Source organism: Mycobacterium sp. 852014-50255_SCH5639931 (assembly GCF_001665605.1).
In the GTDB taxonomy this organism is placed as follows: domain Bacteria; phylum Actinomycetota; class Actinomycetes; order Mycobacteriales; family Mycobacteriaceae; genus Mycobacterium; species Mycobacterium paraffinicum.
Genome location: NZ_LZSV01000039.1, coordinates 56,019 through 101,325, shown reverse-complemented (window position 1 = coordinate 101,325; position 45,307 = coordinate 56,019). Strand labels below are relative to the sequence as shown.

Genomic DNA, 45,307 nt, shown 5'->3' with positions numbered 1-45,307 from the left:
CGACCACCCATGGCCAGCGCGGAGCGCCGTGTTCGTCCTCGGCGTCGGCCGACTCGTCGAAGGTGTCGTAGTCGTAGAGCCTGAGGTCGGCCGGCAGGTACGGGCCGCTCATGAAATGCTCGGACTCCGGCGCCGAATAGGCCCGCGAATAGGCGTCGGTCTGGCCCGTCTGGTCGGCCGCCGGCTCGGCGCCGTCGTCGAAGGGTTCGATCTCTTCGACGTGCCCGGGTTCGCCCTCGGGTTCGGGGACGTCCGCGGGCTCGATGTCGGAATCCGGTTGGTGGGGAGCCTCGTTCACCGAATCGGGTTCCTCAGGATCCCATTCCGGTGGTTTCGGCCCGCTCATCTTTGCCTGCCCTGTCCGACTGCCTCACCAGCGCGCGGGGCCCCGGGGCCATATCGTTGCGCGCGCGCTTGAGAAATTGTCATTTGCCTGGGCAAAACACTACCGAACCGAGAGGGGCAAAGAAGTCTTGGCGAACCGGCCACAGATCACGTGATCGGATTGTGACCTTAACGGCTGCGGATCAGTGTTTCTCGGGCCCGATGTAGTACTCGAAGACCAGTCCCCCGACCGACGCAAGGACGAACATCACCCCCGCGGCGATCAGCCACGGCAGCCACAGCGCGATACCCACCGCGCTCACCGACGCCGACAGCGCGACCAGGATCGGCCACCAGCTGTGCGGGCTGAAGAAGCCCAATTCACCTGCTCCGTCGCTGATCTCGGCGCCCTCGTAGTCTTCGGGCCGAGTATCGATGCGGCGCGCCACGAACCGGAAGAAGGTGGCCACGATCAACGCCAGTCCGCCCGTCAGTGCCAGCGCGGTCGTCCCGGCCCACTCCTCGCCGCCGGTGGCGAAAAGCGCCGTCAGCACGCCATAAAGCACCGCAACCACAATGAAGAACCCGGCGACGAATTCGAAAAGCCTGGCTTCGATATGCATTTGGTGTCCTAACCTACTGGCTTCCGGCCAACTGACCGCGCTTGGTGTCGAACGGGTGAGTGGTCACCGCGAGCGGCGTCTGGCCGATCGCCTGCAATGCCTGGGCGTTGCTCTTGCCGTCGATCCGCTGCTGCAGGTAAGCCTTGAAGTCGTTGGGCGGCACCACCCGAACCTCGAAGTTCATCATCGAGTGATACGTGCCACAGAACTCCGCGCAGTGCCCGACGAACGCCCCGGGCTTGCTGATGTCGTCGACCTGGAAGACGTTCACCGAGTTGTTCGCCTCGGCGTTGGGGATCACGTCGCGCTTGAACAGGAACTCGGGCACCCAGAACGTGTGGACGACGTCCGCGGACGCCAACCGGAACTGGATGCGCTTGCCGGTGGGCAGCACCAGCACCGGGATCTCGTCGCTGGTGCCCAGGATTTCGACCTTGTCGAAGTTCAGGTAGGTGCGGTCCGCGGTGTTGAGCCCGCGGACCGGCCCGACGAGCTCCTCGCCGTGAGCGTCCTTGCCCTCGGGCCGGGAGACCATGGCGTTCTTACGCGCCTGGTCGACACCGTCGTAGGTGAGCGTGCCATCCTTGAAGTCAACGCGCTGGTAGCCGAACTTCCAGTTCCACTGGAAGGCGGTGACGTCGACCACCACCTCGGGGTCCTTGTCGACGTGCAGCATCTTCTCCTGCACCACCACGGTGAAGTAGAACAACACCGAGATGATCAGGAACGGCGTCACGGTGAGCACCAGCTCGAGCGGCATGTTGTAGCCGAACTGACGCGGCAGCTCGGTGTCGGTGGCCTTCTTCCGGTGGAAGGCCGACGCCCAGAAGATCAGACCCCACACGATGACCCCGACCACCAGCGAGGCGATCGTCGCTCCGATCCACAGCTCGCGGTTCAGCTGGGCCTGCGGGGTGATGCCCTTGGGCCAGCCCAGACCCAGCACGTCCGACCAGCCGCATCCGCTCAGGGTGAGCGCCAACACGCCGAACGTCGCGGCCAGCGCCAGCGGCCGCAGACGACGGGACAGACCCTGCCGAAACCTGCCCTGCGACATACGTTGCGAACGGACCTGCTCGCGAGGTGTCACGTTGGCGCCTCCTGCTCGGATATCGAATACTACGCAGCGTAGACCACGCCGCCGACCCGAGCGACGAAACCCCGGCCCGCTGGGCCGCCCGGCCATTTGCGGGCGTCCCGGGTGGGACCGCAACGGCGTGCCCAACGTGCGGCATACTGGGGCGCCGTGTGTGGTCTGCTGGCGTTCGTCGCTGCCCCGGACAGTGCCGACCCCGCCCGGGCCGACGATGCCGTCGCGCGCGCGTCGCACTTGATGCGCCACCGCGGCCCCGACGAGCCCGGCACGTGGACCGACCCGGGTGCCGACGGATCGGTCGTGTTCGGTTTCAACCGGCTGTCGATCATCGACATCGCGCACTCGCACCAGCCGCTGCGGTGGGGGCCGCCGGAGGCTCCCGACCGCTACGTGCTGGTGTTCAACGGGGAGATCTACAACTACCTCGAGCTGCGCGACGAGCTGGCCACCGCGCACGGCGCGGTGTTCGCCACCGACGGTGACGGCGAGGCCATCGTCGCCGGCTACCACTACTGGGGCGCCGACGTGCTCACCCGGCTGCGCGGCATGTTCGCCTTCGCCCTGTGGGACACCGCCACCCTCGAATTGTTCTGCGCACGAGACCCTTTCGGCATCAAGCCGCTCTTCATGGCGACCGGCGCCGGCGGCACGGCGGTGGCCAGCGAAAAGAAATGCCTGCTGGACCTGGCGGAGTTGGGCGGATTCGACACCGGGATCGATGACCGCGCCGTGCAGCACTACACCGTGCTGCAGTACGTGCCAGAGCCCGAGACGCTGCACCGCGGGGTGCGCCGGCTCGAATCGGGCTGCTACGCGCGGATCCGGCCCGGGCGGCAGCCGGAGGTTACCCGCTATTTCGTGCCACGCTTCGCCGCCACACCCATCACCCGCGACACCGAACAGGCCCGCTACGACGAGATCACCGCGGTGCTCGAGGACTCGGTGGCCAAGCACATGCGTGCCGACGTCACCGTCGGGGCGTTTCTGTCCGGCGGCATCGACTCCACCGCCATCGCGGCGCTGGCCATCCGGCACAACCCCAACCTGATCACCTTCACCACCGGCTTCGAGCGGGAGGGGTTCTCCGAGATCGACGTCGCGGTCGCCTCGGCCGAGGCGATCGGCGCCCGCCACATCGCCAAGGTGGTCCACCCGGACGAGTTCGTCGCGGCCCTGCCCGAAATCGTGTGGTACCTGGACGAACCGGTGGCCGACCCCGCCCTGGTGCCGCTGTTCTTCGTCGCCCGGGAGGCCCGCAAGCACGTGAAGGTGGTGCTGTCCGGGGAGGGCGCCGACGAGCTCTTCGGCGGCTACACGATCTACCGGGAGCCGTTGTCGCTCAAGCCCTTCGATTACCTGCCACGGCCGCTGCGGCGGTCGATGGGCAAGGTGTCCAAGCCGCTGCCGGAGGGCATGCGGGGCAAGAGCCTGCTGCACCGCGGCTCGCTGACGCTCGAGGAGCGCTACTACGGCAACGCCCGCAGCTTCTCCGACGCGCAACTGCGCGACGTGCTGCCGGGCTTCCGCGAGGAATGGACCCACACCGACGTCACCGCCTCGGTGTACGCCCAGTCGGCCGGCTGGGACCCGGTGGCCCGCATGCAGCACATCGACCTGTTCACCTGGCTGCGCGGGGACATCCTGGTCAAGGCGGACAAGATGACGATGGCCAACTCGCTGGAGCTGCGGGTGCCGTTCCTGGATCCCGAGGTGTTCGCCGTCGCCTCCCGACTGCCCGTCGAGGCCAAGATCACCCGGACCACCACCAAGTACGCGCTGCGGCGGGCCCTCGAGCCGATCGTGCCGGCGCACGTCCTGCACCGGCCCAAGCTCGGGTTTCCCGTGCCCATCCGGCACTGGTTGCGCGCGGGCGAATTGCTGGACTGGGCCTACGGGCTGGTGGCGACCTCGCAGGCCGGTCACCTCGTCGACCTGGCCGCCATCCGGCGGATGCTCGACGAGCACCGCAACGGCGCCGGCGATCACAGCCGCCGGCTGTGGACGCTGCTGATCTTCATGCTCTGGCACGCGATCTTCGTCGAGCACACCGTGGTGCCGCAGATCAGCGAGCCGCACTACCCCGTCCAGCTATAGGCCGGGTCGCGAACTTCGAGTGTGAACCCTGGGCGGAGATTTTCGGCGTGTCCCCGCCCTCAGCTCACGCTCGACGCCGTCAGGCCAGCACCGCGGCGATCTCGTTGGCCGCGTCGTCGCCGTAGGCACCCGCCAACCGGCTCACCGCCGTCTCGCGGTCCCACTCCCAGTTCTGGGTCCCGGTCGATTCCAGCACCAGCACGGCTACCAGCGAGCCCAGCTGCGCGGAGCGCTCCAGGTTCAGGCCCGCGCTGCGCCCGGTGAGGAAACCGGCCCGGAACGCGTCGCCGACGCCGGTGGGGTCGGTCTGGCTGGTCTCGGGCACGACGCCCACGTGGGTCGTCGTGCCGTCGGGCTCGACGATGTCCACGCCCTTGGGGCCCAGCGTGGTCACCCGTAGGCCGACCTTGCCCTGCACGTCGGACTCCGACCAGCCGGTCTTATTGAGCAGCAGCTCCCACTCGTAGTCGTTGGTGAACAAATAGGCGGCGCCGTCGACAAGCTTGTCGATCTCTTCGCCGGACAGGCGGGGCAGCTGTTGGGACGGGTCTGCGGCGAAGGGCAGGCCCAGCTTGCGGCACTCCTCGGTGTGCACCACCATCGCGTCCGGGTCGTTGGCCCCGACGATCACCAGCTCCGGCTCGCCGATGGACGACACCACGTCGGCGAGCTTGATGTTGCGGGCCTCCGACATGGCGCCGGGGTAGAACGACGCGATCTGGGCCATGTCGACGTCGGTGGTGCAGGTGAATCGCGCCGTGTGCGCCGTCTTCGAGATCAGCACATTGTCGCAGTTGACACCGTGCGACTGCAGCCACTGCCGGTAGTCGTCGAAGTCGTCGCCGGCCGCGCCCACCAGCGCCACGTCGCCGCCGAGCACGCCGATCGCGAAGGCGATGTTGCCCGCCACGCCGCCACGGTGGATCACCAGGTCGTCGACCAGAAAACTGAGCGATACCTTCTGCAAGTGCTCAGCCAGCAGGTGCTCGGAAAACTTGCCCGGGAACCGCATCAGATTGTCGGTCGCAATCGAACCTGTCACCGCGATCGTCACGAATGTCTCCGCCCTTCGTTAGTAAGGTTATCTAGCTTACGCACGCCTCCGGACCGTCGCTGTGTCCACGGTCGGCACGAAGCGGTGCGCTAGCCTCCCTAGGGAACTCGCTCAAGTCGCCGGGACACGATGCTCGGTCGGGGTATCCCGCGCGTACTCCCGTCTACCACCGTAGGAGAACCAGGATGGCAGGTCCGCACTCGCCGAACCACACCGTCGGCGGCAGCGGACCCAGCGGACCTGAGCCCCCGGCCGGATCTCAGCCGCTCGAATTTCCCGACGACCCGCGCGCCGGCGACCCGGCTCCGGCCAATTATGCCGGGCAGCCGCCCCCGCCGATGCCCTACCCGCCGCCGCCCCGATCCAAGCGGCGGCTGGTCGTCGGCATCCTGTTGGCCTTCGCGCTGGTGGCCGCGCTGACCGTGGCGATCGTCTACGGCGTCCGCACCAACGGGGCCAACACCGGGGCCACGTTCTCGGAGGGCGCCGCCAAGACGGCCATCCAGGGGTACCTGGACGCGCTAGACCACCGCGACACCGAGGAGATCGTGCGCAACGCGCTGTGCGGGATGTACGACGGCGTGCGCGACAAACGCTCCGACCAGGCGTTGGCCAAGCTGAGCAGCGACGCGTTCCGCAAGCAGTTCTCCGAGGTCGAGGTCACCTCGATCGACAAGATCGTCTACCTGTCGCAGTACCAGGCCCAGGCACTGTTCACCATGAAGGTGTCGCCCGCGACCGGCGGACCGCTGCGCGGTCAATTGCAGGGCATCGCCCAGCTGCTGTTCCAGCGGGGCCAGATCATGGTCTGCTCGTACGTGCTGCGCACCGGGGGCTCGTACTGAGCCCGGGGCTACCCGGTCAGTTGAACGAGTCGCCGCAGGCGCACGAGCCGCTGGCGTTGGGGTTGTCGATCGTGAAGCCCTGCTTCTCGATGGTGTCGACGAAATCGATGGACGCGCCTTCCACGTAGGGCGCGCTCATCCGGTCCACCGTCAGCTTCACACCGCCGAAGTCCGCGGTCAGATCGCCGTCCAGCGTCCGGTCGTCGAAGAACAGGTTGTAGCGCAGGCCCGCGCACCCGCCCGGCTGGACCGCGATACGCAGCGCCAGGTCGTCCCGGCCCTCCTGGTCGAGCAGGGACTTTGCCTTGGTGGCGGCGGCCTCGGTCAGGATCACGCCGTGCGTCTTGGCGGTCGACTCGTTTTGCACCGTCATTGCTTCTCCTACATGCCTCATCGTTGGGTGGGTCCATTCAGGTTCGAGCCCGCTGGCCTCGCGTTAAGCGGCCAGATCCGCCCGGAAAAAGCCCACTGGATCAACGGTACCTTGCGGGACCGCTATTCCCGAGCCGCGCCGCCACCACGGATGCCAGACCCATCAGCTGATTGGCCGCGTCGGCCTGCGCCAGCCGCGCCGATCCGGCGTGCTCGGCGATGGACAGGGCGGACATGATGCCCGCCGAGCGGACGGTGGCGTTGTCCAGGTCGACCTGGCCGGCCAGCACGATCACCGGCACTCCCCGCGGCCGGGCGGCGTCCGCGAGATAGCCCACCACCTTGCCGTGCAGCGACTGCTCGTCGAAGCGGCCTTCACCGGTGACGATGAGCTCCGCCATGTCCAGATCGTCGGCCAGGCGGGTGTGATGGGCGATGATCGCCGCGCCCGACTCGCACCGGCCGCCGAGCGCCAGCAGCCCGGCGCCGATACCGCCGGCGGCGGCCGCCCCGGGTTCGGCGCTGACGTCGCGTCCGGCCACGGCTTCCAGGATCAAGGCCCACGCCTGGAGGCGGACTTCCAGGGCCGCGACGGTGACCGTGTCCGCGCCCTTCTGCGGCCCGAACACCCTGGCTGCTCCCCACGGCCCGAGCAGGGGGTATTCGGTGTCGGAGGCGGCGATGAGCTCCACATTGCCCAGCTGGCGGCGGGCGGAGTCCAGGCCGCCGAGCTCGGCGATCATCCCCTGCCCGCCGTCGGTGCACGCGCTGCCGCCGAGGCCGACCACGATTCGCGTCGCCCCGGCCCGCATCGCCTCGGCGATCAGCTGCCCCACTCCCCTGCTGTGGGCCGCCATCGCGGTCTCCGGGGTGGGCGGACCGCCCAGCAGGGCCAGGCCGCACGCCTGCGCGCACTCCAGGTAAGCGGTGGTCGTGGTGGGGTCGAACACCCATTTGGCCTCGACCATGGTGGACAGCGGCCCGGACACCCGCAGACGCCGCGTCTTGCCCAGCCGGCTGGCCAGCACCTCGACGAAGCCGGGGCCGCCGTCGGACTGCGGGGCGACGATGAACCGGTCGCCGGGGCGGCACCGGGTCCAGCCTGTCGCGATGGCCGCGGCCGCCTCCACGGCCGTCATGCTGTCGCCATAGCAATCCGGAGCCACCAGGACGAGCATGGCGGGCAGTTGCAGACGGCCGGGAGCGAGGCCCAAGGCAGCATCGTCCGAGGCCATCGACCCGTCGTCCATCACAGGCAGCCGTCCATCACTGGTAAGAGTAGGGCCAAGTGAGGGGCTGACGCAGGTCTAATAGCAAGGCATTCCAAGCCAATTCCGGGACGAGCCATTCGCGAAGTAACCTGGCCTCTGTGAAGTTGATGGGCCGTAAGAAAGGCCAGGACGAAGAGCTTGACGAGGGCGCGGCCGCAGCGGATGCCGCCGGCGCCCCCGAGACAACCGCTAGCGGGTCGCGTGGGACGAGCCCCAAGGGCCGGCCGACGCCCAAGCGCAGTCAGGCGCGGCGCAAGGGGCCGGTGGCACCCGCGCCGATGAGCGCGTCGGAGGCGCGCGCCCGGCGCAAAACGCTGGCCGGCCCCAAGCTCAGTCGCGAGGAGCGCAAGGCCGACCGGACCGCCAGCCGCGCGCGGATGACGGATCGCCGACAGCGCATGATGGCCGGCGAAGAGGCTTACCTGCTGCCGCGTGACCAGGGTCCGATACGGCGCTACGCGCGCGACGTGGTGGACTCCCGGCGCAACCTGCTCGGCCTGTTCATGCCGGCGACGCTGTTTCTGATGTTCGTCATGTTCACCACCCCGCAGCTGCAGCTCTGGGTTTCCCCGGCGATGCTGGTGCTGATGGCCGTGATGGGTATCGACGGGGTCCTGCTTGGCCGCAAAGTGAGCAAGCTGGTGGACGCCAAGTTCCCCGACAACACCGAAAGCCGCTGGAAGCTGGGCCTCTACTCCGCCGGCCGGGCCTCGCAGATGCGACGGATGCGCACACCGCGGCCCCAGGTCGAGCGCGGCAGCGATGTCGGTTAGACGCGGGAAAGCCGCCTGAGCACGGTGCGCACTCTGGTGCTCGGCGGTATCCGGTCGGGCAAATCCCGGTGGGCGGAAGGCGCCATCGCCGAGGCGCTGCCGGCCGGCCAGCCGGTCTGTTACCTGGCCCCCGGCCCCACCGGTTCGGGCGACGCGGCCTGGGCGCACCGGGTCACCGAGCACCGCAACCGTCGGCCGGCGCATTGGTCGACGGTCGAATCCGACGACGTCGCAACGCAATTGCGGAACTCGCCGGATACTCCGACGCTCGTCGACGATCTGGGCAGCTGGCTGACCGGCACGCTGGATCGCCACGACGGATGGGACGGCGGATCGGTGGCGGCTCCGGTCGATGAGATGCTCGCCGCGGTCAGCGACTTCGGTTCCACGCTGGTGCTGGTCAGCCCGGAGGTGGGGTTGGCCGTCGTCCCGGCCACCGTGTCCGGGCGCCGGTTCGCCGACGAACTGGGCAGCCTCAACCAGCGGGTCGCCGAGCTGTGCGACCGGGTGGTGCTGGTGGTGGCCGGGCAAGCGGTGCCGATCAAGCCGCCGGGGACCTGATGGAATTCGCCCCGGTATCGCCGCCCGATGCGGGCGTCGCCGCGGCCGCCCGCGCCCGCCAGGACACCCTGACCAAGCCCAGCGGCGCGCTGGGCCGCCTCGAGGACCTTTCCGTGTGGGTCGCGTCGTGCCAAGGGCTTTGCCCGCCAAAGCAATTCGAGCGCGCCCGGGTGGTGGTGTTCGCCGGCGACCACGGCGTCGCCCGCTCCGGGGTGTCGGCCTACCCGCCGGAGGTGACCGCTCAGATGGTCACCAACTTCGATACAGGCGGGGCGGCGATCAATGTGCTGGCCGATCTCGCCGGCGCGACGGTGCGGGTCGCCGACCTGGCGGTGGCGGGCGACGCCCTGACCGACCGGATCGGCGCCCACAAGGTGCGGCGCGGCAGCGGCAACATCGCCGTCGAGGACGCGCTGACTGACGACGAGACCGCCGCCGCGATCGCCGCGGGTCGCGCCATCGCCGACGAGGAGGTCGACGCCGGCGCCGACCTGCTGATCGCCGGGGACATGGGGATCGGGAACACCACCCCGGCCGCGGTGTTGGTGGCGGCGCTGACGAACACCGAACCGGTTTCGGTGGTGGGCTTCGGAACCGGGATCGACGACGCCGGCTGGGCGCGCAAGACGGCCGCGGTGCGCGACGCCCTGTTCCGGGCGCGCCGCGTGCTGCCCGACCCGGTGGCGTTGCTGCGCTGCGGCGGCGGCGCGGATTTCGCCGCGATGGCGGGCTTCTGCGCGCAGGCCGCGGTGCGACGCACTCCGCTGCTGCTGGACGGGATGGCGGTGACGGCCGCCGCGCTGGTCGCCGAGCGGCTGGCTCCCGGCGCCCGGCTGTGGTGGCAGGCCGGTCATCGGTCCACCGAACCCGGTCATGCCCTGGCGCTTACCGAGCTGGGCCTGGAGCCGATTCTGGATCTGCGGATGCGGCTGGGTGAGGGAAGCGGCGCGGCGCTGGCGCTGCCGCTGCTGCGCGCCGCGGTGGCCACGCTGTCGTCGATGGCCACGTTCACGCAGGCCGGTGTGTCCAACCAGGCTTCCCCCCCGCTGTGATGCGTTCGCTGGCAACGGCTTTCGCGTTCGGTACGGTGCTTCCCGTCCCGCGTTCACGGCACGCGCCGATGGGCCGCGGCGCCATGACGGCGCTGCCGGTGGTGGGCGCCGTCCTGGGTGCGCTGGCCGCGGCGGTGACGTGGGGCGGTGCTCACGCGTTTGGCGCGTCCAGCCCGCTGTCCGGCCTGCTCGCGGTGGTGGCGCTGCTGCTGGCCACCCGCGGCCTGCACCTCGATGGTGTCGCCGACACGGCCGACGGGCTGGGCTGTTACGGGCCGCCGGAGCGCGCGCTGGCGGTGATGCGCGACGGGTCGACCGGACCGTCCGGCGCGGCGGCCGTCGTCTTGGTGATCGCGCTGCAGGGGCTGGCCTTCGCGGCGCTGGGGGCGGCGGGCAGGCCGGGGATCATCGGCATCGCCGTGGCGGTCTTCGCGGGCCGCGTCGCCGCGGTGCTGGCGAGTCGGCGGTCGGTGCCGGCGGCCGCGGGCAGCGCGCTGGGCGTGCGGGTCGCCGGCAGCCAGCCGGTGGTTGTGGCGGCGGCCTGGGTCGCGGTGCTGCTGGTCGTTGCCCTGGCGGCGGGACCTCGGCCGTGGCAGGGTCCGGTCGCGGTGCTGGCGGCGCTGTGCTGCGCTGCGGTGTTGATCCGGCACTGCGTGCGCCGATTCGGCGGCATCACCGGCGACGTGCTGGGTGCCGCCATCGAGCTGACCACGACGGTGAGCGCCGTCGCGCTCGCCGCGCTGGTGCGGTTCTAGGGCCGAGCGCCCGGGCGCCCGGGCGCTCGCGTCCCGCTGCCCCGCTGGCCGGGCGTTCGGACGCGGCTAGCCCAGCCGCGCCATCCAGCCGTGGGTGTCGGCGAAGGTCCCGCGCTGGATTCCGGTCAGCGTGTCGCGCAGCGCCATCGTCACTTCGCCGGGTTGGCCGTCGGCGACGGTGAAGTCGGTGTCGCCGTACTTGACGTGCGAGACGGGTGTGATGACGGCGGCGGTGCCGCAGGCGAACACCTCGGTGATCTCGCCGGCGGCGGCCTTCTTCTGCCATTCGTCAATGTCGATCTTGCGTTCCTCGACGGAGAATCCGGCGTCAATTGCCAACTGCAGCAACGAATCTCGAGTGATCCCGGGCAACAGCGAACCGGACAGCTCCGGGGTGACCAACCGCGCCGACCCGCCGCTGCCGAACACGAAGAAGATGTTCATGCCGCCCATCTCCTCGACGAAGCGCCGTTCGACGGCGTCCAGCCACACCACCTGGTCGCACTCGTGGGCGGCGGCCTCGGCCTGGGCCAGCAGGGAGGCTGCATAGTTGCCGCCGAACTTGGCCGCGCCGGTGCCGCCGGGGCTGGCCCGCACGTAATCCGTCGACACCCACACGGTGACGGGGTTGATGCCGCCCTTGAAGTACGCCCCGGCCGGTGAGGCGATCAGCAGATACCGGTACCGCTTCGACGGCCGCACGCCCAACCCGGGCTCGGTCGCGATGATGAACGGGCGCAGATACAGCGCCTCTTCGCCCCCGGCGGCGGGCACCCAGGGCTTGTCGACCGCGATGAGCTGACACAGCGAGCCCATGAACAGCTCTTCGGGCAGTTCTGGCATCGCGAGCCGCCGCGCCGACGAACGCAACCGCGCGGCGTTGGCCTCGGCGCGAAACGACACGACCGAGCCGTCCGCCCAGCGGTACGCCTTGAGCCCTTCGAAGATCTCCTGCGCGTAGTGCAGCACGATCGCCGACGGGTCCAGCTCGATCGGGCCGTACGGGATGACCCGCGCGTTGTGCCAACCCCGGTCGTCGTCGTAGTCGATCGACACCATGTGGTCGGTGAAGTATTTGCCGAAACCGGGCTCGGCCAGGATGGATCCACGTTCGGCGTCGGTCGCGGGGTGGGCCGAACGCGAAACCGTGAACTCGAGCGAGCCGCTGGTCATGCGGCTGATTGTATATCCGCCTGCGACCGGGCTTTTCACCTGAACCGGCGGCACTAACGGGTTTTCGCTTCGACGAAGGGCGGCCGCACGACCTCGCACTCGGCGGCACGCCCGCGAATGTCGACGGTGATGCGCTGCCCGTCCTCGACGCCGGCGTCGGCGTCGACCAGCGCCAGCCCGATGCCGACTTGCAGCGTCGGCGAGAACGTCCCCGACGTGGTGACCCCCACCGGCGTCTCGCCGGCGAGCACCGTCAGCCCGGGCCGCAGCACACCGCGGCCGACCAACCGCAGGCCGCGCAGCAGCCGCCGCGGCCCCGCCGCCTTCTCCGCCAGCAGCGCGTCGCGGCCGAAGAACGCGTCCTTCTTCCAGCCGATCGCCCAGCCGCATCGGGCCTGCAGCGGCGAAATGTCCAGCGCCAGTTCGTGCCCGTGCAGCGGGTAGCCCATCTCGGTGCGCAGCGTGTCCCGGGCGCCCAGCCCGGCGGGCTCCCCGCCGGCGGCACCGACCGCCGCGGCCAGCGCGTCGAACACCACCCCCGAGGATTCCCACGGGGGCAGCAGCTCGTAGCCGTGCTCTCCGGTGTATCCGGTCCGGCACACCCGCACCGGCACCCCCGCATAGGCGGCGTCGGCGTAGCCCATGTAGTCCATGCCGGTCGGCAGGCCCAGCTCGCCGAGCACGTCCGCCGATCGCGGGCCCTGCACCGCCAGCACCGCGTAGGAGCGATGCTCGTTGGTGATCGTCAGGCTCGCCGGGGCAGCGGCCTGCAGCGCCTCGACCACCGCGGCGGTGTTGGCCGCGTTGGGCACCAGAAAGATCTCGTCGTCGTCGACGTAGTAGGCGATCAAGTCGTCGATGACGCCGCCGGATTCGGTGCAGCACAACGTGTATTGCGCCTTGCCGGGCCCGATGCGGCTCAGGTCGTTGGTGAGCGTCGAGTTGACGAATTCGGCGGCGCCCGGCCCGCGGATCAACGCCTTGCCCAGGTGGCTGACGTCGAACAGGCCGACGGCGTTGCGGGTGGCGTTGTGTTCGCTGACGGTGCCGGCGTACGAGACCGGCATCAGCCACCCGCCGAACTCAGCGAAACTGGCCCCCAGGTCGCGGTGGCGGTCTTCCAGCGGGCCATGCTGTAAGTCATCGGTCACGACGGTTCACCCTAATCGCGGCTGCTGGCACACTTGGGTGGGTGGTCGATTCCCCGGACTTCGAAGCGCTTGAGGCTGCCGGAATCGCTCGCCCGCGCGAACGGGCCGACCTGATCAAATACCTCGACGAACTCGGCTTCAGCGTCGACGAAATGGTGGAGGCCGAGCAGCGCGGACGGCTGTTCGGGCTTGCCGGCGACGTCCTGCAATGGTCGGGGCGCCCGATCCACACGATGGCGACCGCCGCCGAGCAGCTCGGCTTGTCACCCGCGGAAGTCACCCACGCATGGGGTTTGCTCGGCCTGACCGTCGCCGGCCCCGACGTTCCCGCGCTGAGCCAGGCCGACGTCGATGCGCTGGCGACCTGGGTCGCCTTGAAGACGGTGGTGGGCGAAGACGGCGCGTTCGGGCTGCTGCGGGTCCTCGGTGCCGCGATGGCCCGGCTCGCGGAGGCCGAGTCGACCGCGATCCGGGCCGGGACGCCGGACATCCAGATGACCTACACCAACGACGAGCTCGCCACGGCGCAGGCGTACCGCGCGGTCGCGGAGTTCGTCCCCCGGATTTCGGCGCTGATCGACGTCGCTCATCGCCACCATCTGACCGGCGCGCGAACCCACTTCGAAGGCGTCCTTCGCGACACCTCGGCAAGCGTGGTGTGCGGCATCGGTTTTGCGGATCTGTCCGGTTTCACCGTGCTCACCCGCGCGCTGACCCCCGCGCAGCTTTCGGATCTGCTCAACGAATTCGCCGGGACCGTCGCGGATGTGGTGCACCGCGATGGCGGCCGGGTGGTGAAGTTCATCGGTGACGAGGTGATGTGGGTGAGCGCGTCGCCCGAACGCCTGGCCAGGGCGGCGGTCGACCTCGTCGACCATCCGCGGGCGCGCGAAGAGGGTTTGCAGGTCCGCGCCGGCCTGGCGTACGGCAGCGTCCTGGCGATCAACGGGGACTACTTCGGCAGTCCGGTCAACCTGGCGGCGCGCCTGGTCGGGGCCGCCGCCCCGTGCCAGATCCTGGCCGATTCGGCCCTGCACGAGCAACTGCCGGACTGGCCGGCGACGGCCCGCGGCCCCTTTGAACTCAAGGGTTTTGACGCCCCCGTCGTCGCCTTTGAGCTGCGGGGCGCGGGCGCCCCCGACCTCGGCGCGGGCTCCGCCGATTAGGGTAAATGCCCGTGACCACCGAATTGAGCTATGCAAGCCCATCCGTCAATGTCGCCACGTCGCTGCCGAAACGCGGGGCGGGTTCTTCGGTATTGATCGTGCCGGTCGTCTCGACCGGCGACGAGGACCGGCCCGGGGCGGCGGTTGCGGCCGGCGAGTCGCTGCTGGCGGCCGACGCCGTCGCCGAGATCGAATCCGGCCTGCGGGCACTCGACGCCACCGGCGGTAGTGAGCAGGTCCACCGCCTGGTGGTGCCGTCGCTGCCGGTGTCGAGCGTGCTGACGATCGGCCTGGGTAAACCGCGTCCCGAGTGGCCGGCCGACACGGTCCGGCGCGCCGCGGGTGTGGCGGCGCGGTCGGTGGGCACCGCCGAGGCGGCGATCCTCACGCTGCCCGGTGACTTCGACGCCGACGTCTGCTCGGCGGCCGTCGAGGGACTCATCCTGGGCAGCTACCGGTTCACCGAATTCCGCAGCGGAAAGACCGCGCCGAAAGACAAGGGGCTGCGCAAGATCACCGTCCTGTCGGCCTCGAAGGACGCCAAAGCGGCCAGCGCGCACGGCGCGGCCGTGGCGACGGCGGTGGCCACCGCTCGCGACTTCGTCAACACGCCGCCAAGTCACCTCTTCCCGGCCGAATTCGCTAAGCGTGCAAGGGCTTTGGGCGAATCCGTGGGCCTCGAGGTGGAGGTGCTCGACGAGAAGGCGCTACAGAAGGCCGGCTACGGCGGCGTGATCGGCGTCGGCCAGGGCTCGTCGCGGCCGCCGCGGCTGGTACGGCTGACCCACCGGGGTGCGAAGCTGGCCAAGAAGTCCAAGCAGGCCAAGCGAGTCGCGCTGGTCGGCAAGGGCATCACGTTCGACACCGGCGGCATCTCGATCAAGCCGGCGGCGTCGATGCACCACATGACCTCGGACATGGGCGGCGCGGCCGCGGTCATCGCCACGGTGGCACTGGCCGCCCAGTTGCGGTTGCCGATCGACGTGATCGCCACCGTGCCGATGGCCGAGAACATGCCGTCGGGCACCGCGCAGCGTCCTGGCGACGTGTTGACCCAATACGGCGGCATCACCGTCGAGGTGCAGAACACCGACGCCGAGGGTCGGCTCATCCTGGCCGACGCCATCGTGCGGGCCTGCGAGGACAACCCCGACTACCTGATCGAGACGTCCACGTTGACCGGCGCGCAGACGGTGGCTTTGGGCGCCCGGATCCCCGGGGTGATGGGCAGCGACGAATTCCGCGACCGCGTCGCCGCGATCTCGCAGCGGGTGGGCGAGAACGGTTGGCCGATGCCGCTGCCCGACGAACTCAAGGAAGACCTGAAGTCCACGGTGGCCGACCTGTCCAACATCAGCGGCCAGCGCTTCGCCGGCATGCTGGTGGCCGGGGTGTTCCTGCGCGAATTCGTCGCCGACGGCGTGAGCTGGGCCCACATCGACGTGGCCGGCCCGGCGTACAACACCGGCGGCCCGTGGGGGCACACCCCCAAGGGCGGCACCGGTGTGCCGACCCGCACCATGTTCGCGGTGCTCGAGGACATCTGCGAAAAGGGCTAGCGAACGGCTAGCGCCTCACTTCGTCAGCAACGAGAAGACGGCCCGCTGCACCGTGCGGCGCGGCCAACCGGTCGCGCCGTCGGCGGCCAACGCGGCGTTCGCCGCGTTGCGGCCGCAGGCGCCGTGCACGGAGCCGCCCGGGGTTGCCGACGCGCTGCCCAGATACAGCCCCTGCACCGGGGTTTCGGCGCGGCCCATGCCGGGCGCCGGGCGAAAGATCAGCATCTGCTGCAACTGCGCCGTGCCACCGTTGAGCGCCCCCATGTGCAGGTTGGCGTCGCTGGCCTCCAAGTCCGACGGCCGCTGCACGAACCTGTCGATGACCGCCGAACCGAAGCCCGGCGCGTGTTCCTCGATGACCCGGTCCATCCCCGCGGCGAGCCGGTCGGCCGACGCGTCGTCGGCGACGTTGCGCGGCAAATGCGTATAGGCCCAGACACTTTCGGTGCCCGCGGGAGACCTGCTCGGATCCGCGGTGGTGGTCTGCCCGAACAACATGAACGGATGCTCCGGCACCACCCGGGTGTTCAGGTCGGCCATCCAGCGGACCAGCCCGTCACCGTCGGCCCCCAGGTGGACGGTGCCGACGCCGTGCAGCTTCTGGGCGCGCCAGGGAACGGGCCCGCCGAGGGCGTAGTTGACCTTCACCACCGGCGGATCCCACGTGAAGTGCTCGAGGTCGCGCAACAGCTTGGGCGGCAGCGCATCCGGGGGAAGCATGTCGCGGAACAGCCGGGGCGCCGCCACGTCGGCGACGATCGCCCGCCGGGCCGCGACGGTGCGCCCCCCGGCCGTCGTCACGCCGACCGCGCGACCGCCCCGCACCTGGATACGGGAAACGTTCTGGTTGCACTCGATTCGCGCGCCTGCGGAGCGGGCACGGTTGACCAGGGCGGCCGTCAGCTGACCGGAACCGCCCACCGGCACGGGCCAGCCGCCGTCCTGGGCCAGCATTGTCATCAGGAACCCCATGGCGCCGCTGATCGGCGCGTCCGGCGGGACGTCGGCGTGCATCGCGTTGCCCAACAACAACACTCGGGGCGCCTCGCTGGCGAAAAGCTCACTCGCCATGGTGTTGGCCGGCTGCACCAGCAGGCGCGCCACCCGAATCGCCTCGGCCGTACCGAGTTTGGTCAGCAGTCGCATCAGCGGGCGCACGGGCGGGAAGGGCGCCAGCATGGCGTCGAGCAGCGGAGCCTTGATCCGCTGCCACAAGTCCACCAGCCGCCACCAGTTATCGCCATCGGCGGGTTCCCGCCGCGCGAATTCCGTTGCCGTGCGGGCAGGGTCGTGATACACGACGGGCGGGTCGTCATCTGCCGCGCTGCGCGGATGCCCGACCACCGCCGGCGCGTGCGACCACCGCAGCCCGTGGTCTTCGAGCTGCAGCGCCGCCATCGCCGGTGAGGCCACCGTCATCGGGTAGTAAGAGCTGAACAGGTCGGTGATGTAGCCGGGCGTCAGCTCCGCGCTGCGGACCGCGCCGCCCGGTTCCGGCTGGGCTTCCAGCACCAGCACGTCCCATCCGGCGTCGGCCAGCATCGAGGCGGCGACCAGCCCGTGGTGTCCGGCCCCGATGACGACGGCGTCCGCGGTATCCCCCACGATCACTTCACCTGGCTCGGCTCCTTGCGCTCCGCCAGAGCCCCCAGCCGCCACAGACATTCCTTGTTGCGCGGGTAAGCCGCAGCCAGCGCAAGGGAATTGGGCACGGCCCCCATCGGGCCCTCGACGGGCACTTCGATCATCTCCACCCGGCAGCCCGTCGGGGTCTCGTGCAGCAGCATCGTTATCCGCGCGGCACCGAGCGGCCCCAGGCGGGCGCACAGCACCAGCTTGTGCGGCGGTTCGCACTCTTCGACCACCGTCGCGTCGTTGATCACCAGCGGCCAGATCCCAATCGAGTGCCTGATCGATGAGCCGGGCTCCGGCCAGTCCGGATCGACAGCCCGCATGCGGCTGTTGCCCACCACCCACTGGGTGTAGGTCCACCCTTGGGCCAGCACTTCCCACACCCGCTCGCAAGGCGCGGCCACGTCCCGCGTCGCACTCAGCACCACAACCATTCCCCTTTCGGCTACCGCGGCGGAATACCCACGTAGCGGCCGCCGTACCGGTCAAATTCGGGTTTACCGGGCCCCAACAGTGGTTAATCTCCTAGCGGTCAAAATCCGGACGGCGAAAGGCGAGATCGTGACGGTGCGACGGTTGATTCTCGGTGTGGGCGCGGTACTTTTGCTGGCCGGTGTGATCGGGCTATTGGCGCCGGTGTCGATTTCCGACGGCAACGGCCATTCGATCGGGTGCGGGAACGCGGTCGCGACGGACCTGTCCGCGGCCAGAAGCGCCAACAACAACAGCGTGGCGAACATCCCGATCCTCAATCAGGTTGTTCCGCACACCGACTATGTGGCGCAGTGCCAGTCGTCGGTGGGCAGCCGGCGCACGTGGTCCATTCCGCTGGCGGTCATCGGGCTGCTCGCGATCGGTGGGGTGTTGCTGACGGGCCGTCAGGGCGCGGCGCGGGCGGGCACCTAAACCGCGGTCAGATCACCCGCATCCGCGCGAAGTTACGCAAGCCCTGCGGCGCCACGCGCGAAAGACCGTACAGCGCATAGGCTTCGGGAGCCACGGGGCGAATCGGCTTTTTCTTCTTGACCGACGACAGGATCGCGTTGGCGACCTTGTCGGGGCCGTAATGCCGCAGCGCGAACATCTTGCCGAGCTGGCCGCGCCGGCCGTCGACCTGTTCGCCCTTTCCGGCGGGCGCGTCGAACCGGGTGGTGTTGATGATGTTGGTGTCGATGACGCCGGGGCAGATGGTGGTCAGCCCCACCCCCGCGGCGTCGAGTTCGGCGCGCAGGCAATCGGAGAACATGTAGGTCGCCGCCTTCGAGGTGCAGTAGGCGTTCAGCGACTGCAACGGCGCGTAGGCAGCCATCGATGACACGTTGACGATGTACCCGCCGGTGCCACGCTCGACCAGCCGCCGCGCGAAGGACCGGCACCCGTTGACCACACCGCCCAGGTTGACGTCGAGCACCCGGTCGAACTGCTCGGCCGGGGTGTCCAGGAATCCGCCGGCCTGGCCGATGCCGGCGTTGTTGACCACGATGTCGGGCACGCCGTGTTCGGCGCTCACCCGCTCGGCGAACGCCTCCACGGCCGCGGCGTCGGACACGTCCAGCACGTAGGCGTGCGCGACGCCGCCGCGGGTGGCGATCTCGGCGGCCGTGGCCTTGACGGCCGCCTCGTCGATGTCGCTGATGACCAGCTCGGCGCCCTCCCGCGCGAACGCGAACGCCGTCTCGCGGCCGATTCCGCTGCCGGCGCCGGTGACCGACACCAGGGTGTCGCCGAAGGATCCGCGCGGGCGCCCGACCTGCGCGCGCAGCAGCGCGCGGCTGGGCGGTTTGCCCTCGGCCAGATCGGCGAACTCGTGCACCGCCGCGGCCATCACCTGCGGGTGGGACATCGGCGAGAAGTGGCCGGCCCTGATGTCGCGCCGCCACAGCCGCGGCACGAAGCGGGGCGTGTGGTCGTAGCCGTACGGCCGCACGTACTTGTCCTTGGTGTTGACGATCAGCTGCACCGGCACGTCGACGACTTCGACGCCCTGCCCGCGGCCGGAGAACGAGCGAAAGTAGTTGGCGGGATAGGTCTTTACCGAACGGGCGGCGTCGCGGGCCAGGTGGGGCGAGTGGTGGATCTGCTCGACCGGGATGTTGTCCACCGCGTTGCGCCGAAGCGCCGGGATCGACAGCGTCAGCCGGAGGAACAGCGGCGCGAGCACCGGGATCGAGAAGAAGATCATGTAAGTCAGCCGCAGCGCCTGGCTGATCGCCCGGGCGAAGGTGCGCGGGCGCCAGGGCCGCCGCAGCCCGCTGAAGATGTAGTCGACCAGTTGGTCCTGGCTGGGCCCGGACACCGAAGTGAACGTGGCGACCCGGTCACCGGCACCGGGCCGCTTGAGGTAGTGCCACACGCCCACCGAGCCCCAGTCGTGGGCGAGCACGTGCACGGGCCGGCCGGGGCTGAGCTCGCCGGTCACCGCGGCGAAGTCGTCGGCGAACCGGTCCATGCGGTATGCCGACACCGGCTTGGGCACCGAGGACTCACCGACGCCACGGTTGTCGTACCGCAGGATGCGGAACCGGTCGGCCAGCAGCGGCACGACACCGTCCCAGAGCACATGCGAGTCGGGGAAGCCGTGCACCAGCACGACGGTGGGCCCCTCGGGATTGCCCTCTTCGTAGACAGCGATTCGCGCGCCGTCGGCGCTGTCGACGAAATGCTGGGCTAGCTGTTGTGTTGCCGGCATCTCCGACCTCCCCGCTTGAACTGCAGTGGCCACACCGTAGCAAGGGCGTTCGGGGCGTCCCGGCATCCGCGCGCGGTCCGCCCTGGATGTGTGCCGGTGCGGATGCAGTGACAGGATAGTTTTGGATAGTTACTTCGAACGGCTAGCGACATGTTCGACCCGCCCCGACCCACGAGCGATCGAGGAGTCAAAAACGATGGCCTTCTCCGTCCAGATGCCGGCACTCGGTGAGAGCGTCACCGAAGGGACGGTCACCCGCTGGCTCAAGCAGGAAGGCGACACGGTCGAGCTCGACGAACCCCTGGTCGAGGTGTCCACCGACAAGGTCGACACCGAAATCCCGTCGCCCGCCGCCGGTGTGCTGACCAAGATCGTCGCCCAGGAGGACGACACCGTCGAGGTGGGCGGCGAGCTGGCCGTGATCGGTGACTCGGCGGAGGGTGGTTCGCAGGGCGGCGGTTCCCAGGCAGCACCGCAGGCACCCAGCCAGCCGGAACCGCAGCCCGAAGCCGCCCAGCCGGAACCGCAGGCCGAAGCCGCCCCGCCGGCCCAATCCGAGCCCGAACCCGAAGCCACGGCCCAGCCGGAGCCCGAGCCTCAGCCGGCCGCGCAGAGCTCCGGCGGCGGCGACGCGACCCCGGTGTTGATGCCGGAGCTCGGCGAGTCGGTGGCCGAGGGCACGGTGACCCGCTGGCTGAAGAAGGTCGGCGACTCGGTCCAGGTAGACGATGCGCTGGTGGAGGTGTCGACCGACAAGGTGGACACCGAGATTCCCTCCCCGGTGGCCGGCGTCCTGATCAGCATCACCGCCGAAGAGGACGCCACCGTGCCGGTCGGCGGCGAGCTGGCACGCATCGGCAGCGGTTCGCAAGCCGCTTCCGCTCCCACGCCGCCGCCCGCCCCCAAACCGGAACCCAAGCCCGAGCCGGCACCCGAACCACGCAAAGCCGAGGCGAAGCCCGAACCGCAGCCGGTTTCGCAGCCCGAGCCGGCGCCGAAAGCCCAACCGCCGCAGGCGCAACCGGCGGCCCAGCCCAGTGGCTCGAGTCCGAACGGCGCGCCGTACGTGACCCCGCTGGTGCGCAAACTGGCCACCGAGCACGACATCGACCTCGCCGGGATCACCGGCACCGGCGTCGGCGGCCGCATCCGCAAGCAAGACGTGCTCGCCGCGGCGGAAAAGAAACAACAGGCCCAGAAGGCGCCCGCGCCAGCGCAGGCACCCGCCGCCGCGCCGGCCGGGGAGGGCAAGGCGGCTCCGGCGGCCGCCCCCACCACGGCGCCGGCGCTGGCGCACCTGCGCGGCACCACGCAGAAGGCCAGCCGGATCCGCCAGCTCACCGCGAACAAAACTCGGGAATCCCTGCAGGCCACGGCCCAGCTCACCCAGACCCACGAGGTCGACATGACCAGGATCGTCGGGTTGCGGGCCAGGGCGAAGTCCGCGTTCGCCGAACGCGAGGGGGTGAACCTGACCTTCCTGCCGTTCATCGCCAGGGCGGTGATCGACGCGTTGAAGGTCCACCCCAACATCAACGCGAGCTACAACGAGCAGACCAAGGAGATCACCTACTACGACGCCGAGCATCTCGGCTTCGCGGTCGATACCGAACAGGGGCTGCTCTCCCCCGTCATCCACAACGCCGGCGACCTCTCGCTGGCCGGACTGGCCCGGGCCATCGCCGACATCGCCGCGCGCGCCCGCTCGGGTGACCTCAAACCCGACGAACTGTCCGGCGGGACCTTCACCATCACCAACATCGGCAGCCAGGGCGCGTTGTTCGACACCCCCATCCTGGTTCCGCCGCAGGCCGCCATGCTGGGCACCGGGGCCATCGTGAAGCGGCCCCGGGTGATCGTCGACGAATTCGGCAACGAGTCCATCGGCGTCCGCTCCATCTGCTATCTCCCGCTCACCTATGACCATCGGCTCATCGACGGCGCTGATGCCGGACGCTTCCTCACCACGATCAAGAACCGCCTCGAAGAGGGAGCGTTCGAGGCCGACTTGGGTCTTTAGGGGGCGGGCGAACGGTGGGCAAGCTCGTCATCGCCATAGCGGGGTCGTCCGGACTGATCGGATCCGCTTTGACCGCGGCGCTGCGTGCGGCCGACCACCGGGTGTTGCGCATCGTGCGCCGGGCGCCGTCGAATTCCGACGAATTGCACTGGAACCCCGAGAGCGGCGAATTCGACGTCGACGCGATCAGCGATGCCGACGCCGTCGTCAACCTGTGCGGTGTCAACGTCGGCCAGCGCCGCTGGTCGGGCGCCTTCAAGCAGGGTCTGCGGGACAGCCGGATCGCTCCGACCGAAGTCTTGGCGCATGCCGTCGCCGAGGCCGGGGTGGGGACGCTGGTCAACGCCAGCGCGGTGGGCTACTACGGGAACACCAAGGACCACGTGGTCGACGAAAACGACCGGGCGGGAAGGGGTTTCCTGGCTCAGCTGTGCGAAGACTGGGAGGCCGCCACGCTGCCGGCGCAATACGGTGGCGCCCGGGTGGTGCTCGCCCGCACGGGGCTGGTGTTCGCCCCCTCAGGTGGCGCGTTGGGGCGGTTGCGGCCGTTGTTCCGGACGGGCCTCGGGGCCCGGCTGGGCAGCGGCCGTCAATACATGTCCTGGATCACCCTGGAGGACGAGGTGCGGGCGCTGCTGTTCGCGATCTCCAACACCGCGCTGTCCGGCCCGGTCAACATGACGGGGCCCGCGCCCGTCACCAACGCCGAGTTCACCACCGCGTTCGGCCGGGCGGTCAACCGGCCGACGCCGCTGATGATGCCCGGTTTCGCAGTGCGCGCCGCGCTCGGTGAGTTCGCCGACGAGGGCGTGCTGACCGGCCAGCGTGCCATCCCGTCCGCGCTGGAGCGGGCCGGTTTCCAGTTCCACCACAACACGATTGGCGAGGCGCTCGGCTACGCCACCGCGCGGCGCGACCAGGACTAGCGGCGATCGCGAGGGCGGCGGAGCCGGTCGAAGCGGGTCGCCGCCATCGGGACTAGCCACTACGGCCGGCCGAGTGTCACGCCAGCGTGGCTGACGCCGCCCAGCGTGACGCCCCGTCGCGGGGCGGTTGTCCGGCGAGTACCGTCGCGAACGTGAGCGATTCCATCCGGTCCAGCCGGGCCGCGATCGAGGTTCGCCAGCTCGGAACAGTCGACTACAGCACCGCCTGGCAGCTGCAGCGCGAGCTGGCCGACGCCAGGGTCGCCGGCGGCAGCGACACGCTGCTGTTGCTGGAGCACCCGCCCGTCTACACCGCGGGGCGGCGCACCGAGCCGCACGAGCGGCCGGTTAACGGCACCCCCGTCGTCGACACCGACCGCGGCGGCAAGATCACCTGGCACGGCCCGGGGCAACTGGTCGGGTATCCGATCATCGGCCTGGCCGAACCGCTCGACGTGGTGAATTACGTGCGGCGCCTGGAGGAGGCGTTGATCAAGGTGTGCGGCGACCTGGGCTTGGAGACCGGTCGGGTGCACGGCCGTTCCGGGGTGTGGGTGCCCGGCGTTGGCGGCCGGCCCGACCGCAAGGTGGCGGCCATCGGCGTCCGGGTGTCGCGCGCGACTACCCTGCACGGGTTCGCGCTCAACTGCGACTGCGACCTCGGCGCTTTCGGCACGATCGTGCCCTGTGGCATCAGCGACGCCGGCGTGACGTCGTTGTCCGCCGAGCTGGGACGTTCGGTGGTCGTCGACGACATCCGCGCGGCCGTCGCCGCCGCCGTTTGCGACGCCCTCGACGGCGCCCTGCCGGTCCAAGAACACCCGGGTACGCGCGTAACATCAGCCATGTGACTGTCGCACCCGAAGGCCGCAAATTGCTGCGCCTCGAGGTCCGCAACGCGCAAACGCCGATCGAACGCAAGCCGCCGTGGATCAAGGTCCGGGCCCGGATGGGTCCCGAATACACCCAGTTGAAGGGCCTGGTCCACCGCGAGGGGCTGCACACGGTCTGCGAAGAGGCCGGCTGCCCCAACATCTTCGAGTGCTGGGAGGACCAGGAAGCCACGTTCCTGATCGGTGGTGACCAGTGCACCCGGCGCTGCGACTTCTGCCAGATCGACACCGGAAAGCCCGCGGCCCTGGACCGCGACGAGCCGCGGCGCGTCGCCGACAGCGTGCGCACCATGGGACTGCGTTACGCCACCATCACCGGGGTGGCCCGCGATGACCTGCCCGACGGCGGGGCCTGGCTCTACGCCGAGACGGTGCGCGCCATCAAGGAACTCAACCCGTCGACCGGCGTCGAACTGTTGATCCCCGACTTCAACGGTGAGCCCGGCCGGCTTGCCGAGGTGTTCGAATCCCGCCCGGAAGTGTTGGCGCACAACGTCGAAACCGTGCCCCGCATCTTCAAGCGGATCCGGCCCGCCTTCACCTACCAGCGCAGCCTCGACGTGATCACCGCGGCGCGCGACGCCGGGCTGGTCACCAAGAGCAATCTCATCCTCGGGCTGGGCGAGACCGCCGACGAGGTGCGCACCGCCCTGGCCGACCTGCGGGGCGCCGGCTGCGACATCGTCACCATCACCCAGTACCTGCGCCCGTCGACGCGGCACCATCCGGTCGAACGCTGGGTGCATCCCGACGAGTTCGTCGAGTTCGCCCGGCACGCCGAGGGGCTGGGCTTCGCCGGGGTGCTGGCCGGGCCGCTGGTGCGGTCGTCCTACCGGGCGGGCCGGCTCTACGAGCAAGCCGCGCGCACCCGCACCTGAAGATGTAGCGCCGCGCTAGTCAGCGGCGGCGGTACGTATTCTTTGACTATGGCTAAACCCCGCACCGCCGCTGAGAACAAGGCCGCCCGGGCGCAGGCGCAAGCCGCGCGCAAGGCCGCCGCGAAGGAGCGGCGCGCCCAGCTATGGCAGGCGTTCAACATGCAGCGCCGCGAGGACAAGCGGCTGCTGCCCTACATGATCGGCGCCTTCGTGCTGATCGTGGCAATCTCCGTGGCGGTCGGTGTGTGGGCCGGCGGGCTGACGATGATCACCTTGATCCCGCTGGGCGTGGTGCTGGGCGGGCTGCTCGCCTTCATCATCTTCGGCCGCCGGGCGCAGAAAAGCGTCTACAGCAAGGCCGAGGGCCAAACCGGCGCGGCCGCATGGGCTTTGGATAATTTGCGCGGCAAGTGGCGGGTGACGCCGGGGGTGGCCGCGACCGGCCACCTCGACGCGGTGCACCGGGTCATCGGCCGGCCCGGCGTCATCTTGGTCGGGGAAGGGTCGTCGGCCCGGGTCCGGCCGCTGCTGGCCCAGGAGAAGAAGCGCACCGCGCGGCTCGTCGGCGACGTGCCGATCTACGACATCATCGTCGGCAACGGCGACGACGAGGTTCCGCTGTCCAAGCTGGAGCGCCACCTCAACCGCCTGCCGGCCAACATCACCGCCAAACAGATGGACACGCTGGAGTCCCGGTTGGCCGCGTTGGGGACGCGGGCCGGCGCCGCCGTCCTGCCGAAGGGGCCGCTCCCCAACGCCGGCAAGATGCGCGGTGTGCAGCGCACCGTGCGCCGTAAATAATCAGCGCCGCACGACCGCCGTTGCGGTCAGCCGGTCCTGCAGTCCCCGGCCGTCCCAGTCGGTGAACAACGCCGGGACGACGGTTCCCACCAGCACGCCCCGTACCACCGCGCGGACGATGCCGACCGCCGCCTGCCCGTCGACCGTCACCACCCGCAGGCCGACCACCAACTGCCCGGGAGTGAAGCCGAACAGCCGCACCGAGACCACGCCCAGCACGAACCAGATGGCCAGCACCGCCGTCGCCAACATGTGTTCGGAGAAAACGCCGAAGCGCAGGGCCAGCGCGGCCAGGCCGTAGGAGATCAGCCAGTCGACCATCAACGCGCCCAGCCGACGGCCCATCGGGGCCAGGGACCCCGGCCCGGTTTCCGGCAGGCCCAGCTTCTCGCCGGGGTACGCGGATCGCGATTCCGGCGTCATCGGCCGAGACCAGCGTTCGGCTCCCCGACCCGCACGGCCGGGGACGGCAAGCGAACACTGCGCTCGAGCTCCGGACCAGATACGATCTTGCGATCCATGGCCCCACAATAGAACCCGCCGCCGGTGCCGCTCTTTTGTGTATGACATGGGTCGCGTAACGTGCGCGCAACACGGGGTTGACTGGCGGGCAACATCTGCTCCATAGCGTCAGGCCGCGGATCTCACCAAGTAAAGGAGCATTTCTGTGACGGAAACGACGCCCGACGACGTCTTCAAACTCGTCAAGGACGAGAACGTCGAGTATGTCGACGTCCGGTTCTGTGACTTGCCAGGCATCATGCAGCACTTCACGATTCCGGTTTCGTTTTTCGATGAGAGCGTCTTCGAGGACGGCCTGGCCTTCGACGGTTCGTCGATTCGCGGGTTCCAGTCCATCCACGAATCCGACATGCTGCTCCTGCCCGACCCCGCGACGGCGCAGATCGACCTGTTCACCGCACACAAGACGCTGAACCTGAACTTCTTCGTGCACGACCCGTTCACCCTCGAGCCCTACTCGCGCGACCCGCGCAACATCGCCCGCAAGGCGGAGAACTACCTGATCAGCACCGGCGTCGCCGACACCGCCTACTTCGGCGCCGAGGCCGAGTTCTACATCTTCGACTCGGTGAGCTTCGACTCGCGCACCAACGGCTCCTTCTACGAGGTCGACGCGATCTCCGGCTGGTGGAACACCGGCGAGCCGACCGAGAACGACGGCACCCCCAACCGCGGTTACAAGGTCCGCCCCAAGGGCGGGTACTTCCCGGTCGCTCCCGTCGACCACTACGTCGACCTGCGCGCCGACATGTTGTCGAACCTCATCAAGGCCGGCTTCAGCCTGGAGAAGGGCCACCACGAGGTGGGCACCGGTGGGCAGGCCGAGATCAACTACAAGTTCAACACGCTGCTGCACGCCGCCGACGACATGCAGTTGTACAAGTACATCGTCAAGAACACGGCGTGGCAGAACGGCAAGACCGTCACGTTCATGCCCAAGCCGCTGTTCGGCGACAACGGCTCCGGCATGCACACCCACCAGTCGCTGTGGAAGGACGGCAGCCCGCTGATGTACGACGAGACCGGTTACGCCGGCCTGTCGGACACCGCGCGGCACTACATCGGCGGCCTGTTGCACCACGCCCCGTCGCTGCTGGCCTTCACCAACCCGACCGTCAACTCCTACAAGCGACTGGTCCCGGGTTACGAGGCGCCGATCAACCTGGTCTACAGCCAGCGCAACCGCTCGGCCTGTGTCCGCATCCCGATCACCGGCAGCAACCCGAAGGCCAAGCGGCTCGAATTCCGTTGCCCCGACTCGTCGGGCAACCCGTACCTGGCGTTCTCGGCGATGCTGATGGCCGGGCTCGACGGGATCAAGAACAAGATCGAGCCGCAGGCCCCGGTGGACAAGGACCTGTACGAATTGCCGCCGGAGGAGGCCGCCAACATCCCGCAGGCGCCCACCCAGCTGTCCGCGGTGATCGACCGGCTGGAAGAGGACCACGAATACCTCACTGAGGGCGGCGTTTTCACGCCCGACCTGATCGAGACGTGGATCAGCTTCAAGCGCGAGAACGAGATCCTGCCGGTGCAGATCCGGCCGCACCCGTACGAGTTCGCGCTCTACTACGACGTCTAAGTCGACGTCCGTCCGCAGTAGCTCCTAGAAGAGTCCACCCACTCGCGATCAGTTCAGCGAGCGGGTGGACTCTTCGCTTTCAGTGCCGAGCATGTGGCGGAAAGTTCAGATTCGAAGTCTTGCGGCGGCAACGGATACGGCGTTAGCTTCTGGGTCATGACTATCAGCACCGCACAGGTAATGGTCGGGAGCCGCGTGGGCGGCGGAGCCGGCGGGGGACGCTTCATCGGTGGCGGGGCCGGCGGCGGCCGCTTCGGCGGAGGCGCCGGCGGGGGCCGCTTCGGTGGCGGAGCCGGCGGAGGCCGCCACGGTGGCGGAGCTGGCGGTGGCTTCGTCGGTGGCGGGGCCGGCGGGGGCCGTTAACCAATCACCCGATCGGGGCAGGCGGCTCGTCTGGGTCGGCCGTCCCGCCGAGGTCGAGTTGCATCCACGCGACGTCGTGCCAGCGGCCGCGTTTCCATTCGACGCGCCGATATAGGCCGGCGTCCTGGAACCCGAACGATCGGTGAAAGCCGTTGCTGGCCTCGTTCGGTTGGGTGATGCCGGCGAAGGCCCTCCGGTAGCCGCGCTCCGTGAGCCGGCGCAGCAATTGCGTGTAGAGCCGGCGACCGCCGCGCGTGCGGTGATGGTCGGGGTCGACGTAAATTCCGGTCTCCACCGACCATTGGAAGCTGGGCAGGCGCCGCAGCGCGTGGCCGTAGGCGAAACCGATGGCCCGAGCGTTGCGTTCGAGGACGAGCCATTCGTGGGCGTCGCGGATGCGGTTGGCCATCTCCCCGACGCTCGGGACTTCGATCTCCCAGCTGATCGCCGTTTCCTCGACATACGGGCGGTAGATCGCAAGGCACGCCGCGGCATCCTCCGCGGACGCCGGACGCACCGGGTCGATGTTCGCTGGCATGCTCGGCATTCTTTCAGGCTTGCATGGGGTTACCGCCGGCTACCCAAACGCGATCGAACTCGCGAGACATAAACCACGGCGGACTTTTACGGTGTGTCGTCGCCATAGGTTATGTGTCGTGGCGGAAGGCGCCACGTGGCGGAAGGCGCCAGGAGGCGAAAGGCGCGAGAAGGCGCAAAGTCGCGACTAGCCGTCGAGCGCCAGGTCCTTGCGGAAGCGCTGCATGCCGTCGATCTTGTCGTCCAGCGACGCGTCCGGTCCCGCGTAGAATATCCACGGCATGGTGATGATGCCCGTGATGCCGGCGTCGGCGGCGCGTTGGTAGTCGGCGGTGGTGAAGGCGTCGGTCAGCGGTGTCAGGATGGTGAAATCGTCCATCGACAAACCGTTTTCGGCCCGCAACTCCCGCAGCCGGCCCACGGCCTCGGTGGCGCGTTCGGTCTTGATCAGATCGCCGATCCAGCCGTCGTTGCGGGCGGCCCGGCGCAGCGCGATGTCGCTGAGCCCGCCGACGTACACCGGGATCGGCGGCGGCGTCGGCTCCATTTCCAGCCGCGGGGCGCGATAGAACGTGCCCTCGAATTCCGTCCAGCCCGGCCGCCACAGCGCGCGCATCAGGTCGATGATCTCGTCGGTCCGTTTCCCGCGGGCCTCGAACCGCTCGCCCATCAACGCGAATTCCTCGCGGCACCAGCCGACGCCGATGCCGAGCTCCACCCGGCCCGACGCCAGAACCGCCGCGGTGCCAATGGCTTTGGCGGCCGAGTAGGGGTTGCGCATCGCGGGGATGTAGACGGTGTTGACGAACCGCAGCCGCGTGGTGACCTGGGCCAGAGCGCCGATGAGGACCCACGGGTCGGGCCAGTCGGTGAATGGCTGCCAACGCCGTTGCCCATCCCTGGTGTACGGGTATGGGGTGTCCAGCGTCTCCAGGTTGACGACGTGGTCGGGAATCCCGATGCCGTCGTAGCCGAGTTCGTCGGCGGCCTTGGCGAGTTCGATGATCTCCCGGGTGTTCAGGAAGGCGCTGCTGACGTAGAACTTCATTCGGCTTCCCGGGCCCACGCCGGCTCGATGAAGACGCCCTCGGCCTCGACGGTGACGCCGGTGGCGTCCGAAATCGTGCCGCGTGCAAAGACTTTGCGGCCATCCTTGCCCTCGACCCATGCCTCGCAACGCAGCGGCCCGAGCGGGGTGCCGCGCAGGTACTTCACGGTGATGGTTCCGGTGAAACGCGCCTTGGACAGCCCCTCGCTGGCCGCCTCGCCGAGCATGTGGTCGAGCACCAGGGCGCTGACACCGCCGTGCACCAGTTTCGGTGGCCCCTCGTAGGCCGAACCGAGGACGAAGTCGCTCCAGCAGCGCCCGCGGCCATCGTGGTGGACGACGATCGGCGGCGCGATCGGGTTGCACACGCCGATCGCGGCGTTGCCCAGTGGCAGCGGGCGGCCGTCGACGCGGTAGCTCACCCCGACTGGCCGGGTCCGTTGCCGCAACGACTCGGTGACGGCCTCGATCGCGCACCGCGCCTGGGCGACGACATCGTCGTCGACCTCGGTCCGGATGGTGGCGTCGACGAGTTCGCGCACCGCGTCGGCCAAGGGGGCGTAGAGCGCTGTCACTCGCTCAGCCTCCGCCGCGTCGAGCACCTCGAATATGGCGTCCAACGCGCCGGCCTCCTGACTCAACTGCCAAACACCTTCCGTACCACGGCTTTCGCCCGCCGCGTCACCCGCAGATAGTTGTCCAGGAACTCCCCGCCGTCATCGGTCGGCCAGCCCGCGGCCACCGCGACGGCGTTGAGCTGACGCCCGGGTCCCGGCAGCTGATCGGTCGGCTTGCCGCGGACCAGCACCAGCGCGTTGCGGGCCCGGGTGGCGGTCAGCCACGCCTGCCGCAGCAGATCCACCTCCTCGGCGGGCACCAGGTCTGCCGCGGCGATCGCGTCCAGGCACTGCAGCGTCGAGGTGTTGTGCAGGGCGGGAATCTCGTGCGCGTGCCGCAGCTGCATCAGTTGCACGGTCCATTCGACGTCGGCCAGTCCCCCGCGACCCAGCTTGGTGTGCGTGTTGGGGTCGGCGCCGCGCGGCAACCGTTCGGACTCGACGCGGGCCTTGATGCGGCGGATCTCCCGCACCGCCTCGGCGGACATCCCGGCGGGCGGGTAGCGCGTCTGGTCGGCCATCAACAAGAATCGCTCGCCCAGATCCGCGTCGCCGGCGACCGCGTGCGCCCGCAGCAGGGCCTGAATCTCCCACGGCTGCGCCCACTGCTGGTAGTAGGCGGCGTAGGAACCCAGCGTGCGCACCAGCGGACCCTGGCGGCCCTCGGGCCGCAGGTTGGCGTCGACCTCCAGGGGCGGATCAACGCTGGGCGTGCCCAGCAGCGTGCGAACCTGCTCGGCCACCGTCGTCGACCACCGGATCGCCACCGAGTCCTCGACGCCGGCCGCCGCCTCGCACACGAACATCACGTCGGCATCGGACCCGTAGCCCAGCTCCATGCCGCCCAGCCTGCCCATACCGATCACCGCGATAATCGCCGGCGCCTTGCCGTCCTTGGGGAGGTTGGCACGCATGATCGCGTCCAGCGCGGCCTGCAGCACGGCCACCCACACCGAGGTGAGGCCCCGGCACACGTCGGTGACCTCGAGGAAGCCGAGCAGATCGGCCGAGCCGATGCGGGCCAGTTCGCGGCGGCGCAGCGTGCGAGCGGCCGCGATCGCGCGCACCGCGTCGGGGTGGCGGCTGGCCGAGGCGACCAGCGCCCTGGCCACCACGGCGGGATCCGTTTCCAGCAGCTTGGGGCCGGCCGCACCGTCGCTGTAGTCCTCAATCACGCGGGGCGCGCGCATCAGCAGGTCCGGCACGTAGGCGGAGGTGCCCAGCACGTGCATGAGCCGCTTGGCCACGGCGGGCTTGTCGCGCAGCGTGGACAGATACCAGTTCTCGCCTGCCAGCGCCTCCGACAGGCGGCGGTAGGCCAACAGCCCGCCGTCGGGATCGGGCGCGTACGACATCCAGTTCAGCAGCCTGGGCAGCAGCACCGACTGCACGCGACCACGCCGGCCGCTCTGGTTGACCAGCGCCGACATGTGTTTCAGCGCCGTCTGCGGCCCCTCGTAGCCGAGCGCGGCGAGCTGCCGTTCGGCGGCCTCCGACGTCATGCCGTGCCGGATCTCCAGGCCGGCCGGGCCGATCGATTCCAGCAGCGGCTGGTAGAAGAGCTTGGCGTGCAGCTGCGACACCCGCAGGTTCTGGTGCCGCAGCTCCTCGCGCAGCACGCCCGCGGCGTCGTGCCGTCCATCGGGCCGGATGTGCGCGGCGCGGGCCAGCCAGCGCACCGCCTCCTCGTCCTCGGCCTCCGGCAACAGGTGGGTGCGTTTGAGCCGCTGCAGCTGCAGCCGGTGCTCGAGGAGCCGGAGGAATTCGTAGGAAGCGGTCAGGTTCGCCGCGTCCTCGCGGCCGATGTAGCCGCCCTGACCCAACGCGTCCAGCGCGTCCACCGTGGATGCGACGTGCAGCGAATCGTCGCTGCGGCCGTGCACCAGCTGCAGCAGCTGCACCGCGAACTCCACGTCCCGCAGCCCACCGCTGCCGAGTTTGATCTCGCGGCCGCGCACGTCGGCGGGCACCAGCTGCTCGACCCGGCGGCGCATGGCCTGCACCTCGCCGACGAAGTCCTCGCGCTCGCAGGCGACCCACACCATCGGCATCAACGCGGTCAGGTAGCGCTCGGCGAGTTCCTGATCACCCACGGCCGCGCGGGCTTTCAGCAACGCCTGGAATTCCCAGGTCTTCGCCCACCGCTGGTAGTAGGCGATGTGCGATTCGACGGTGCGGACCAGCTCGCCGCTGCGGCCCTCCGGCCGCAGCCCGGCATCGACCTGGAAGAAGGCCTCCGATGCGATTCGCATCATCTCGCCGGCCAGCCGGGTGGTAAGCGCGTCGGCACGCTCGCCGACGAAAATGACGTCGACGTCGCTGACGTAGTTCAGTTCGCGGGCACCGCATTTGCCCATCGCGATGACGGCCAGCCGTGGCGGCGTGCGGTCGCCGCACACGCTGGCCTCGGCCGCCCGCAGCGCGGCGGCCAGCGCGGCGTCCGCCAAGTCCGACAGCTGGGCGCCCACCAAGGTGAACGGCAGCACCGGCTCGTCTTCCACCGTCGCGGCCAGGTCGAGCGCGGCCAGCACCAGCAGCTGGTCGCGGTACAGGTTCTGCAGGCGCGTCACAACCGAACCCGGCGCGTCTGACGCTTCGTCGACACACTGGGTGAACACCGCGCGCAGCTCGTCGCGCGTGGGCAGTTTGGCCTTGCCCCGCAACAGTTTCCACGACTCCGGGTGGACGGCCAGGTGGTCCCCGAGGGCCAACGACGCGCCGAGCACCGCGAACAGCCGTCCGCGCAAGGGCCGTTCGGTGAGCAGCGCGGCGTTGAGCTCGTCCCAGTCGGTGTCGGGGTTCTCCGCCAACCGGATCAGGGCGCGCAGCGCGGCGTCGGGGTCGGGTGCGCGCGACAGCGACCACAGCAGGTCGACGTGCGCTTGGTCGTCATGGTCGTACCAACCCAGCTGCGCCAGGCGATCGCCCGCGGGAGGATCGACCAGGCCAAGCCGGCCCACGCTGGGCAGCCGGGGGCGCTGCGTCGCGGGTTTGGTCACGCCCACGACGGTATCGCAACCGCCTGCGTTGCACGGCCAAGGCGGCCTCCCTGTTAACGGCGACGGGGGCTACAGCGACAGGTAGGTGCTCAGCTCGTACTGCGTGACATGGCTGCGGTAGTTCGCCCATTCCGTGCGCTTGTTGCGCAGGAAGAAGTCAAAAACGTGCTCCCCCAAGGTTTCCGCGACGAGCTCGGAGGACTCCATGGCGCGCAGCGCGCTGTCCAGGCTGGTCGGCAGCTCGCGGTAGCCCATCGCGATCCGCTCCTCGGGCGTCAGGTCCCACACGTTGTCCTCGGCCTGCGGCCCCAGCACGTAGCCCTTCTCCACCCCGCGCAGCCCGGCGGCCAGCAGCACGGCGAACGTCAGATACGGGTTGCAGGCCGAGTCGGGGCTGCGCACCTCGATGCGCCGCGACGACGTCTTGTGCGGGGTGTACATCGGCACCCGCACCAGCGCCGACCGGTTGGCCGCACCCCACGACGCCGCGGTGGGCGCCTCACCGCCCTGCACCAGCCGCTTGTAGGAGTTGACCCACTGATTGGTGACCGCGCTGATCTCGGAGGCGTGCTCGAGGATGCCGGCGATGAACGACTTGCCCACGTCGGACAGCTGCAGCGGGTCGTCGGGACTGTGGAACGCGTTGACGTCACCCTCGAACAGGCTCATGTGGGTGTGCATCGCCGAGCCGGGGTGTTGCCCGAACGGCTTGGGCATGAACGACGCCCGGGCGCCGTTCTCGATCGCGACCTCCTTGATGACGTAGCGGAACGTCATCACGTTGTCGGCCATCGACAGCGCGTCGGCGAATCGCAGGTCGATCTCCTGCTGGCCGGGCGCGCCTTCGTGGTGGCTGAACTCGACCGAGATGCCCATGAATTCCAGCGACTCGATGGCGTGGCGGCGGAAGTTCGAGGCGGAGTCGTGCACCGCCTGGTCGAAGTAGCCGGCGTTGTCGACCGGCACGGGCACCGACCCGTCGTCCGGTCCAGGCTTGAGCAGGAAGAACTCGATCTCGGGGTGGACGTAGCAGGAGAACCCGAGGTCGTTGGCCTTCTGCAGCTGGCGGCGCAGCACGTGCCGCGGGTCCGCCCAGGACGGCGAGCCGTCCGGCATGGTGATGTCGCAGAACATCCGCGCCGAGTGGTGGTGGCCGCCGGAAGCCCACGGCAGCACCTGGAAGGTCGACGGGTCCGGGTTGGCCACGGTGTCGGATTCCGAGACGCGCGAGAAGCCCTCGATCGAAGATCCGTCGAAGCCGATGCCCTCTTCGAAGGCGCCTTCGAGTTCGGCCGGGGCGATGGCGACCGACTTGAGGAAACCGAGCACATCGGTGAACCACAGCCGAACAAAGCGGATATCCCGTTCCTCCAGGGTGCGGAGGACGAATTCCTTCTGGCGATCCATAACCGAAACAGTAGGCAACAGCTGTTAATTCTGTGTTACCGACGCGCGATCACAACAATTGCGAACATTGCAAACAGGCTGCTCAGTGCGGTCACGACTTGCAGCGGTAGGACGCGGGCGGCAACGTGCCCGCGACGAGGTACCGCATGACGGCGGCATCCACGCACTGATCGCCGTTGAACACCGCGGTGTGCTGCGTCCCGTCGTAGGTGATCAACGGGCCGCCCAGCTGGCGCGCCAGGTTCACCCCGGCCTGATACGGCGTGGCCGGGTCGTGCGTGGTGGAGACCACGACGACCTTGCCCGGCGCCGCGGGCGACGCGGCGTGCGGCGTCGACGTCGCCGGGGCCGGCCACAGCGCACACAGATCGCGGGGCGCGTTCCCGGTGAACTGCCCGTAGCTGAGGAAGGGGGCGGCCTGGCGGATGCGCTGATCGGCGGAAACCCAGCTCGCCGAATCCCGCGGCGTGGGCGCGTCAACGCACCGGATCGCGTTGAAGGCGTCCTGATCGTTGGTGTAGTGCCCGCTGCGGTCCCGGCCCTCGTAGTCGTCGGCGAGCAGCAACAGGTCGCCAGCGTCGGTGCCGCGCTGCAGCCCGAGCAGGCCGCTGGTCAGGTACTTCCAGTGCGCCGGGGTGTACAGCGCGTTGATGGTGCCGGTGGTGGCGTCGGCGTAGCTCAGGCCGCGCGGGTCCGACGTCCGGCCCAGCCTGGCGACCAACGGGTCGACCAGCGCGTGGTAACGGTTGATGAACTGGGTCGGGTCGGTGCCCAGGGGGCAGCCCGGCGAGCGGGCGCAGTCGGCGGCGTAGTCGTTGAAAGCGGTTTGGAATCCCGCCATCTGCTGGACGTTTTCGTCGACCGGGCCGACGGTCGGGTCGATCGCGCCGTCGAGCACCATCGTTCGGACGTGGGCGCCGAACTTCTCCAGGTAGGCCGTGCCCAGCTCGGTGCCGTAGCTGTAACCGAGGTAGCTGATCTGATCGTCGCCGAGCGCCTGACGGACCGTGTCCATGTCGCGCGCCACGGACGCGGTGCCGACGTTGGCCAGAAACCCGCTGCCCATCCGGGAAACGCACTGCTGGGCCAGCTGCTGATAAAGCTGTTCGATGTGTGCCACGCCGGCCGGGCTGTAGTCGACCATCGGCTCGCGCCGGTAGGCGTCGAACTCGGCGTCCGAACGGCAGCGCAGCGCCGGGGTCGAGTGGCCCACCCCCCGCGGGTCGAAGCCGACCAGGTCGAAGTGCTGCCTGATCGGCGTGCCCTCCAGATCCGGGGCCATTGCGGTCACCATGTCCACCGCGGACCCGCCGGGACCGCCCGGATTGACCAGCAGCGCGCCGATCCGTTGGCCGGTCGCCGGCACGCGGATCACCGCCAGCTTCGCTTGGCCGGCTCCCGGGTTGTCGTAGTCGATCGGGACGGAGACGATGGTGCATTGTGCGGTGGGGACTTCGCTTGTGTCCGTGGCGAATTGACCGCAGCTCCCCCACGCCTGTGGCGTCGCGACCGACGGCTTCGGGGCGGGGGTCTGCCCCGCACCGGGTTCCGGGGTGGCGCCCGCCACCGGCAGTCCCACCGCCGATTGCCCGATCAACAGCCCGAATGACAGCAGCGCCGAGCTCAATGATCTCAGGCGCGACATGGCTGTCATCGTGTCAGCCCCGGGTACCCGAAGTGGCGCGAAACGGTTACACCTTGGTCTCGTCTGACGGCCCCTACCAAGGGTGTGGCCGACGTCAGACCTCCACGCGCACTAGCACTTCGCACCGCTCGGGGGCGTGGCACCGCCGACCAGATACGCCGTGACGTAGTTGTCGATGCACCCGTCGCCCTGGAACACCACCGTGTGCTGGGTTCCGTCGTAGGTGAGCAGCGAACTGCGCAGCTGGTTGGCCAGATCGACCCCGGCCTTGTAGGGCGTCGCCGGGTCGTGGGTGGTCGACACCACCACGGTCGGCGCCAGGCCGGGCGCGGAGATGGTGTGCGGCTTGCTCGTTGGCGGCACCGGCCAGAACGCGCAGGTACCCAAAGGGGCGTCCCCGGTGAACGTGCCATAACTCATGAACGGCGCGATCTCCCGCGAGCGGCGGTCCTCGTCAATCACCTTGGCGCGGTCGGTGATTGGCGGCTGGTCGACGCAGTTGATCGCCACCCGCGCGTCGGTGGCGTTGGTGTAGTGGCCGTGCGCGTCACGGCGCATGTACATGTCGGCTAGGGCGAGCAGGGTGTCGCCGCGGTGGTTGACCAGTTCGCCGAGTCCGTCGGTCAGGTGGTGCCACAACGTCGGCGAGTACAGCGCCATGATCGTGCCGACGATGGCGTCGCTATAGCTCAGTCCGCGTGGGTCGTTCGTGGGAGCGGGCCTGCCGACCATCGGGTTGTTGGGGTCGACGAGCGGGTCGACCAGGCTGTGGTAGACGTCGACGGCCTTGGCCGGGTCGGTGCCCAGCGGGCAGCTCGACTGCTTCGCGCAATCGGTGGCGAAGTCGTTGAACGCGTCCTGAAAACCCTTGGCCTGACGCAGGTCCGCCTCGATGGGATCGGCGTTGGGGTCGACCGCGCCGTCGAGGATCATCGCCCGTACCTTGTCGGGGTAGGCCTCGGCGTAGGCGGAGCCGATCCGGGTGCCATAGGAGTAGCCGAGGTAGGTCAGCTTGTCGTCGCCCAGCGCCGCCCGGATCGCGTCCAGGTCCCTGGCGACGTTGACCGTGCCGATGTTGGCCAGAAAGTTCTTGCCCATCTTGTCGACGCAGCGGCCGACGAATTCTTTGGTCTCGTCCTCGATGTGGGCCACGCCGGCCGGGCTGTAGTCGACGTTCGGCTCCGTGCGCAGCCGGTCGTTGTCGGCGTCCGAGTTGCACCAGACGGACGGCCGCGACGACCCCACCCCACGGGGGTCGAAGCCGACCAGGTCGAACCGTTCGCGGACCCGCTTCGGCAGCGATTGGACGACACCCAGTGCGGCCTCCATACCGGACTCGCCGGGACCGCCGGGGTTGATCACCAACGAACCGATCTTGTCCCCGGTGGCGGGGAAGCGAATCATCGCCAGCGTCGCCACGTCACCGTCGAGGTGGTCGTAGTCGACCGGCACCGCCAGCTTGCCGCACATTGCTCCGGCGGGAATCTTGACCTTCGGGTTCGCCGTCCGACACGGCGTCCACTCCACCGCCTGTCCGAGCTTGGGTTCCGCGAGCAGGGCGCGGCCGCCGACGACGCGCACGCAGCCCGCGAGAAGAAGCGCCACGGCAGCGACCGTTGTCCAAACCAGCAGCGTGCGCGCGACCTTGTCGCGGCGAGACAGACCCATGCCAACATATGCTGCCAGAGGAAACCTGAGATCCTCATGAGCGGCACCACGGCCGGCTATCGGGTGGCCGCGAGCAACTCCTCCATCGCCACCGCGAACTCGTCGGCCATCTCCCACAAGTCCGGCAACAGATCGGGGCACGAGAGCAGCCCGACGTCCAACTTGCCCCGCAGCGACATCGCGGTGATGTTGAGTCCCGACCCGTGGAAGATCGGCCCCAGCGGATACATCGCCTTGACCTCGCAGCCCAGCATGTACAGCGGCACCTGCGGGCCCGGCACGTTGGACACCACCAGGTTGTGCACCGGCATGCTGTCGGTGAACCGCGTCCTGGCATAGAGCCGCATCGCGATACCGAAAACCGCCGGCGCGGCGAACTGCGTCCAATCTTGTAACAGCGACGCGCCGATGGCGGAACTGTGTTCCTTGGCAACCGAATTCGCGTCGGCGATGACCTTCAGGCGCTTCACCGGATCCGCGATTTCGGTATGCAGGCTGGAGAACATGGCCGACACCTGGTTGCGGCCGGGCCGGTCGGATTTTCCGTGCACGGAAACCGGCACCGACGCCACCAACGGCGAGTCCGGCAAAGCGTTGCGGTCGGTCAGGTATTGGCGCAGCACAGCGGACACCAACGCCATCACCACGTCGTTGACTTTGACGCCGTCGAATCGATTTTTAACCGTTTTGATGTCGTCGAGATTCAATTCGGCGTAGGCGATGTTTCGGCGGTCGGTGATCCGGGCGTTGAATGCGGTGGCCGGCGCGGCGAACGGCCGTGCCATCGCTTGGCCCTCGCGCGCCCGACGCAGCGTGGCGACCACCGAGGAGACGGTGTCGGGCACCACATTGGCCAGCTGCAGCGGCCGGGCGGCGAATCGGACGAGCCCGCCCGCGGCGATCTGCCACCCACTGGCGCCGCCCACCCCGCGGGCCGGGTCCGGGGGCGGGGCGTCCGGTTCAGTGCCGCAAAGCTGTGACATCAGGTTGGCGCCGGTCACACCGTCGACGCCGGCGTGATGCACCTTGGTCATCACCGCCAGCCTCCCGTCACGATGGCAATCGGTGCCCGCCACGCCCTCGACGACCCACATCTCCCACAGCGGCCGACGCCGGTCCAACGGCGACTCCGCGATATGCCCGCAGATCTCGGCGAGCTCGGCGCGGCCACCCGGCGCGGGCAGCGCGATCCGGTGCAGATGGCGGTCGAGCTCGAAGTTCTCGTCGTCCACCCAGACCGGATGATCGAGATTCAGCAGGTTGTCGGCCAGCTTCTCGCGGAACTCCGGGATCGCTTTGATGCGCAGTGCCAACGCGTCGCGCAGCCGGTCGAAGGTGTAGCCGCCGGGCATCGTCGAGGTGTCCAACTCCATGATCGAGCACACATGCATGGGCTGCGACGAGGTCTCCAGGTACAGGAAGCTGGCGTCGAGTCCGCTGAGCCGCTGCATCCGAGCATGGTATGTCTCACATCACAGGAGCGGTGCAACCGCGCAGAAGAAATGGCAGAATGGCACCGTCAGACGAACCCGGGGACCTTATCCGGCCACGAGGATCGAACCGACCACCTATAGGGACAATGATGTCTGAGCAAAACGTTTACGGTGCAGGCACGTCCGGGCACGCGCAGCCGCTCACCAAAATTCGCACGCACCACCTGCAGAAGATGAAGGCCGAAGGGCACAAGTGGGCCATGCTCACGGCCTACGACTATTCGACCGCCCGCATTTTCGACGAGGCGGGCATTCCGGTCCTGCTGGTCGGCGACTCGGCCGCCAACGTCGTGTACGGCTACGACACCACGGTGCCCGTCTCAATCGACGAGATGATCCCGTTGGTGCGCGGCGTCGTGCGGGGCGCCCGTCACGCCCTGGTCGTCGCGGACCTGCCGTTCGGCAGCTACGAGGCGGGGCCGGCCGCGGCCCTGGCGTCGGCCACCCGATTTATGAAGGAGGGCGGCGCACACGCCGTCAAGCTCGAGGGTGGCGAGCGCGTCGCCGAGCAGATCGCCTGCCTGACCGCGGCGGGCATCCCCGTGATGGCGCACATCGGGTTCACGCCGCAGAGCGTGAACAGCCTGGGCGGCTTCCGTGTCCAGGGCCGCGGCGACGCCGCGGAACAGACCGTCGCCGACGCGATCGCCGTCGCCGAAGCCGGGGCCTTCTCCGTCGTCATGGAGATGGTGCCGGCCGACCTGGCCACGCAGATCACCGGCAAGCTGACCATCCCGACCATCGGCATCGGAGCCGGCCCGAACTGCGACGGGCAGGTCCTGGTGTGGCAGGACATGGCCGGCGTCAGCAGCGGCAAGGCCGCCCGCTTCGTCAAGCGGTTCGGCGACATCGGCGGGGAATTGCGCCGGGCCGCAATGCAATATGCGCAAGAAGTGGCCGAGGGCGTCTTCCCGGCCGACGAGCACTGCTTCTGACGGACGCCACCAGAGGTTTCCGCCCACCGCGACCCCCCGATCCTGCCAATTACGAAATTCCTTGTGTGGCAGGCCGGTACGATTGCTCTTGGATAAAGTCTCTACTCCGAGAGCAAGGGTGAAACATCGACCGGGAGATTCGTGGTGACTTCGTGCACCGTCGAACGGTGCTCAAGCTTCCACTGCTACTGGCAGGAGGCGTTGCACTGAGCCGAGCACCTCGCGCGGCCGCGGAACCCGCGCCTGGCACCTCGCCGCAGGCAGGCCGCTGGTCGCCCGAGCGCGCCAACCGGTGGTATCAGGCGCAGCCCTGGCCGGTTGGGGTGAACTACATCACCTCGAACGCCATCAACCAGCTGGAGATGTTTCAGGCCGATACGTTCGATCCCGGGCGAATCGACACCGAACTGGGGTGGGCCCGCGGCAGCGGGTTCAACGCGGTGCGCGTCTTCCTGCACGATCTGCTGTGGGAGCAGGGCCCCCGGGGGTTCCAAGTCCGCCTCGCCCAGTTCGTCGACATCGCGGCGCGCCACGACATCAAGCCGCTGTTCGTCTTGTTCGACTCCTGTTGGGATCCGCACCCCCAATCCGGTCCGCAGCGCGCGCCGACGCCCGGCGTGCACAACTCGGGCTGGGTGCAGAGCCCGGGTGCGCAACGCCTCGGTGAACACAGCTACATCCCGACCCTGCGCGACTACGTCACCGGGGTGCTGGCTCAGTTCCGCACCGACGACCGCGTTTTGGGCTGGGACCTGTGGAACGAACCCGACAATCCGTCGAAGTACTACCGCTCGGTCGAGCGGGCCGACAAGTTGGCCCTGGTCGCCGACCTGTTGCCGCAGGTGTTCGGCTGGGCCCGTTCGGTCGATCCATCCCAACCGCTGACGAGCGCCGTCTGGGACGGCGAGTGGGCGGACCCCGGCCGCCGCAGCGCGATCAGCGGCATTCAGCTGGACAACTCCGACGTGATCACCTTCCACTCCTATGACCCGCCCGCGAAGTTCGAGAGCCGGATCGCCGAGCTCACACCCCTGGGTCGACCGATCCTGTGCACCGAATACATGGCCCGGCCATTGGGCAGCACGGTCCAGGGTGTGCTGCCCATCGCGAAGCGCTACAACGTCGGCGCGTTCAACTGGGGCCTGGTCGCCGGAAAAACGCAGACCTTCTTCCCCTGGGACTCATGGGAACATCCCAACCCCGCTATGCCGGCTGAATGGTTCCACGACCTGCTCGCGCCCGACGGGCGGCCGTTCCGCGATCCCGAGATTCAGACGATCCGCGAGGTGGGCGGCCTGGCGATGCATCTCCGCGAAGGTCCCCCGCCGCCACCGCCGTAGCGCCGAGGCGGGCAACAACCCGCGGGCCATCGCCGCCATCCGCGTCACCGCGGTATGGCAGGCTATGAGAGCCCATCACCACCGTCCACGACGTTCAAGGCCGCGGCGACGCGCCGCAACGGAGTCGAACATGCCTGCAAAAGCGCCGCAAGCCTCGCGACATCGAGAGGTGGAGCGCAAGTTCGACGTTGGCGAATCCACCGTGTCACCTTCGTTCGAAGGCATCGCCGCCGTGGCGCACGTCGACAAGTCGCCGACTCAGACTTTGGACGCGACGTACTTCGACACCCCGGCACAGGACCTCGCCCGCAACAAGATCACCCTGCGCCGCCGTACGGGCGGCTCGGATGCGGGTTGGCACCTGAAGCTGCCGACCGGTCCCGAAGCCCGCACCGAGGTCCGGGTGCCGCTGGACGCGTCCGGCACCGACACCGTGCCGGAGGAGTTGGTGGACGTCGTGCTGGCGATCGTCCGCGACCGCCCCCTCGTACCGGTGGCGCGGATCACCACCCAACGCGAAAACCAGGTGCTCTACGCCGCCGACGGCGCGCCGCTGGCGGAGTTCAGCAATGACCACGTCACCGCGTGGTCGGCCCGTACGTCCGAAGACGCCGACCTGGAGCCCACCCAGCAGGAGTGGCGCGAATGGGAGCTCGAGCTTGCCGAGAAGAACGGCGCCCCGGACACCGAGCTGTTGAACCGCTTGGGTAATCGGCTGCTCGACGCCGGCGCCGCACCCGCCGGTCATGCCTCCAAGTTGGCACGCGTGCTCGGCACCACGCCACAGCCCGACAGCGCGCAGCCCGCCGAGCACCCCTTGCAGCGCGCGGTGGCCGAGCAGATTCGCGAACTGTTGGTGTGGGATCGCGCCGTGCGGGCCGATGCCTTCGATTCCATTCACCAGATGCGGGTCACCACCCGCAAGCTGCGCAGCCTGCTGCGCGACTACCAGGAATCGTTCGGATTGCCCGACGACGGCTGGGTTCTCGACGAGCTGCGCGAGCTGGCCGCCATCCTCGGCATCGCGCGCGACGCCGAGGTCCTCGCGGAACGTTACGAGCGTCAATTAGACGGGCTGACACCGGATCTGGTGCGCGGGCCGGTGCACGAGCGGCTGGTCGGGGGCGCCCAGCGCCGTTACCAGACGGGGCTGCGCCGGTCGCTGATGGCCATGCGTTCGCAGCGTTATTTCCGGCTGCTCGACGCCCTCGACGCGATCGCAGCGCAACCCCCCAGCAGCGCCCCGGACGGAGAGCACGCGCCGGTCACCATCGACGCCGCCTACGAGAAGGTCCGCAAAGCCGCCAAGGCCGCCGCCCAGGTTTACCGGGACCACCCGGACGACCAGCATCAGCGCGACGAGGCAGTGCACCGGATCCGCAAGCGGGCCAAGCGACTTCGCTACACCGCGGCGGCCACCGGCGAGGACAAGGTTTCCGAGCAGTCGAAGTCCGTCCAGTCGCTGCTCGGTGACCACCAGGACAGCGTGGTCAGCCGCGAACACCTGCGTCACGAATCCGAAGCCGCGCACACCGCCGGCGAGGACACCTTCACCTACGGCTTGCTGTACCAGCAGGAGGCCGACTTGGCCGAGCGGTGCGAACAGCAGCTCGACGATGCGCTGCGCAAACTCTCCAAGGCGGTGCGCAAGGCCCGGCACTGAGCAGGGCGGACGAGTTGGCCTGTAAGCCGGATTCTGTTCTGCGCACCTCCGGCAGCCGGAGACGCACAGTGGCGACCATCCATCTGGACACACCGTCGCCGGGTGCCTCGAGCGGCCTACCCGCAGGCTCGGGCGAGCAACCCTCGGACGCCTGCGCGGCCGCACCCTTCGGTGCGGCCTTCTTGGCCTTGCTTCGGGTGGGGTTTGCCTAGCCACCCCGGTCACCCGGGATGCTGGTGCGCTCTTACCGCACCGTTTCACCCTTACCACCGCGAGGGTGGCGGTCTGTTTTCTGTGGCACTGTCCCGCGAGTCACCTCGGATTGCCGTTAGCAATCACCCTGCTCTGTGAAGTCCGGACTTTCCTCGAACCGCCTTGCGACGGTCCGCGGCCGCCCGGCCAACTCGTCCGCGACGATCCACGGTACTACCTGCGCGATGCCGGGGCCAGCAAATATCGGAGGATCGGCGCGGCTCTATCGTGGACCTCGCAGGCAGGCACACGGAAGGACGCGAATGTCCCGGTGGACGAAGCGCGTCGACTCCGGCGACTGGGACGCCATCGCCACCGCGGTCGACGAGTACGGCGGGGCGCTGCTGCCGCGGCTGGTCACCGCCGGCGAGGCGGCCCGGCTCCGCAAGCTCTACGGCGACGACGCCCTGTTCCGCTCGACCATCGACATGGCGCCCAAGCGGTACGGCGCCGGGCAGTACCGCTACTTCCACGCGCCCTATCCCGACCCGATCGAGGAGCTCAAACAGGCGCTGTACCCCCGCCTGTTGCCGATCGCCCGCGACTGGTGGGCAAAGCTGGGCCGCGATGCGCCCTGGCCGGACCGCCTCGACGATTGGCTGGCCACGTGCCACGCGGCCGGCCAGACCCGGTCCACCGCGCTGATGCTCAAGTACGGCCCGGGCGACTGGAACGCGTTACACCGAGACCTCTACGGCGACTTGGTTTTTCCGCTACAGGTGGTCATCAACCTGAGCGAACCCGACACCGACTACACCGGCGGCGAATTCCTGCTCGTCGAACAGCGGCCGCGCGCGCAGTCCCGCGGCACCGCAACGCAATTGCCGCAGGGCCATGGATTCGTGTTCACCACGCGGGAGCGGCCGGTCCCCTCGAGCCGCGGCTGGTCCGCGGCACCGGTGCGGCACGGGGTGTCGGTGGTGCGCTCCGGTGAGCGTTACGCGATGGGGCTGATCTTTCACGACGCGGCCTGAGGGTTGCCCGGCCCTCCGCAACACCGTCGGGTTCTGCACAGTCGACCCCCGCACACCCATTGTGCGACCGCTTAGCATTGACCATTGCCCAGCGGAGATGTTGGTGCCAGTCTGACCAGATGACAGATACCGAAGGGTTCGTCGACCAGACCGTGACGGGTCTCGCGGAGCCGCAGCCGATGTATAAGGCGCTGCGCGAAACGAGCCCGGTGTTCCGGTCGCCGCAGGCGGTGGTTCTCAGCCGGCTGGCCGACATCGAGATGGCGCTCAAACACACCGAGCTGTTCTCGTCGAACATGGACGCCGTCGACCTGGGCAACGTGCGGCCGCTGATCCCCCTGCAAATCGACCCGCCCGAACACGCGAAGTACCGCCGCATCCTCGACCCGCTGTTCACCCCGCGGGAGATGGCCCGGCGCGAGCCCCGCGTCACCGAACTGGTGAACGAGATGATCGACCGCTTCGCCGATCGGGGCGAATGCGACTTCCACGCCGAGTTCGCGGTGCCCCTGCCGTGCACCGTCTTCCTGCAGGTGCTCGGGTTGCCGCTGGAG

Annotated in this window: 40 protein-coding genes, 1 other RNA gene and 1 pseudogene (1 of these 42 running past the window's edge); 21 read left to right on the top strand and 21 right to left on the bottom strand. The window is 69.1% G+C overall.

Annotation, left to right across the window (positions count from 1 at the left end):
• The 3 genes and pseudogenes from A5758_RS25960 to A5758_RS24005 form a co-directional block, all read right to left on the bottom strand.
• A pseudogene (locus tag A5758_RS25960) lies at positions 1-346 on the bottom strand (hypothetical protein); the annotation flags it as partial.
• 181 nt (positions 347-527) lie between these two features.
• A complete protein-coding gene (locus A5758_RS24010) occupies positions 528-947 on the bottom strand; it encodes a cytochrome c oxidase subunit 4 (protein ID WP_067200900.1) in 420 nt (139 codons plus the stop codon).
• A 13-nt stretch (positions 948-960) separates the two neighbouring features.
• Entirely contained in the window at positions 961-2,037 is a 1,077-nt protein-coding gene (locus tag A5758_RS24005) for a cytochrome c oxidase subunit II (RefSeq protein WP_067745308.1), read from the bottom strand.
• A 156-nt stretch (positions 2,038-2,193) separates the two neighbouring features.
• Here A5758_RS24005 and asnB point away from each other — a divergent pair, with 156 nt between their 5' ends.
• On the top strand, positions 2,194-4,137 hold the full coding sequence (gene asnB / locus A5758_RS24000) for an asparagine synthase (glutamine-hydrolyzing) (RefSeq protein ID WP_067745304.1): 1,944 nt from the start codon (positions 2,194-2,196) through the stop codon (positions 4,135-4,137).
• A 79-nt stretch (positions 4,138-4,216) separates the two neighbouring features.
• Here asnB and A5758_RS23995 read toward each other — a convergent pair whose 3' ends face one another.
• Entirely contained in the window at positions 4,217-5,191 is a 975-nt protein-coding gene (locus A5758_RS23995; RefSeq protein ID WP_067745301.1) for a carbohydrate kinase family protein, read from the bottom strand.
• Between the two features lie 185 nt (positions 5,192-5,376).
• On the opposite strand from A5758_RS23995, the gene A5758_RS23990 reads away from it, so the two are divergent.
• Positions 5,377-6,036 carry a hypothetical protein gene (locus tag A5758_RS23990; protein WP_067200911.1) on the top strand — a complete coding sequence of 220 codons (660 nt, stop codon included), beginning with the start codon at positions 5,377-5,379 and terminating at the stop codon, positions 6,034-6,036.
• Between the two features lie 16 nt (positions 6,037-6,052).
• Here the strand turns inward: A5758_RS23990 and A5758_RS23985 are convergent, their stop codons facing one another.
• Entirely contained in the window at positions 6,053-6,409 is a 357-nt protein-coding gene (locus A5758_RS23985) for an iron-sulfur cluster assembly accessory protein (protein WP_067200914.1), read from the bottom strand.
• A 100-nt stretch (positions 6,410-6,509) separates the two neighbouring features.
• Positions 6,510-7,586, bottom strand: a complete 1,077-nt coding sequence (locus A5758_RS23980; protein WP_066951824.1) for a glycerate kinase — start codon at positions 7,584-7,586, stop codon at positions 6,510-6,512.
• Positions 7,587-7,777: 191 nt separating this feature from the next.
• On the opposite strand from A5758_RS23980, the gene A5758_RS23975 reads away from it, so the two are divergent.
• The 4 genes from A5758_RS23975 to A5758_RS23960 are packed head-to-tail and all read left to right on the top strand — an operon-like array spanning position 7,778 to position 10,820.
• Positions 7,778-8,452, top strand: a complete 675-nt coding sequence (locus tag A5758_RS23975; protein ID WP_067745298.1) for a DUF3043 domain-containing protein — start codon at positions 7,778-7,780, stop codon at positions 8,450-8,452.
• Positions 8,453-8,476: 24 nt separating this feature from the next.
• A complete protein-coding gene (locus A5758_RS23970; RefSeq protein ID WP_067745293.1) occupies positions 8,477-9,013 on the top strand; it encodes a bifunctional adenosylcobinamide kinase/adenosylcobinamide-phosphate guanylyltransferase in 537 nt (178 codons plus the stop codon).
• Positions 9,010-10,065, top strand: coding sequence for a nicotinate-nucleotide--dimethylbenzimidazole phosphoribosyltransferase (cobT, locus tag A5758_RS23965; protein ID WP_156622772.1), 1,056 nt, complete (start codon positions 9,010-9,012; stop codon positions 10,063-10,065). The genes A5758_RS23970 and cobT overlap by 4 nt, the downstream gene beginning before the upstream one ends.
• On the top strand, positions 10,062-10,820 hold the full coding sequence (locus tag A5758_RS23960; RefSeq protein ID WP_067745286.1) for an adenosylcobinamide-GDP ribazoletransferase: 759 nt from the start codon (positions 10,062-10,064) through the stop codon (positions 10,818-10,820). The genes cobT and A5758_RS23960 overlap by 4 nt, the downstream gene beginning before the upstream one ends.
• A gap of 66 nt (positions 10,821-10,886) precedes the next feature.
• Here A5758_RS23960 and A5758_RS23955 read toward each other — a convergent pair whose 3' ends face one another.
• Positions 10,887-11,993, bottom strand: a complete 1,107-nt coding sequence (locus A5758_RS23955; RefSeq protein WP_067745339.1) for a branched-chain amino acid aminotransferase — start codon at positions 11,991-11,993, stop codon at positions 10,887-10,889.
• Between the two features lie 53 nt (positions 11,994-12,046).
• A complete protein-coding gene (gcvT, locus tag A5758_RS23950; RefSeq protein ID WP_067745283.1) occupies positions 12,047-13,144 on the bottom strand; it encodes a glycine cleavage system aminomethyltransferase GcvT in 1,098 nt (365 codons plus the stop codon).
• A gap of 41 nt (positions 13,145-13,185) precedes the next feature.
• Here gcvT and A5758_RS23945 point away from each other — a divergent pair, with 41 nt between their 5' ends.
• Together A5758_RS23945 and A5758_RS23940 are read left to right on the top strand one after the other, a co-directional pair.
• Positions 13,186-14,310, top strand: coding sequence for an adenylate/guanylate cyclase domain-containing protein (locus A5758_RS23945; protein ID WP_067745279.1), 1,125 nt, complete (start codon positions 13,186-13,188; stop codon positions 14,308-14,310).
• 11 nt (positions 14,311-14,321) lie between these two features.
• The gene (locus A5758_RS23940) at positions 14,322-15,869 is read left to right on the top strand and encodes a leucyl aminopeptidase (RefSeq protein ID WP_156622770.1); all 1,548 of its coding nucleotides are present in this window, start codon (positions 14,322-14,324) and stop codon (positions 15,867-15,869) included.
• 15 nt (positions 15,870-15,884) lie between these two features.
• Here A5758_RS23940 and A5758_RS23935 read toward each other — a convergent pair whose 3' ends face one another.
• Positions 15,885-17,480 carry an NAD(P)/FAD-dependent oxidoreductase gene (locus A5758_RS23935; RefSeq protein WP_067745272.1) on the bottom strand — a complete coding sequence of 532 codons (1,596 nt, stop codon included), beginning with the start codon at positions 17,478-17,480 and terminating at the stop codon, positions 15,885-15,887.
• A complete protein-coding gene (locus tag A5758_RS23930; RefSeq protein WP_067201064.1) occupies positions 17,477-17,926 on the bottom strand; it encodes an SRPBCC domain-containing protein in 450 nt (149 codons plus the stop codon). Before A5758_RS23930 ends, A5758_RS23935 begins: the two co-directional genes overlap by 4 nt.
• 136 nt (positions 17,927-18,062) lie before the next feature.
• On the opposite strand from A5758_RS23930, the gene A5758_RS23925 reads away from it, so the two are divergent.
• Entirely contained in the window at positions 18,063-18,407 is a 345-nt protein-coding gene (locus A5758_RS23925; RefSeq protein WP_067745336.1) for an aminopeptidase, read from the top strand.
• A 7-nt stretch (positions 18,408-18,414) separates the two neighbouring features.
• Here A5758_RS23925 and A5758_RS23920 read toward each other — a convergent pair whose 3' ends face one another.
• Positions 18,415-20,190 carry an SDR family oxidoreductase gene (locus tag A5758_RS23920; RefSeq protein WP_067745268.1) on the bottom strand — a complete coding sequence of 592 codons (1,776 nt, stop codon included), beginning with the start codon at positions 20,188-20,190 and terminating at the stop codon, positions 18,415-18,417.
• A 196-nt stretch (positions 20,191-20,386) separates the two neighbouring features.
• Between A5758_RS23920 and sucB the strand changes: the two genes are divergently transcribed.
• From sucB to A5758_RS23895, 5 genes are all read left to right on the top strand, one after another.
• Complete coding sequence (sucB, locus tag A5758_RS23915) at positions 20,387-22,210, top strand: 2-oxoglutarate dehydrogenase, E2 component, dihydrolipoamide succinyltransferase (RefSeq protein ID WP_067745265.1); 1,824 nt, start codon at positions 20,387-20,389, stop codon at positions 22,208-22,210.
• A gap of 14 nt (positions 22,211-22,224) precedes the next feature.
• Entirely contained in the window at positions 22,225-23,136 is a 912-nt protein-coding gene (locus A5758_RS23910; protein ID WP_067200947.1) for a TIGR01777 family oxidoreductase, read from the top strand.
• A 152-nt stretch (positions 23,137-23,288) separates the two neighbouring features.
• Positions 23,289-23,987 carry a lipoyl(octanoyl) transferase LipB gene (gene lipB, locus A5758_RS23905; RefSeq protein WP_067745262.1) on the top strand — a complete coding sequence of 233 codons (699 nt, stop codon included), beginning with the start codon at positions 23,289-23,291 and terminating at the stop codon, positions 23,985-23,987.
• Positions 23,984-24,907 carry a lipoyl synthase gene (gene lipA / locus A5758_RS23900; protein WP_067745258.1) on the top strand — a complete coding sequence of 308 codons (924 nt, stop codon included), beginning with the start codon at positions 23,984-23,986 and terminating at the stop codon, positions 24,905-24,907. The genes lipB and lipA overlap by 4 nt, the downstream gene beginning before the upstream one ends.
• A gap of 48 nt (positions 24,908-24,955) precedes the next feature.
• The gene (locus tag A5758_RS23895) at positions 24,956-25,708 is read left to right on the top strand and encodes a DUF4191 domain-containing protein (protein ID WP_067745255.1); all 753 of its coding nucleotides are present in this window, start codon (positions 24,956-24,958) and stop codon (positions 25,706-25,708) included.
• Here A5758_RS23895 and A5758_RS23890 read toward each other — a convergent pair whose 3' ends face one another.
• Entirely contained in the window at positions 25,709-26,131 is a 423-nt protein-coding gene (locus A5758_RS23890) for an RDD family protein (RefSeq protein WP_067745252.1), read from the bottom strand.
• 244 nt (positions 26,132-26,375) lie between these two features.
• Here A5758_RS23890 and glnA point away from each other — a divergent pair, with 244 nt between their 5' ends.
• Entirely contained in the window at positions 26,376-27,812 is a 1,437-nt protein-coding gene (gene glnA / locus A5758_RS23885; RefSeq protein ID WP_066951746.1) for a type I glutamate--ammonia ligase, read from the top strand.
• Positions 27,813-27,968: 156 nt separating this feature from the next.
• Complete coding sequence (locus A5758_RS25495) at positions 27,969-28,175, top strand: hypothetical protein (protein WP_156622769.1); 207 nt, start codon at positions 27,969-27,971, stop codon at positions 28,173-28,175.
• A gap of 4 nt (positions 28,176-28,179) precedes the next feature.
• Here A5758_RS25495 and A5758_RS23880 read toward each other — a convergent pair whose 3' ends face one another.
• The 8 genes from A5758_RS23880 to A5758_RS23845 form a co-directional block, all read right to left on the bottom strand.
• Positions 28,180-28,713 (bottom strand): GNAT family N-acetyltransferase, encoded by a 534-nt coding sequence (locus A5758_RS23880; protein WP_067745333.1) that lies wholly within the window; start codon positions 28,711-28,713, stop codon positions 28,180-28,182.
• A 186-nt stretch (positions 28,714-28,899) separates the two neighbouring features.
• Positions 28,900-29,760, bottom strand: coding sequence for a TIGR03619 family F420-dependent LLM class oxidoreductase (locus A5758_RS23875; RefSeq protein WP_067745249.1), 861 nt, complete (start codon positions 29,758-29,760; stop codon positions 28,900-28,902).
• Positions 29,757-30,401, bottom strand: coding sequence for a PaaI family thioesterase (locus A5758_RS23870; RefSeq protein ID WP_067745246.1), 645 nt, complete (start codon positions 30,399-30,401; stop codon positions 29,757-29,759). Before A5758_RS23870 ends, A5758_RS23875 begins: the two co-directional genes overlap by 4 nt.
• Positions 30,398-33,382 carry a bifunctional [glutamine synthetase] adenylyltransferase/[glutamine synthetase]-adenylyl-L-tyrosine phosphorylase gene (locus A5758_RS23865; protein ID WP_067745243.1) on the bottom strand — a complete coding sequence of 995 codons (2,985 nt, stop codon included), beginning with the start codon at positions 33,380-33,382 and terminating at the stop codon, positions 30,398-30,400. The genes A5758_RS23870 and A5758_RS23865 overlap by 4 nt, the downstream gene beginning before the upstream one ends.
• Positions 33,383-33,445: 63 nt before the next feature.
• Complete coding sequence (locus A5758_RS23860) at positions 33,446-34,783, bottom strand: glutamine synthetase family protein (protein WP_066951717.1); 1,338 nt, start codon at positions 34,781-34,783, stop codon at positions 33,446-33,448.
• Positions 34,784-34,874: 91 nt separating this feature from the next.
• Positions 34,875-36,437 carry an alpha/beta hydrolase gene (locus A5758_RS23855; protein ID WP_156622768.1) on the bottom strand — a complete coding sequence of 521 codons (1,563 nt, stop codon included), beginning with the start codon at positions 36,435-36,437 and terminating at the stop codon, positions 34,875-34,877.
• A 102-nt stretch (positions 36,438-36,539) separates the two neighbouring features.
• Positions 36,540-38,096: an alpha/beta hydrolase gene (locus A5758_RS23850; protein ID WP_067745233.1), complete on the bottom strand. Its 1,557-nt coding sequence runs from the start codon at positions 38,094-38,096 to the stop codon at positions 36,540-36,542.
• 56 nt (positions 38,097-38,152) lie between these two features.
• Entirely contained in the window at positions 38,153-39,547 is a 1,395-nt protein-coding gene (locus tag A5758_RS23845; RefSeq protein WP_067745230.1) for a wax ester/triacylglycerol synthase family O-acyltransferase, read from the bottom strand.
• A 131-nt stretch (positions 39,548-39,678) separates the two neighbouring features.
• On the opposite strand from A5758_RS23845, the gene panB reads away from it, so the two are divergent.
• The 3 genes from panB to A5758_RS23830 all read left to right on the top strand — a co-directional run bounded on the left by panB (position 39,679) and on the right by A5758_RS23830 (position 43,527).
• On the top strand, positions 39,679-40,524 hold the full coding sequence (gene panB / locus A5758_RS23840; protein ID WP_067745331.1) for a 3-methyl-2-oxobutanoate hydroxymethyltransferase: 846 nt from the start codon (positions 39,679-39,681) through the stop codon (positions 40,522-40,524).
• Between the two features lie 152 nt (positions 40,525-40,676).
• Entirely contained in the window at positions 40,677-41,864 is a 1,188-nt protein-coding gene (locus tag A5758_RS23835; RefSeq protein ID WP_082939822.1) for a 1,4-beta-xylanase, read from the top strand.
• A gap of 130 nt (positions 41,865-41,994) precedes the next feature.
• Positions 41,995-43,527: a CYTH and CHAD domain-containing protein gene (locus A5758_RS23830; protein WP_067745227.1), complete on the top strand. Its 1,533-nt coding sequence runs from the start codon at positions 41,995-41,997 to the stop codon at positions 43,525-43,527.
• A 6-nt stretch (positions 43,528-43,533) separates the two neighbouring features.
• Here A5758_RS23830 and rnpB read toward each other — a convergent pair.
• Positions 43,534-43,934, bottom strand: an RNA gene (rnpB, locus tag A5758_RS23825) — RNase P RNA component class A.
• Between the two features lie 108 nt (positions 43,935-44,042).
• Between rnpB and A5758_RS23820 the strand changes: the two genes are divergently transcribed.
• Together A5758_RS23820 and A5758_RS23815 are read left to right on the top strand one after the other, a co-directional pair.
• Positions 44,043-44,753, top strand: coding sequence for a 2OG-Fe(II) oxygenase (locus tag A5758_RS23820; RefSeq protein ID WP_067745222.1), 711 nt, complete (start codon positions 44,043-44,045; stop codon positions 44,751-44,753).
• 119 nt (positions 44,754-44,872) lie between these two features.
• A protein-coding gene (locus A5758_RS23815; protein WP_067200988.1) for a cytochrome P450 crosses the window boundary here: on the top strand, positions 44,873-45,307 show its 5' end (the start). The gene runs 735 nt beyond the window's last position; 435 of the gene's 1,170 nt are visible here — the first part of the coding sequence; it begins with the start codon at positions 44,873-44,875; its stop codon lies beyond the right edge, outside the window.

What these genes read in the sequence shown, in the direction of transcription:
- A5758_RS24010 (WP_067200900.1), bottom strand. Translation starts at nt 947, where the DNA reads ATGCATATCGAAGCCAGGCTTTTCGAATTCGTCGCCGGGTTCTTCATT.
- A5758_RS23990 (WP_067200911.1), top strand. Translation starts at nt 5,377, where the DNA reads ATGGCAGGTCCGCACTCGCCGAACCACACCGTCGGCGGCAGCGGACCC.
- A5758_RS23985 (WP_067200914.1), bottom strand. Translation starts at nt 6,409, where the DNA reads ATGACGGTGCAAAACGAGTCGACCGCCAAGACGCACGGCGTGATCCTG.
- A5758_RS23980 (WP_066951824.1), bottom strand. Translation starts at nt 7,586, where the DNA reads ATGCTCGTCCTGGTGGCTCCGGATTGCTATGGCGACAGCATGACGGCC.
- A5758_RS23955 (WP_067745339.1), bottom strand. Translation starts at nt 11,993, where the DNA reads ATGACCAGCGGCTCGCTCGAGTTCACGGTTTCGCGTTCGGCCCACCCC.
- A5758_RS23920 (WP_067745268.1), bottom strand. Translation starts at nt 20,190, where the DNA reads ATGCCGGCAACACAACAGCTAGCCCAGCATTTCGTCGACAGCGCCGAC.
- sucB (WP_067745265.1), top strand. Translation starts at nt 20,387, where the DNA reads ATGGCCTTCTCCGTCCAGATGCCGGCACTCGGTGAGAGCGTCACCGAA.
- A5758_RS23895 (WP_067745255.1), top strand. Translation starts at nt 24,956, where the DNA reads ATGGCTAAACCCCGCACCGCCGCTGAGAACAAGGCCGCCCGGGCGCAG.
- A5758_RS23890 (WP_067745252.1), bottom strand. Translation starts at nt 26,131, where the DNA reads ATGACGCCGGAATCGCGATCCGCGTACCCCGGCGAGAAGCTGGGCCTG.
- A5758_RS25495 (WP_156622769.1), top strand. Translation starts at nt 27,969, where the DNA reads ATGACTATCAGCACCGCACAGGTAATGGTCGGGAGCCGCGTGGGCGGC.
- A5758_RS23880 (WP_067745333.1), bottom strand. Translation starts at nt 28,713, where the DNA reads ATGCCAGCGAACATCGACCCGGTGCGTCCGGCGTCCGCGGAGGATGCC.
- A5758_RS23875 (WP_067745249.1), bottom strand. Translation starts at nt 29,760, where the DNA reads ATGAAGTTCTACGTCAGCAGCGCCTTCCTGAACACCCGGGAGATCATC.
- A5758_RS23860 (WP_066951717.1), bottom strand. Translation starts at nt 34,783, where the DNA reads ATGGATCGCCAGAAGGAATTCGTCCTCCGCACCCTGGAGGAACGGGAT.
- A5758_RS23855 (WP_156622768.1), bottom strand. Translation starts at nt 36,437, where the DNA reads ATGACAGCCATGTCGCGCCTGAGATCATTGAGCTCGGCGCTGCTGTCA.
- A5758_RS23850 (WP_067745233.1), bottom strand. Translation starts at nt 38,096, where the DNA reads ATGGGTCTGTCTCGCCGCGACAAGGTCGCGCGCACGCTGCTGGTTTGG.
- A5758_RS23845 (WP_067745230.1), bottom strand. Translation starts at nt 39,547, where the DNA reads ATGCAGCGGCTCAGCGGACTCGACGCCAGCTTCCTGTACCTGGAGACC.
- panB (WP_067745331.1), top strand. Translation starts at nt 39,679, where the DNA reads ATGTCTGAGCAAAACGTTTACGGTGCAGGCACGTCCGGGCACGCGCAG.
- A5758_RS23830 (WP_067745227.1), top strand. Translation starts at nt 41,995, where the DNA reads ATGCCTGCAAAAGCGCCGCAAGCCTCGCGACATCGAGAGGTGGAGCGC.
- A5758_RS23820 (WP_067745222.1), top strand. Translation starts at nt 44,043, where the DNA reads ATGTCCCGGTGGACGAAGCGCGTCGACTCCGGCGACTGGGACGCCATC.